Source organism: Streptomyces sp. NPDC037054, from assembly GCF_055606745.1.
This window is the reverse complement of sequence record NZ_JBVJSJ010000001.1, coordinates 564,849-621,107: the sequence shown is the minus strand read 5'-3', so window position 1 is coordinate 621,107 and position 56,259 is coordinate 564,849. Positions and strand designations below refer to the sequence as shown.

The window sequence follows — 56,259 nt, the reverse complement described above, 5'->3', positions numbered from 1 at the left end:
CCACACCGAGGCGGTGCCGCCGCGCACGGCCGCCCGCTCGCCCTCGGCGCCGTCGGCCTGGTTCGGCTCGGCCTCCAGCGGCTGCCAGCCGGACCACTTGCCCGACTCGATGTCACGGGTGCGCACCTGCGGCGTGCCCTTGACCTCGGCGTCCGGGTCGTTCCAGGTCACCAGGACCGCGCTGAAGCGGTCGGTCTCGCGCTTGTCGAGCCCCTTGCGTCCGGAGCCCTCGCTGCGGAGCTTGAGCGTCTGGACGGACGGCTTGCGGCCCTGTGACCTGTCGTCCGACGGCGCGGACGACGGGCCCGCGATCGCGTAGCCGGCGATGCCCGCCCCGCTCAGCACGACGGCACCGGCCGTCAGCCAGGCCCGTCTCTTGAGACTGAGCGGTTTGTACGCACGGGTCCTGCGAGGACTCAACTACCCCACCCCTAGAAGGAAAAGAACACGGTGATACGGCGCCGCCGTCCCGTGTGCGCGACTCTCACGCGCCGTCTCCAGTGGAGAACCGGGCGGTTATACCGCACCCGGAGTGGTCCACTCCACCGACGGGACAAACCGCACCACGGGCCCGTCGGCCGGGGTAAAGCGGACACCGCGAGCGGCGTTCCCGCCCTCCCAGACACGTGAGACGGCACATGGTTGTACGGGGAACGCGACGGTGTTGTGTGGTCATCGACACGTCCGTGACCCGTGATGCGCGCGGGTCGCGCCCCGCTGGACAACAGGGGGACGGCGGGTGTTTCCCACCGGAGCGAAGGGGTGGGGTCCCATGACGACAGCCGACCGAGGCACGCCGGACGCGGCCGGGATGCGGGCCTGCGCCAGAACCTTCGTCGCGCGCGTCACCGCCCAGGGCCGGCTCCCCCTCGACTGCTCCGAGGCCAGCCTGCGCGTCGTCGACTTCCTCATCGACGGCCTGCGCAAGGGCGGCGCCGACCACGAGCGCGCGCACGGCGCGCTGTTCGGCCTCGGCGCGTACGTCGGCGAGGTCCTCGTGCGCCGGGCGGGCGCCGAGTGGGTGGACTTCGACGCCGAGCAGCGCTCCTACTTCGGCCAGCCGGTCGGGGTGCGGATGCCGGACGGGCGGGTCTGGAACCCGCTCGGCAAGGTCCACAACCGCTTCCGGGCGGGTGCCCCGGAGGACTCCCTGCAGACCTTCTACCTGACACTGCACGGCAGGGCGCGCCGCGCCGGACGCGTCGCCGCCTGAGCCACCGGGGGCGCGTGTTGCTCCGGGTACGCGGGGTGACCTGTGACACTTCTGTGAGGTCCGACGCTGATGACCGTGGGGGCGTGGGCACGGCCGAACGTGCCGCACGACGCGGAACCGCCACTCACTCGGTACGGACGAGGACGATTCTTGGGCCACGGAGGGGAACCCCGCCGCGCACAGGCGTACGACGGGGAATTGGGCGCGGCCGTCGCGCGGGCCCAGGAAGGCGACGAGGCCGCTTTCGCGGTCGCCTACCGGCTCGTGCAGCCCGGACTGCTCGGTTATCTGCGCGGCCTCGTCGGGGACGAGGCCGAGGACGTGGCGTCCGACGCCTGGCTGGAGATCGCCCGGGACCTGGGGCGCTTCAAGGGTGACGGCGCCGGCTTCCGCGGCTGGACCGCCACGATCGCCCGGCACCGGGGGCTGGACCACCTGCGCCGCCGACGGGTGCGGCCCCAGGCGACGACGCTCGAACAGGACGTCCTGGAACTGCCCGGCCCGCACAGCACGCACGAGCAGGTGGTGGAGTCGTTGTCCACCGAGCGCGCGCTGAGCCTGGTCCGGGACCTGCCCCGCGACCAGGCCGAGGCCGTGCTGCTGCGGGTCGTCATCGGCCTGGACGGCCCGGCCGCCGCCCGCGTCCTGGGCAAGCGGCCCGGCGCCGTACGCACCGCCGCCTACCGGGGACTGAAACGGCTCGCCAAGCAGCTCGGCGTGGAGGGTGTGACGGATGAGGCTCCCCGGACGCTGGGGGAGTCGACATGAACTTCGCCGCGACCGGCGGCCCCGGCTCCGGGCCGGGCGGGCCGAAAAGGCCGAAAAGGCCGAACGGGCAGGGCGGGTCCACCCGTATCCATGGGCGGACGGGCATGCGTGCGACACGGACCGGTGACAAGCCCGGACGGAGACAGGCGACCAGCGGCAGCGCGGGCGGAACAGGCGAGGACGGACACGGACATGGGTGAACAGCACAGCGACGGCGGGCGTACCGGCCGTCGGCGCGCGCACCCCGGCGATCCCGCGCCCGACGCCGCCTTCGAGGCGCTCCTCACGGCCGCGCTGCGCGCCGGCCACGTCGTCGACGACGAGGCCGAACAGCGCGCCGTGCACGCGTTCCGCGCCGCCCGGGACGCCGGCGCGCACCGGGCCCGTACCCGCCGCAGGGACGACTGGCGGCCCCGCAGACGGTTCGCCGGCCGGTCGCTCAGGACGGCCCTGTCGGTGCTGCTCGCCGGCTGCACCCTCGGCGGCGTCGCGTTCGCGGCGATCGGCGGCACCGACTCCTCCTCGCGGGGCGCCGACGACGTACGGCGCCCGCCCGGCTCCTCGGCGGGTGCCCCCGGCCGGCAGGGTGCCGGCTCCGCCGCCCCGGCGTCGCCGTCCGCCTCCGCCTCGCACGACCACCCGGAGACCGCCCGCGACACCGAGGCCCGCTGCCGCGCATACGAGGAGGTCAAGGAGCGCGGCAAGAGCCTGGAGGCGACGGCCTGGCGGCGGCTCGTCGACGTGGCGGGCGGCGAGAAGAAGGTCGACGCGTTCTGCGCCCGCGAGCTGGCCGAGGCCGAGGACGAGAGCGGGCCCGGCGCGACACCGGGCGGCACGCCCGTCGGCTCCGCCGCCGCGACCGACCCGGACGTCCCGGCGCCGGCGACCCCGGACATCCCGGCGGCCCCCACGACGAACGCCCCCGTGAACCCCACCGGGCCGGCCCCCGCCACACCGACGGCCGCCGACCGCGGCGGCGTCACGGAGAACGCCGGGGAGGCGGGCGACAGCCGCCCGGAACCGGACAAGGACGCCGCCCGCAACGATTAGGGCGACGTCCGCGCGGGTGGTGTTGACGTAACCCGCTGGTGCCCGTGCTCACGGGACATGAGGCGCCCTTTGCTCCCCTGATAGACCCCCCGGGGGGCGGACGGGCCCGCATCGGCTTTCTGGTTTCCTACTTGTTTGACACAATGAGGTCATGTCCGAGACGACGTACAGCATCGGTGAGGGGCCGGCGACGCGGGTCAGCCTCTCCTTGCCCGAGGGGACCGCGGAGGCGATCCGGGCGCGGGTCGGTAAGCGGGAGTTCTCCGCGTTCATCGCCGCGGCCGTCGAGCGGGAGCTGCGGGGGCAGGTGCTCGACGAGTATCTGGCCGACTACGAGAGCCGCAACGGGCCGGTCTCCGAGCAGGCGCGACAGCAGGCGCGGCAGGTTTTCGACGAGGTGTTCGCCGAGGAAGACCAGTGGCCCGCCGCAAGCTGAGCCACGAGGGGACACTGGTCCTGGACAGCGAAGGGCTCTCCAAGCTGCTCGCCGATGACGAGACGGTGGTGGCGCTGGTCGCGGAGGCGCGCTCCCGCGGTATGGAGGCGGTGATCTGCTCGCTCACCATCATCGAAGCCGTCCACGCCCGTACGAACAAGGCCCGGCTGAGTTGGCTGCTGTCCGGCCTGCGGGTGATCCCGGTGGGCGATGAGGAGGCGAAGGCTGCCTCGGCGCTGTTGACGGGGGCAGGGCTGCACGGTCACAAGTACGCCATCGACGCAGCCGTGGCCGAGGCCGCTCTGCGGCAACAGCGGCCCGTGGTCATGCTGACGTCCGACATCGACGACATGGCCAAACTCTGTGGCGACCGGATTCGGCTCATCGCTGTGTGAGGCGCTCTCGGCCCCGAGGAGGAGTGCACATCGCCGCGGGTCAGCGCACTGAAGCCAAGGCAACGGCCGGGGCCGCCACCCCCCACAGGAGAGGCCCCGGCCGTCGCGCGGCACGGGCCGCGCGGCGGCCCGTACTCTCTACAGCGCCGCGGGTGCGTTTTCTGTCACACCCCCTGCGTCACGAGTTGGTTGCGTCTTGTACCAACATGGACGGGGAGCGGTGTCACGCCGTAACGTGCCGAGCGCGCCGGTGCGGACGCGGACCGACCACCGCGACCACCTGCGGACTTCAACCGCAAGCAGGGATCGAAGAACCACGACGGCGAGAATCCGGTCTGCGAGAGCGCCGGCTCAGGCGCAAGAGGGGCGCGGTGCTGGGGGACGACGCGGAGCTGACGGCCGCGGTGCACGCGGCACAGTCCGGGGACGAGACCGCGTTCCGGACTGTGTACCGCGCCGTGCACCCGCGTCTGCTCGGATACGTACGGACGCTCGTCGGCGACCCGGACGCCGAGGACGTCACCTCCGAGGCCTGGCTCCAGATCGCCCGCGACCTGGAGAGGTTCAGCGGCGACGTCGACCGGTTCCGCGGCTGGGCCGCCCGCATCGCCCGCAACCGCGCCCTGGACCACATACGGATGCGCGGCCGCCGCCCCGCCGTGGGCGGCGACGAGACGGAACTGGCCGGGTGGGCCGCCGAGTCCGACACCGCGGTCGAGGCCATGGAGGCGCTGGCCACCGACAGCGCGTTCTCCCTCATCTCCCAGCTGCCCCAGGACCAGGCCGAGGCGGTCGTGCTGCGGGTGGTCGTGGGCCTGGACGCCAAGTCCGCCGCCGAGACGCTCGGCAAGCGGCCCGGCGCCGTGCGCACCGCGGCGCACCGCGGTCTGAAGCGCCTCGCCGAGCTGCTCGGCGGCGATCCGGAATCGGCCGCTGGGCTCGACGCGCTGCCGCCCCAGAGACAACCGCGCGGCCGTCCCGTGACGTCCGCAGGTGTGACGGATACGGGCGCGCGGACGCAGAAGGACATGTGATGGCCGACGAGCAGTACAGGTGGCTGGACCGCGAAACGGCGGAGCGTTTGCTGAGCGGAGAGCCCCTCGATGCTGTCGACGCCGCCGCCCGCGAGCGGGTCGAGCAGCTTGCCGAAACCCTGGGCGCCCTGTCCGCGCCGCCCCCGCTGACCAGCGAGGAACTCCCCGGTGAGGCCGCCGCGTTGGCGGCCTTCCGCAAGGTGCACGCCGAGCGCGGCGCCGTGTCCGCGCCCGTGCCCGGGCACGGCGCGGGTGCCGCCGCACGGATCGGAGTGGTCCGCCTCGGCCGCCGCGGCGGACAGGAGCGCCGCCGCTGGGGCAGGCCCGCGCGCCTCGGACTGGCCGCCGCGCTGGCCGTCGGCACGGTCGGCGGCGTCGCTGTCGCGGCGGGCACCGGAGCGCTTCCCTCGCCGTTCCGCGTGGACGAACCGGAACCCGCGACCTCGGTGTCGGTCGCCGAGACCGAGCAGCCGCTGGTGTCCCCCTCGCCGGACGGCTCCGCGCACGGCGAGACCACCCCCGGCGCATCCCCGGACGACGCCGCGCCCGGCGCCACGGGCGGCGGCGGCCGGGACGAGGCGGGCGGCGGAGGTCAGGGCACCGGCCGCGACGCCACGCCCGGCGAGCAGGAGCGGGACACCGCCGCCGCTGCCGAGCAGGTCGAGCGCATCGCCTCCGCCTGCCGCGACATACGGGACGGCAAGGACATCGGCGTCGACCGCAAGCGCGTCCTGGAGGGCGCGGCGGGCAGCGCCACACGCGTGTGGAAGTACTGCGAGGGCGTCCTGGCCGAGGCGGGCGGCGGCGCCGGGGAGCGCGAGGACCGGGACACCGGCGACGGCGCCTCCGAGCCGGACGGCGGCAAGGGCCGCGACGAGCGGGGCGGATCCGGCGAGCAGGGCCGCAAGGGCGCCGTCGAGGACGGCCTCGGCACGACTCCCGGCGACGGCCGCCGCTCCGACGGCGCCGCCCTGCCGGCCACGTCCGACACGCCGACCGTCTCCAGCACGCCCACGACGGTGACCGCACCCGCCGAACCGGCGGACACCACCACGCTCGACACCGGCCTCTGACCGGCCGGGCTCCACCGCCTTCTCCCCGGCGCCCGTCGTACCCGTCGCACCCCGCGCCTCTTCCGCCTCCCTGGCGCCCCTATGACCTGCGATTTCGCGGGTCATAGATTTTTCTGCGCCAAGGGTGTGACACTTTCGGCCGCCCGCGCGCAGTACTGAGTGAGCCGACTGGTCATCGGCCGTCGCACAGAGCCGGGGTTCCCCCCGTACCCACGGCTCGTGCACCTTGCGCGGGCGGGACACGTTCCCCCGGTCCCGCCCGCGCCTCACTCTCACCGGTGCACGACACCCTCACCAGTGCACGACGACCTTGTCGCCGTTCCTCACCTGCGCGTACAGCGCCGCGATCGCCCGCTCGTCCCGCACGTTGACGCAGCCGTGCGAGGCACCCGCGTAGCCGCGCGCGGCGAAGTCGGCCGAGAAGTGCACGGCCTGACCCCCGCTGAAGAACATCGCGTACGGCATCGGCGAGTCGTAGAGCGTCGACCAGTGCTCGCGGGACTTCCAGTACACCCGGAACACCCCCTCGCGGGTCGGCGTGCCCCGCGACCCGAAGCGGACCTCCGTCGTGGACAGGGTCCGCCCGTCGACCATCCAGCGCAGCGTCCGGCTCGTCTTGCTGACGCACAGCACCCGGCCGGTCAGACAGCGCGGGTCCGGCGCGTCCGGCGGCTGCCCGCCCATCAGGTACAGCTCCCACTTCCCCGGCTCGTGCGTCATCCCGAGCAGCCGCTGCCAGGTGACCCGGTCCATCGCACCGGTGCGGGGCAGCCCGCGCTTGCCCTGGAAGCCCCTGACGGCCCGCTCGGTGAGGTCGTCGTACGTCCCCGTCGGCCCGTCGTGCAGCCACTCCACCTGGCGCAGCCGCGCCTGGAGTTCGCGGACGTCCGGGCCGCTGGCGCCGCGCGACCACAGCACCGGGGCCGCCGGCCGCCGCGCCGGTCTGCCGTCGTCCTGGTCGCCGTCCCGGTCGGCGCCGGAGGCGGAACCGCGCGCGGACGGGGTGCCGTCCGGCAGCTCGACGCGGATCGGGGCGCCCGGTTCGCCCTGCCCCTGGGCCGGCTCCACCTTGCAGCCGCTCAGCGCGCCCGCGCCGCCCACCGCGGCCAGCGCCACGAGCGTCACGACGCCCCTGCCCATGCCCCTGATCCGCACCTTGGCCCCCCACCTCTCCCCGGTGTGCCGGGCGTGACCCGGCGTCACTGAGTTGTTCCCCGGACGCGGCGGCCGCGAACAACGCGGGGCGGGCCGCGCGACATCGGTGTGACCGGTGCCGCAAGATGGCTGTGAGCAAGGTCCCAGCGGGTGCCCCTCCACGGGGTGCACGCCCGCCGCTACAGTCCGTCGAAGGGTCGCCGTACCGGCAAGTAACCGGCGGGTAACCCGAAACATCGCTCAGCGGGAGGCATCAACACCATGGCGCGCGAGTCGGAGTCCGGACTGCCCATCGAGCCGGTCTACGGACCGGAGTCCCTTGAGGGCTGGGACCCCGCGGAGAAGCTGGGCGAGCCCGGCCAGTACCCCTTCACGCGCGGTGTGTACCCGTCGATGTACACGGGCCGGCCCTGGACGATGCGCCAGTACGCCGGCTTCGGCACCGCTGCGGAGTCGAACGCCCGTTACAAGCAGCTCATCGCCAACGGCACGATGGGCCTGTCGGTGGCGTTCGACCTGCCGACGCAGATGGGCCACGACTCCGACGCGCCGATCGCCTCGGGCGAGGTCGGCAAGGTCGGTGTCGCGATCGACTCGATCGACGACATGCGGGTGCTGTTCGGCGGGATCCCGCTGGACAAGGTCTCCACGTCGATGACGATCAACGCCCCCGCCGCGGTACTGCTGCTGCTGTACCAACTCGTCGCCGAGGAGCAGGGCGTCAGCGCCGACAAGCTGACGGGGACCATCCAGAACGACGTGCTCAAGGAGTACATCGCCCGGGGCACGTACATCTTCCCGCCGAAACCCTCGCTGCGGCTGATCGCGGACATCTTCAAGTACTGCCGGGCCGAGATCCCGAAGTGGAACACCATCTCGATCTCCGGCTACCACATGGCCGAGGCGGGCGCGTCGCCCGCGCAGGAGATCGCGTTCACGCTGGCCGACGGCATCGAGTACGTCCGTACCGCCGTCGCGGCCGGCATGGACGTCGACGACTTCGCCCCGCGGCTGTCGTTCTTCTTCGTCGCGCGGACGACGATCCTGGAGGAGGTCGCCAAGTTCCGTGCCGCCCGCCGGATCTGGGCGCGGGTGATGCGCGAGGAGTTCGGCGCGAAGAACCCCAAGTCGCTGATGCTGCGCTTCCACACGCAGACGGCAGGGGTGGCACTGACGGCCCAGCAGCCGGAGGTGAACCTGGTGCGTGTGGCGGTGCAGGGCCTGGCCGCGGTGCTGGGCGGCACGCAGTCCCTGCACACCAACTCCTTCGACGAGGCCATCGCCCTGCCCACCGACAAGTCGGCCCGCCTCGCGCTGCGCACGCAGCAGGTGCTGGCCTACGAGACGGACGTGACGGCGACGGTGGACCCGTTCGCCGGCTCCTACGTCGTGGAGAAGATGACCGACGACGTCGAGGCGGCGGCGCTGGAGCTGATGGAGAAGGTCGAGGAGCTGGGCGGCGCGGTCAACGCGATCGAGCACGGCTTCCAGAAGGGCGAGATCGAGCGCAGCGCCTACCGGATCGCGCAGGAGACCGACGCGGGCGAGCGCGTGGTCGTCGGCGTCAACCGCTTCCAGCTCGACGAGGAGGAACCGTACGAGCCGCTCCGCGTCGACCCGGCCATCGAGGCGCAGCAGGCGGAGCGGCTGGCGAAGCTCCGCGCCGAACGCGACCAGCAGGCCGTCGATGCCGCCCTGGTCGCCCTGAAGAAGGCCGCCGAGGGCGAGGACAACGTCCTCTACCCCATGAAGGACGCCCTGCGCGCCCGCGCCACCGTCGGCGAAGTCTGCAACGCCCTGCGGGAGGTCTGGGGGACGTACGTGCCCTCCGACGCGTTCTGACCAGCGCTTTCGCGGAGTTGTCCACAGGCGGTCCGGAGTGTCGTACTCGCGTGCGACACTCCTGTCCATGTTCGGTGTCATCGATCTCCCCACCTACCTGGCAGGTCTGATCCTCATCGTCCTGCTGCCGGGTCCCAACTCGCTGTACGTGCTGTCCGTCGCCGCCCGGCGCGGGGTGCGTGCGGGCTACACCGCCGCGGCCGGCGTCTGGTGCGGCGACACGGTGCTGATGACGCTGTCGGCGGCCGGCGTCGCGTCCCTGCTCCAGGCCAACGCCCTGCTGTTCGGGATAGTGAAGTGGGCCGGCGCCGGATACCTCACCTGGCTCGCGATAGGCCTGCTGCGGGCCGCCGCGGACATGTGGCGGACGCGGCGGGAACCCTCCGGGGCCGACGGGGCCCGACCCGCCGCCCCCGACGAGCGGCCGTTCCGCCGCGCCCTGGTCATCAGCGTCTTCAACCCGAAGGCGATCCTGTTCTTCGTCGCCTTCTTCGTCCAGTTCGTCGACCCGGGCTACGCCTATCCCGCCCTGTCCTTCGTCGTCCTCGGCACCCTCGCCCAGCTCGCCAGCTTCCTCTACCTCACCGCGCTGATATTCGGCGGCACGAAGCTGGCCGCCGCCTTCCGCCGCCGCAGGCGCCTGACGGCCGCGGCGACGTCGGCGGCGGGAGCGCTGTTCCTCGGGTTCGCCGTGAAGCTGTCGCTGGCCAGCGCGTAGGGCTGTGGGGAAGAGGCCACGCGGCCGGCCGTGTCAGGCGCGGCGGGCGCGAGCCCGCCGCAGGGCGCGCACCAGCAGCGGGGGCAGCAGGTCCAACGCGAGCTTGCGGGCCCGCGAGCGCGGCCGGCGGGGTGCCGGGGCCGGGGCGCGCGAGGCGGAGGCCGCGGGGGCCGACGGGGTGACGGGCGTCGCCGGTTCGGGCGCCACATAGTGCTTCGAGCGCGGGAACGGCGGGGGCTGCACGCCCCGGGACCGCGCCCGCACCAGCCGGTGCCCCGCCGCGTGCTGGACGCTCAGGCCGCAGTCGTCCCGTCCGCGCAGCATCGCCAGCAACTCCTCCTGGACCGGTTCGGGGTCGCCCCAGGTGCCGTACAGCTTCTGGGTGCTCAGGCAGATGGGCTTCAGGCCCCGGTTGAGCACGGCCTCCCAGACGGCGACCGCGACGCCCGGCGTGTGCTCGGAGCGGAAGTCGTCGAGGACCACGATGCCGTCCGGCCGCAGGATGTCGCGGGCCGCGCCGATGTCGCCGTGGACGTGCTCGTACAGGTGCGAGGCGTCGATGTGGACGAAGCGGCAGGTGCCGGGCTCGACCTCGCCGGAGATCACGGAGCTGGGCGCCTGGAGCACCCTCGGCAGCTCGTCGTGGAAGGACAGGTAGTTCCGCTCGAAGGCCTGCCGGGTGAGGGAGGCGTACGACTTCGAGGTCTCCGCCTGGTTGGCCCCGTCCGGGGCGTCGCTCTCGAAGAGGTCGCAGACGGTGAACCGCTCGTCGGCGCGCCGGTGGGCGCCGAGCAGGATCGCGCTCTTGCCCATGTACGCGCCGAGCTCCAGCAGGTCACCGCGGACGCCGCCGGCCTCCTGGCGGTCGAGGAACCAGGTGAACAGCATCTGGTCGAGGGGAGGGAACCAGCCAGGTACGTCGTTCAGCTCGCCCGGCAGCGTCTGGGTTGCTTGTGCGTTGGCCATGGAGTGAGCCTGCTCACTGTGGCGCGCGCGAACTGACCCCGGGCTGAACGTCACGTGAACAGCTCAACGAGCCTTGGCCAAAGCCGTGCGCAGACGGGGCGTGAGCGGTTCCTCGACGAACCGGTTGAGCAGCCGGGCCAGCACCAGCATGACCACCACGGTCAGCACGAAGGTCACCGCTGACGGCAGCCCGAGACCGATGTGCAGGGCGTGGATCACCACCCAGCCGAGGTGCTCGTGGACCAGGTAGAACGGGTAGGTGAGCGCGCCCGCCACGGTCAGCCAGCGCCAGTTCGCCCAGGCCAGCCGGCCCAGCGCGATCGCCGCGACCGCCACGAAGCCGAACGTCACGACGGCGGCGATCCCGAGCGAGGAGCGGTAGGAGAACCCGCCGGCGTCCGGGGCGTGCCACAGGCTCTCGACCGCGTAGTGCTGCCCGATCAGCCAGCTCACGCCCACGATGCCCCAGGCGTAGGCGTCCCGCCGGTCGCGGTGCACGAGGTACAGGCCGATGCCGCCGATGAAGAACGGCGCGTACTCCGGCATCAACACCAGGTCGAGCAGCGGCTCGTTCGCGGCCTCCGCGATCACCGCCGCCAGGGTCCAGCCCGCGCAGAACATGATCACGCGCCGCCTGGTCGCGCCCGGCAGCACGACGCACAGCGCGAACAGCGCGTAGAACCGCACCTCCGCCCACAGCGTCCAGCACACCCCGAGCACCCGGTCCACGCCCAGCGGCTGCTGAAGCATCGTCAGGTTCACCAGCGCGTCGCTCGGCGACACCGCCTGGTAGGCGACGACCGGCAGCGCGAACACCGCCGTCACCAGGATCACCGCCACCCAGTAGGCGGGCAGCAGCCGGGACGCGCGGGAGGCGAAGAACGACTTCAGGGGCCGCCCCCAGCCGCTCATGCAGATCACGAAACCGCTGATCACGAAGAACACCTGCACGCCGAGACAGCCGTAGGCGAAGAACTCGTGCAGCGTCGGGAACTGCCGCGCGGGCGAGCTGCCCCAGGCCTCGGTGACCTCGCCGTCCCGGCCGCCGTAGTGGTACGCCGCCACCATCAGCGCGGCCAGGAGGCGCAGTCCGTCCAGGGCGCGCAGCCGGTCGTGGCGGGGCGGCCGGGTCCGCGCCGGCCCGACGGGGACTTCGACGGCGGGGCGGACGGCAGTGCTGGTCAAGGAAATTCCCTTCACGTGGGTGCGCCAGCACATTAGTCCGAATCGCGGAAACGAATTCGCCGGCGGACCGACGATTCGCCTTGTAGTACCGACGAGTTCACTTGGAGGTCGCTTTCGCTGCCCGGATGTTCCCGAAATCCCCCCGCAGTGCGGGAGGAAAGCGGGGGAAAAGGGGCCGGTTCCGAGGTGTTTCAGCGCCGCACGGCACGCTTCAGACTGCGCGCCTTGCGCACCGCCCGCCGCACGGCGGCGTTGCGCGGCAGGAACGCCAGCTGCTTCGGCACACCGCCCGGCAGCCCCAGCGAAGTGAGCCGCTTCTTCTTGAAGTACCGCCACAGGTGCGCGTTCAGGTTCCGCGCCAGATACGCCTCGGCCTCGGCGCGCAGCTCCGGCAGGATCTTCGGCTGCATCGCGAAGCCGACGGTCCGCACCAGCGCGGCCAGCGCCTCGGTGTCCATGTCGCCGCGCTGCTCCGTCACCGCGCTCCTGTCGGTCAGCTCCGGCAGGAGCGCGTCCACCACCGTGACCGGCACGCGGTTGCTGTTCTCGTACGGCGTCAGCCGCTCCAGCAGCGTCTCCGTGCCGACCCGGGCGACCGGCAGGCCGTACAGCGCGGACGCCGTGAGCAGGCCCGTGGAGAAGCAGCCGACGACCAGCGCCGGGCGCATCCGCTGGTACAGCACCTCGGCGAGCACCGGCGTGTCCAGCACCGTGAGGTCGGCGCCCAGCTTCCCGGCCTCCTCCTCCAGCCTGCGCGTGAAGCGGGCCGGGGCCGAGGGGTGCGGCTTGAACACCACGCGCGGGTGGCCCAGTTCGACGGCGCCCTTCAGCATCCGTACGTGCAGGCCCTCCTCCTCGTCGGCGGAGAGGATGTTCAGCGCGGACAGGTACTGCCCGAGCAGCAGCGCCGGCTCGTCGACGTCCGGCAGGCCGGCGCCGGTGTCCACCAGCTCGGTGAGCACCTTGGTGAACGCGGCCGTCGGCACGACCTCCGGCTCCACCTCGAACTCGGTGAGCAGCAGCGGCTTCAGGCCCGGCACCAGGTCGAGGTGCAGCAGCCGCTCCACGCGCGTGCCGACGAGCGGGTCCAGCTTGTTGCGGGTCGGGCCGTAGCTCATCAGGCCGTCGGCGTAGACCGTCAGCGGCGCGTCCGGGAACATCTGCGCCACCCCGAGCGCGGGCTGCACCTGGATCGACTCCACGGCCAGCGCCACGTCGTCGTCCCCGAGCCCCCACGCCAGCCGCAGGTAACGCTCCCAGACGGGCGCGTCCTCGACGCGCGGCGACCAGCCGCCCGGGTGGAACGGGAAGATCGCCTCGTTCCACGACACGACGTCGTCGAACCGCGTCCGCAGCTGCTCGAAGCCGGGCATCACGTCCACGGCGGGCGCGGTCTCCGGGTTCGCCGCGTTGTTGGAGACCAGCAGGATCCGCCGGTCGGCGGCGTCGAAGCAGCCGGCGTCCAGGGCGGCGGCCAGCGTGGCCGTGCCGTACAGCGTCGACGCCATGAAGATCTGCGTGGTCACGCCGCCACCTCCGCGGCCGGCATCGGACGGCGGCGCAGCCGGCGCAGCCGCGTGGCGCGCTCGGTGTCCATCGAGTCGAGCACCTCGTCGAGCGCGTCCTGCGGCATGCGGCGCAGCGCGGCGGTACTCATCGCCTTCAGTTTCCGGGCCACGGTCGGCTCGAACCTTTCGATGGATCCAAGATGGTGGGAAATGATGGCGCAATAGGTGCGTACGGCCTTCGGAAGCAGCTTGTCCGCCTCCGGGTCCTCGGCGGTCTCGGCGACCACCTGGTCGAACGCGCGGATGAAGTCGAGCTGCCGGGCGTCCCCGATCTGCGTCAGCGACGAGGCCACCCCGCGCCGGTAGAAGACGCCGAGCAGCCCGGTGACCGCGAAGGACTCCGCCTCCCGGTGCAACTTCCAGATCCACGGCCGGTCCTCGGCCGTGCGCAGCCCGTCGGTGAAGTGCAGCAGCCCGCGGTCGAGCAGCCGGCGGTGGTAGACGCCCGCCCACGCGTACGCGTAGTCGACGGACGTGGAGCGGTGGGCGGGCAGGATCGCGTCGCGCGGGTTCTGCACCACGCCCCGCCTGCCGTGCGGCACACGGTGCACGGAACGGGCCCGCGCGGTGCACTGCACGTGGTCGGTGCGCACGAAGTCGCAGCCCAGTTCCTCGATGACGTCGACGAGTCTGGCGAAGTAGCCCGGCGCCAGCCAGTCGTCGCCGTCCAGGAAGGTGACGTATTCGCCGCGCGCCCGGTCGATGCCGGTGTTGCGGGCGGTCGCCAGACCACCGTTCTGCTCGTGTCCGACCAGCACCGCGCCCGGCAGCTCACGCTCCGCGCGCGCGAGAATGTCGGGGGTCCCGTCGGTCGAGCAGTCGTCGACGAGGATGAATTCGAAGTCGTCACGCGCGTTCGCGCGCAGGCTTCTCAGGGTGTCGGGGGCGTATTGCTGCACGTTGTAGAACGGCACGATGACGGAGAGCTTGAGCACGCGATCGACGTTAGGCGGCGGCCCGTCATTCGTCTTTACCCGCACCTTGATTCGCGGTGAACGACGCGTGGCGAAGCAGTGAAGCGGACGCATTTCCGGGCCGCCTGCGAGCGGATTCGCCATTCGGCGATGTGCTGTTAACCGTTTGTTGTATTCCGGTTGGGCGGTTCCTCGGAATGGCTTCCTAGCGTCTGCGACGTGCCAGCAAGTACAACGAAGGCCTCGAAGGCCCCGAGGGTCGCCGTCCTCGCCGATTCCGACACCCGGTGGAAATGGGGTGCGCTCACCGCGCACCGTATCGCTCCGGGACGGGACGGCGGTGAGGACGCCGTGCTCGACGGGTACCTGCTGCGCGGACGCGCCACCCCGACACCCCGTCAGCTCCAGGAGGTCGGCGTCCGCGCCGACTCCCTGCGCGAGGTGACCGCCGTCGAGTTCCTGCGCACCATGGCCGACGAGTCCTACGACGTCCTCGTCCTCGCCCTCGTCGGCGGCGGCGTGCAGGCCATGCTGCACGGCCTCAAGCGCGTCTGGGAGGACCGCACCGCACGTCCCGCCGTCGTCACCGGCTACGTCGGCGTCGTCTACGAGAAGCTCGCCGACGGCCTGCTGCTGCGGCACGGCGCGGACCTCGTCCTCGCCAACTCCCGCCAGGACGCGGAGCGTTTCCGCGCCGTGTACGAGGGAGTCGGCGCCGACGCCTCCGGCGTGACCGAGGTCGCCCTGCCGTTCCTCGGCGGCGCTCCCTACGAGGGCGAGCACGACCCCTTCACGGTCGTCTTCGCCGCGCAGCCCTCCGTCCCGGAGAGCCGCAAGGACCGCACCTACCTGCTGGAGCGCCTCGTCGCCCACGCCCGCCGGCACCCCGAGCGCGAGGTGCTGCTCAAGCTCCGCTCCCGGCCCGGCGAACACACCACGCACATCGAGGAACTGCCCTACCAGAAGCTGGCGCAGAAGCTGGACCTGCCGGACAACTTCCGCCTGGTGTACGGGCACATGGGCGAGGTGCTCGACCGGACCGACCTGCTGGTCACCGTCAGCTCCACGGCCGCCCTCGAATCCCTGCACCGCCGCATCCCGACCGTCGTCCTCACCGACCTCGGCATCCGCGAGAGCCTCGGCAACCACCACTTCGTCGGCTCCGGCTGCCTCGCCTCCTGGGACCAGCTCGACGAGGGCCACCGCCCCGCGCCCGACGAGGAGTGGGTGGCCCGGCAGGGCGTGGCCGCCGACGGCTCGTACGCGAACGCCTTCGACGCCGCCCGCGAGCGCATCGCCAAGCTGCTCGACCGGCCCGGCGGACTGCCCCCGCTGACCCCGTACTACACGCCCGGCACCGCGCCCGGCTATCTGCCCGGCATCCTCGCCCGCCACCACCTCGGCCCCGACGGCACCCCGCTGCCGGGCGCGCCCGCCGCCGACAAGGAGCCGGGCCCGGTCCGGCAGATCGTGCGCCGCGCCGCCCGCGGGGCCTACCGGCACGGGGTGCAGCGCGTCGCTCCCGTGATCCGGCGGATGGGGGAGCTGTGAGCCGCCCCGACCCCCGCCCCCGCGAAGCCTCCCCAGGAGCCCAAGGAGTACAGCCCATGTCCAACCCGGAAGCGGGACACGGCGCTTCGGTGCGCCGCGTGCTCGCGGTGATCCCCGCGCGCGGCGGCTCCAAGGGCGTGCCCGCGAAGAACCTCGCCCCCGTCGGCGGCGTGCCCCTGGTGTCCCGCGCCGTGCGCGAGTGCCTGGCCTCCCGGCTCGTCACGGACGTCGTGGTCTCCACCGACGACCAGGCCATCGCCGCCGCCGCCCGGGAGGCCGGCGCCGAGGTGGTGCTGCGGCCCGCCGCCATCGCCGGGGACACCGCCACCTCCGAGGCAGCCGTCCTGCACGCCATGGACGCCCACGAGGCGCTGCACGGCTCCGCCGTCGACGCGGTCCTCCTCGTGCAGTGCACCAGCCCGTTCATCGTCCGCGAGGACGTGGACGGCGTCGCCGCGGCCGTCGTCGAGAACGGCGCGGACACGGCGGTGACCGTGGCGCCCTTCCACGGCTTCATCTGGCGCGACACCGACGACGCCGCCGTCACCGCGGGCAGCGTCGCCGAGGCCGACGCCGAGACCGGCGGCGGCTACGGCGTCAACCACGACAAGGCGTACCGGCCGCGCCGCCAGGACCGCCCCCAGGACCTGCTGGAGACCGGCGCCGCCTACGCCATGGACGCGGCCGGCTTCCGCAAGCACCAGCACCGCTTCTTCGGCCGCACCGAACTGGTGCGCACCGACCCGGCGCGGGTCCTGGAGATCGACGACCCGCACGACCTCGCCCGGGCCCGCGCGCTGGCGCCGCTCTTCGACGCCACGCGGCCCGGCGCCCTCCCGACCGCCGACGACATCGACGCGGTCGTACTGGACTTCGACGGCACCCAGACGGACGACCGGGTGCTGATCGACGCCGATGGACGGGAGTTCGTCTCCGTGCACCGCGGAGACGGACTCGGCATCGCCGCCCTGCGCAAGAGCGGGCTGAAGATGCTCATCCTCTCCACGGAGCAGAACCCGGTCGTCGCCGCCCGGGCCCGGAAGCTGCAGATCCCGGTCCTGCACGGCATCGACCGCAAGGACCTCGCACTGAAGCAGTGGTGCGAGGAGCAGGGCATCGCGCCGGAGCGCGTGCTCTACGTCGGCAACGACGTCAACGACCTCCCGTGCTTCGCCCTCGTCGGCTGGCCCGTGGCGGTCGGAAGTGCCCACGACGTCGTGCGCGGCGCCGCACGCGCGGTCACCACCGTCCCCGGTGGCGACGGCGCGATCCGAGAGATCGCCGGCTGGATTCTCGGACCCTCGCTCGACTCTCTCGATTCCCTCACCAAGTAAGGAACTCCCTGACATGAGCACCAACTCCCGTCTGCGCACCTTCGGTTCGCGTGAGGTCGGCCCCGGCCGCCCCGTCTACATCTGCGGCGAGATCGGCATCAACCACAACGGCGACCTCGAGAACGCCTTCAAGCTGATCGACGCGGCCGCCGAGGCCGGCTGCGACGCGGTCAAGTTCCAGAAGCGCACCCCGGAGATCTGCACCCCGCGCGACCAGTGGGACATCGAGCGCGACACCCCCTGGGGCCGGATGACCTACATCGACTACCGCCACCGCGTGGAGTTCGGCGAGGACGAGTACCGCCAGATCGACGAGTACTGCAAGTCCAAGAACATCGACTGGTTCGCCTCCCCGTGGGACACCGAGGCCGTCGCCTTCCTGGAGAAGTTCGACCTCCCGGCCCACAAGGTCGCCTCCGCCTCGCTCACCGACGACGAGCTGCTGCGCGCCCTGCGCGCCACCGGCCGCACGGTCATCCTCTCCACCGGCATGTCGACGCCGAAGCAGATCCGCCACGCCGTCGAGGTCCTGGGCTCGGAGAACATCCTCATGTGCCACGCCACCTCGACCTACCCGTCGGTGGCCGAGGAGCTGAACCTCCGCGTGATCAACACGCTGGAGAAGGAGTACCCGAACGTCCCGATCGGCTACTCCGGCCACGAGACCGGCCTGCAGACCACGCTCGCCGCCGTCGCCCTCGGCGCCGTCTTCGTCGAGCGCCACATCACCCTGGACCGCGCCATGTGGGGCTCCGACCAGGCCGCCTCCGTCGAGCCGCAGGGCCTGCAGCGCCTGGTGCGCGACATCCGCACCATCGAGGCCTCCCTCGGCGACGGCGTCAAGAAGGTCTACGAGTCCGAGCTCGGCCCGATGAAGAAGCTGCGCCGCGTCGCCGGTGTCGTCGCCGAGGCGGAGATCGCCGACGCCGCGGGCGAGCCGGTCGGCGTCTGAGCCCCGCCGCGACCCCGCACCACCACAACCCCCACGCCCTGACGCCCCAGACGGGACGGTCGTAACGCCGATGAGCCCCCGCGCCGGGAATGCCGGCCCCCACACTCTCGCCTTCGTCGAGAGCCCGGTACAGCTGCTGAACGTGCTGGAGTGGGCGCACGCGCACGCCCCGGACGCGGGGGACGGCGGGGGCGGGAGCGCGGCGGCGCGCGCGGGGGTCACCCTCGTGGTGCTGTCGCCGAACGACCCGATGACCCGGGGCCAGCTGCGGCGCATGTCCGAGCTGGCCCGCCAGGAGGGCTACGAGGTCCGCTGGGAGGAGGCGCGCGGCGGTGCGGCGGCACCGCTGCGCACGATCGGCGGCCTGGCGGGGATGCTCCGCCGGGCCGGCCGCGTCGTGCTGGGCGACCCCTTCTCGCGGTACGTGCAGCTCCTGCTGACCATCACCCGGGCGACCGAACTGGTCGTCGTCGACGACGGCACCGCGACCATGGAGTTCGTCGGCCAGCTCGCCCGCGGTGAGCGCCTCGTGCGCTGGCACCGCAAGGGCGGCCGGCCGGGACCGCGCGACCTGGTGTTCGCGCCGGTGTCGTCCGCGGCCCGGCGGCGCCTGACCCCCGGCGAGGGGCGCGCGGTGCGGGTCTTCTCCTCGATGCCGATCGAGGAGACCCCGCGCGGTGTCACCGTCACCGCGAACGACTTCGGCTGGACCCGCGCCCGGTTCGGCCCGCCCCGCATCACCAAGGGCGCCGACATGGTGGGCACGTCCCTGGTGGAGACCGGGGTCGTGGACGGCGAGCGGTACCTGGACGCCGTACGGGCGCTCGCCAAGGCGCACGGCGCCACGCGCTACTTCGCCCACCGCAGGGAGAGCGCCGAGAAACTGCACCGGCTGGCCGTGGACACGGGCCTGGAGGTCGTCCGGCCGGACCTGCCGCTGGAGCTCATCGCCCGCCGCGGCCCGATCGGCCGCACCATCCTCAGCTTCCCCTCGACCGTGGTCCACACCCTGCCGCTGGCCCTCGTCGGCACCGAGGTGCGCGTCGCCGTGTGCGACATCGACCCCGCGTGGCTGACCCGGGGGGCGTCGCCCCGGGCCCGCGGCTTCCTGTCCGGCGTCACGGGCACCGCCCGGGGAGTGGACCGGCTGGCGGCGGTCAGCGCGGGCTGACGCCGGGCGCGGGCCGGCCCCGGGCGCGGCCGGATCCGCGCGACGCGCCGCGCGTGGTCACCGCGATGTCCAATGGGTGAACATCGCCGGGATGGGGCGCGCGGGCCGTGGTACCTGTGAGGGGAGAGGGTGGGTCACTCTCCGTCGCGGGCATGATCCAAGCCGTGAGAAAGTCGGGCAGTTTACCCACCCCGCTCGACAGCTATGCGTCGGCCGGTCGTTTTTTCTTCCCGAACGGGTTGAAGTTTTGTTGATCGCGACCCGGTCGACGGCTCCGGCGTCCTACCCTTCAGAGGGTGAAGCAACTGATGTCTCCAGAGTCCGAGGCCGACCTCCCCGCGGGAGCCCTGCTTCCCGGCACGCTCCCCGCGGAGCTGCGCGCCGAGCTTGTGGTGTTTCGGCGTGACTTGCACATGCACCCGGAGCTCGGCAACCAGGAGTTCCGCACCACCGCCGCGATCAAGGCCCGGCTCGAGCAGGCCGGCCTCAGGCCGCGCGTCCTGGCCGGCGGCACCGGACTCGTGTGCGACATCGGCGAGGGGCTCGACCCCGGCCCCGGCATGCTCGCGCTGCGGGCCGACATCGACGGCCTGCCCATCCCGGACACGAAGAGTGAGTGCCCGTACCGCTCGACGGTGCCGGACCGGGCGCACGCCTGCGGTCACGACGTGCACACCACCGTCGTGCTGGGCACCGGGCTCGTGCTGGCCGGCCTGCACCGGGCGGGCCTGCTGCCGCGTCCGGTGCGGCTGATCTTCCAGCCCGCCGAGGAGGTGCTGCCGGGCGGCGCCGCCGACGCCGTCGAGTGCGGCGTCCTCGACGGCGTGGCCCGGATCGTCGCCGTGCACTGCGACCCCCGCGTGGACGCCGGGAAGATCGGCCTGCGGCACGGCGCGATCACCTCGGCCTGCGACCGCCTCGAAGTCGCCCTGGACGGCCCCGGCGGCCACACCGCCCGGCCGCACCTGACGACCGACCTGGTCACGGCCGCCGCCCGGGTCGCCGTCGACGTGCCCGCCCTGATCGCGCGGCGCGTCGACAGCCGCAGCGGCGTCGCCGTCACCTGGGGCCGCATCGAGTCGGGGCACGCCCCGAACGTCATCCCGCAGCACGCCGAACTGTCCGGAACCGTGCGCTGCCTGGACATCGAGGCCTGGCGGCAGGCCCCGGACCTGCTGGTAGCCGCGATCGACGAGGTCGCCAACCTGCACGGCGCCAAGCCGCAGATCGACTACATCCGCGGCGTGCCGCCCGTGGTCAACGACCCCGACGTCGCCGACCTGCTGCGGGACGCCATGATCGCCCGGCGCGGCGTGCACTCCGTCGAGGGGACCGAGCAGAGCCTGGGCGGCGAGGACTTCTCCTGGTACCTGGAGCACGTGCCGGGCGCCATGGCGCGGCTCGGCGTGCGGACCCCGGGGGAGCGCCTCGTGCGCGACCTCCACCAGGGCGACTTCGACGCCGACGAGTCCGCGATCGACGTGGGCGTGGAACTGTTCACGGCCGCCGCGCTGCTCGACGCGGCCCAGTAGGGGCCCAGTAGGGGCCCAGGAGCAGGGGGCCGCGGGGCTGCCCCGGCCGTCACCGGATGCGCGCACTCCGGTTGCGGCCGGCACCGGGGCGAGAGAGCCTGACGCCGTGCGGGGTCGAGCAGGCGCACCCTCGTCCCGGGCGTCCATCCATTCCGGTGGTTCACAAGGCCGTAACCGGCCATCGGCACGAATGGATAACAGCCCGGCGGAACCCCGTTCCCAGAAGTGTCTACGCGCGTTAATGTGCGCCGAACTCAGCACCCACGGCGGGGCTCGGAGAATGGGGAACTTCACAATGCGTCGGACAACCAAACTGACTCGCGTCGCGGTGGGGGTCGCGTCGCTCGCGCTGGCCGCCACGGCCTGCGGCGGAACCAGCAGTGACAGCGGCGGCGAAGGCGACGGCACCAAGGGCGCCAAGGGCCTCGCCATCGCGTACGACATCGGCGGCAGGGGCGACCAGTCCTTCAACGACGCCGCGTACGCCGGGCTGCAGAAGGCCGAGAAGGAGTTCGGCTACAAGACCGCCGACATCGAGCCCACCGAGGGTGAGACCGACGCCGACAAGGAGCAGCGCCTCGCGTCGCTCGCCAAGCAGGGCTACAACCCGGTCATCGGCGTGGGCTTCGCCTACGGCCCCGCCATGGAGGCCGTGGCCAAGAAGTACCCGAAGACCACCTTCGGCATCGTGGACTCCGTCGTCGAGGGCGAGAACGTCTCGTCCCTCGTCTTCGCCGAGGAGCAGGCCTCGTACCTCGCCGGTGTCGCGGCGGCCAAGGCCACCAAGACCAACACCGTCGGCTTCGTGGGCGGCGTGGACATCCCGCTGATCCACAAGTTCGAGGCGGGCTACAAGCAGGGCGTCCAGGACACCAGCGGCGGCAAGGTCAAGGTCGTCTCGCAGTACCTGACCCAGACGGCCGAGGAGGGTGGCTTCTCCAGCCCCGACAAGGGCAAGGCCGCCGCCGAGGGCCAGATCGAGAAGAAGGCCGACGTCGTCTACCAGGCGGCCGGCCTGTCCGGCCAGGGCGTCATCGAGGCCGCGGCCAAGGCGAAGGTCTGGGCGATCGGTGTCGACTCCGACCAGTACCAGCAGGCGGCGCTGTCGGCGTACAAGGGCAGCATCCTGACCTCCGCCCTCAAGGACGTCGGCGGCGCGGTGTACGCCCTCGCCAAGTCCGTCGAGGACGGCAAGCCGCTGACCGGCACGCAGACCTTCGACCTGAAGGTGAACGGCGTCGGCCTGTCCGAGAGCAACCCCGAGTTCGCCAAGATCGCGGGTCTCAAGGACGCGGTCGCCAAGGCCAAGGAAGGCATCATCGCCGGCGACATCAAGGTGAAGACCGAGTAGTACGGCCGGGTCACGAGGATCCACGAAGCGGGCGAGCGACCCCTGGGCGCTCGCCCGCTTCGCGCGTCCCGGACCCTCCCTCACGTCACCGAGCGCCACCCCGCGTTTGCGGTCGGCAAGGTCGTGATCGGCCTCCCGGCGCGCTAGGCCACGGGCGCATAACAAGGTGGACAGAAGGGGTTTTCAGGCAGGTCTACGCGCGTTAATCTGCGGCGAAGCCAGCGCCGTAGCTGTGAAGCTGAACCGTCCGGCGCTTGTACGACAGGAGCACCACACCATGCGCCGGATTTCCCGGATCACGGTCGCAGGCGCAGCGACCGCCTCCCTGGCCCTCGCGCTGTCCGCCTGCGGCGGCACCTCGACCTCCGCCGGATCGTCGGAGTCGAAGGGCGACAAGGGCCTCGCCATCGCGTACGACGTCGGCGGCAAGGGCGACCAGTCCTTCAACGACGCCGCGTACGCGGGCCTGGAGCGGGCGGCGAAGGAGTTCGGTTACGACACGGCCGACGTCGAGCCCACCGAGGGCGAGACCGACGCCGACAAGCAGCAGCGCCTGGAGTCGCTGGCCAAGCAGGGCCACAACCCGGTGATCGGCGTGGGCTACGCGTACGCCGCCGCCATCAAGGGCGCCGCGGAGAAGTTCCCCGACACCACCTTCGGCATCGTGGACGACTCCACCGTCGAGGCGAAGAACGTCGCCGACCTCGTCTTCTCCGAGGAAGAGGCCTCCTACCTCGCCGGCGTCGCGGCCGCCAAGTCCACCAAGACCAATGTGGTGGGCTTCGTCGGCGGTGTGGACATCCCGCTGATCCACAAGTTCCAGGCGGGCTTCGCGCAGGGCGTGAAGGACACCAACCCCAAGGCCAAGGTGCTCTCGCAGTACCTCACCCAGACGGCCGAGGAGGGCGGATTCTCCAGCCCCGACAAGGGCAGGGCGGCCGCCGAGGGCCAGATCGAGAAGAAGGCCGACGTCGTGTACGCGGCGGCCGGTCTGTCCGGCCAGGGCGTGATCGAGGCCGCGGCCGCCAACAAGGTGTGGGCGATCGGCGTCGACTCCGACCAGTACAAGCAGGAAGCCCTCGCCAAGTTCAAGGACTCGATCCTCACCTCGGCGATGAAGGACGTCGCCAAGGCGGTCTACAACCTGGCGAAGTCGGTCGAGGACGGCAAGCCTCAGACCGGTATCGTCAGGGGCGATCTGAAGACCGGCGAGGTCGGCCTCTCCGACTCCAACCCGGAGTTCAAGGGGAACGCCGAGCTCCAGAAGGCGGTCGCAGACGCCAAGAAGAAGATCATCAGCGGCGAGGTCAAGGTCAAGAGCAGCTGACAGCACGACTTCGAGCAGCGTGTAACCCCGGGGTTACGTCCGCTCAACGGGGTACGGGGAGGCTCGCCTCCCTGTGCCCCGTTGTCTCGGTCGTCACCCCATTCGATGCCGTAGGGGCGCTACGCGCGTAGACGACCCCCGTCCCCAGGAGAGTGCGCCATCAACGCGTCCAGCAGCCCTCCGGCCGGAGCGGCGGCGGCAGCCGGTACGACCGCCGTCGAGCTCGCCGGGATCACCAAGCGATTCCCGGGCGTCGTGGCCAACCACGACATCCACCTCACCGTCCGCAAGGGCACCGTCCACGCCCTGGTCGGCGAGAACGGCGCCGGCAAGTCGACCCTGATGAAGATCCTCTACGGCATGCAGAAGCCGGACGAGGGCACCATCAGCGTCGACGGCGAGCAGGTCACCTTCTCGTCGCCGGCCGACGCCATCTCCCGCGGCATCGGCATGGTGCACCAGCACTTCATGCTCGCCGACAACCTCACCGTGCTCGAGAACGTCGTGCTCGGCAGCGAGAAGCTGCACGGCATCGGCGCGAAGGCCCGCCGCCGCATCAAGGAGATCTCCGAGCGCTACGGCCTCGGCGTGGAGCCCGACCGCCTGGTCGAGGAACTCGGCGTCGCCGCCCGCCAGCGCGTCGAGATCCTCAAGGTCCTCTACCGCGGCGCCACCACCCTCATCCTCGACGAGCCGACCGCCGTGCTCGTCCCGCAGGAGGTGGAGGCACTCTTCGTCAACCTGCGCGAACTGCGCTCCGAGGGCCTGTCCGTCATCTTCATCTCGCACAAGCTCGGCGAAGTCCTGTCCGTCGCCGACGAGATCACCGTCATCCGGCGCGGCACGACCGTCGGCACGGCCGTCCCCGCCGAGACGACGCCCCGTCAGCTCGCCGAGATGATGGTCGGCAGCGAGCTCCCGACGCCCGAGACGGCCGAGTCCACGGTCACCGACCGGCCCGTCATCACCGTCGACAAGCTGCGCCTCGTCGCGCCGGGCGGCAAGGCCCTGCTCGACGACATCACCTTCACCATCCACGCCGGCGAGGTCCTGGGCATCGCCGGCGTCGAGGGCAACGGCCAGACCGAGCTCGTCGACGCGCTCATCGGCCTCAGGTCCGCCGACTCCGGCACCATCCGGCTGGCCGAGGACGAGATCACGTCCTGGCCCACCCGCCGCCGCCGCGAGGAGGGCATCGGCTACATCCCCGAGGACCGCCACCGCCACGGCCTGCTGCTGGAGGCGCCCCTCTGGGAGAACCGCATCCTCGGCCACGTCACCGAGAAGCCCAACGCCAAGGGCATCTGGATCGACCCGAAGGCCGCCCAGGAGGACACCCGCCGGATCGTCACCACGTACGACGTCCGCACCCCCGGCATCGACGTCACCGCCGCCTCCCTGTCCGGCGGCAACCAGCAGAAGCTGATCGTCGGCCGCGAGATGAGCCACGAGCCGCGCTTCCTCATCGCCGCGCACCCCACGCGCGGTGTGGACGTCGGCGCGCAGGCCGCGATCTGGGACCACATCCGCGAGGCGCGCCGCGAGGGCCTGGCCGTGCTGCTGATCTCCGCCGACCTCGACGAGCTGATCGGCCTGTCCGACACCCTCCGCGTGATCTACAACGGCAAGCTGGTCGCCGACGCCGACCCCGCCACCATCACCCCGGAGGAACTCGGCTCGGCCATGACCGGTGCCGCGTCCGGTCACCTGGAACACGACGAGACACCCGAGACCCCTGAGACCCCCGAGACGCCCGGCACCTCCCAGGTCCGCAAGGCTCCCGAGTCTCCGGAAGACGAGGCCCGCTGATGAAGAAGTTCGACAAGGAGCGCGTGCTCCTCGCGCTGGCCGGCCCGGTCATCGCGCTCGCCGTGGCCTTCGTGCTGAGCGCGATCGTGCTGGTCGCGTCCGGCAAGAACCCGATCGAACCGTTCTCGATCATGTTCGAGCAGGCCACGTTCTCCGACATCCAGGTTCTGATCATCAACCAGGCCTCGATGTACTACATCGCGGCGCTCGCGGTGGCCATCGGCTTCCGGATGAACCTGTTCAACATCGGCGTCGACGGCCAGTATCAGCTCGGCGCCATGATCGCCGCGATCGTCGGCGCCCACATGGACCTGCCGTCGTTCGTCCAGATCCCGCTGCTGCTCCTCGCCGCCGCACTCACCGGCTCGCTGTGGGCCGGCATCGCGGGTGTCCTCAAGGTCACCCGCGGAGTCAGCGAGGTCGTCGCGACGATCATGCTGAACGCGGTCGCCGTCTCCCTCATCTCCTACATGTGGCTGCCCAACGTCTTCGGCGAGAAGGTCGGCAACAACAGCACCACCGGCGCGATGTCCGAGTCCGGCTGGGTCCCCGGCATCGACATGGGCGAGGCCGGCGAGATCTACGGCCTGGTCGTCCTCGCCGCCCTCCTCGGCCTCGGCTACTGGGTCGTCCTCAACCGCACCCGCTTCGGCTTCGACCTGCGCGCCTCCGGCGCCTCCCAGACCGCCGCCGCGGCCAGCGGCGTCGACCCCAAGCGCATGGTGCTCACCGCCCTGCTGATCTCCGGCGCCGTCGCCGGTCTCGCGGGCCTGCCGATCCTGATGGGCGACACCCACACCTTCAGCCGCAGCTTCCCCACCGGCATCGGCTTCCTCGGTATCGGCATCGCCCTGCTCGGCCGCAACAGCGCGGTCGGCATCGCCTTCGCCGCCCTGCTGTGGGCCTGGCTCGACAAGGCGTCGCCCGAGCTGGACTTCCACGGCTACGACAAGGAGATCGCCGTCATCATGCAGGGCGTGATCGTCCTCGCGGTCGTCGTCTCCTACGAAGCCGTACGCGAATGGGGCCTGCGCCGCCAGCAGCGTCAGGTCGGCGCCGAACTGGCCGCCGGTCACGTCCTCGGCGCCACCGACAACACCCAGAAGGAGGTGGCTGGCCGATGACCACGTCCTCGACCTCGGCGATCGACGTCAACCAGCCCTCGCTGCAGCCCGCGGCGCCGACCGGCCGCCGCCTGTCGCTGCCCGTCGTGCTGCTGATCATCGCCGGCGCCCTGGCGCTGACCTCGATCGTCCGCATCATCACCGGCGCGGACGGCATCACGAACGTCAGCCAGATGTCCACCGCCCTCCAGCTCGCCGTGCCCATCGGCCTCGCCGGTCTCGGCGGCCTGTGGGCCGAGCGCGCGGGCGTCGTCAACATCGGCCTCGAGGGCATGATGATCCTCGGCACCTGGTTCGGTGCCTGGGCCGGCTTCCAGTGGGGCCCGTGGACCGGCGTCCTCGTCGGCATCGCCGGCGGCGCGCTCGGCGGCCTGCTGCACGCCCTCGTCACCGTCACCTTCAACGTCAACCACATCGTCTCCGGTGTGGCCATCAACATCCTCGCCCTCGGCGCCACCCGCTACCTCGCGCCCCTCGCCTTCGAGGGCCACCAGGGCGGCTCCGCCAAGCAGTCCCCGGCGGTGGAGTCCCTCGGCCACTTCACCGTGCCCGGACTCTCCGACGCGCTGCGCGACCTCAACGCCAAGGGCTGGTTCTTCGTCTCGGACATCGCCGGCCTGCTCGGCGGCCTGGTCACCAACGTGTCCTGGCTGACCCTGGTCGCCGTCGCGCTGATCCCCGGCACCTGGTGGGTGCTGTGGCGCACGCCGTTCGGCCTGCGGCTGCGCTCCTGCGGCGAGAACCCGGTCGCCGCCGAGTCCCTCGGCGTCAACGTCTACAAGTACAAGTACCTGGCCGTGATCATCTCCGGCGGGCTGGCCGGCCTCGGCGGCGTCTTCCTCGCCATCGTCGCCAACCCCTTCTACCTGGAGGGCCAGGTCAGCGGCCGCGGCTACATCGGCCTCGCCGCGATGATCTTCGGCAACTGGATGCCGGGCGGCCTCGCCATCGGCGCCGGCCTGTTCGGCTACACCGACAGCCTCAACCTGCGCGGCGGCTCCGCCAACGTGCACGCGCTGCTGCTGCTCGGCGCGATCCTGCTGCTCATCGGCGCGATCTGGCTGGTGATCCGCAAGAAGTACGTCCAGGCCGCGATCACCGTGGTCGTCGGCGCCCTCGTGTTCGCCTGGTACGCCGGCACCAACGAGGTCCCCAACCAGGTCGTCTCCGCCACGCCGTACGTCATCACGCTGGTCGTGCTCGCGCTGTCCGCGCAGCGGCTGCGGATGCCGCGGGCGAACGGCATGCCGTACCGGAAGGGACAGGGCAAGTGACCGACGTCGACTGGGGGAGCCTGCGGGACGCGGCCCGGGAGGCCATGTCCCGCGCGTACGCGCCGTACTCGGGCTTCCCGGTCGGCGTCGCCGCCCGGGTCGACGACGGACGCACGGTGACCGGCTGCAACGTCGAGAACGCCTCCTACGGCATCGGGCTGTGCGCCGAGTGCGGACTGGTCTCGGAGCTGGTCCGCACCGGCGGCGGCCGGCTGACGCACTTCACCTGCGTCGACGGCCGCGGCGAGGTCCTCGTGCCGTGCGGCCGCTGCCGTCAGCTGCTGTACGAGTTCGGCGGCCCCGAGCTGCTGCTGGAGACCCCGGAGGGCATCCTGCCGCTGTCCCGCATGCTGCCGCAGGCCTTCGGACCCGAATACCTCGGCAAGTAACCCCACGGCGGCCCCTCCGAGCTGGTCAGGTGCTCGGAGGGGCCGCGCCCTTTTCGCACACTCGGTTGTGCGTTTCGCACCCCGGAAGGAAGTCATGGCCATGGACGCCATCTCCGTCATCCGCGCCAAGCGGGACCGCGGCGAGCTCAGTGACGAGCAGATCGACTGGGTCATCGACGCCTACACCCGCGGGGAGGTCGCCGACGAGCAGATGTCGGCCCTCGCCATGGCCGTCCTGCTCAACGGCATGAACCGCCGTGAGATCGCCCGCTGGACGGCGGCGATGATCGCCTCCGGCGAGCGCATGGACTTCTCGTCGCTGTCCCGGCCGACCGCCGACAAGCACTCCACCGGCGGCGTCGGCGACAAGATCACCCTGCCGCTCGCCCCGCTCGTCGCGGCCTGCGGCGCCGCCGTCCCGCAACTGTCCGGCCGCGGCCTCGGCCACACCGGCGGCACCCTCGACAAGCTGGAGTCGATCCCGGGCTGGCGCGCGCTGCTGTCCAACGAGGAGATGCTGAGCGTCCTCGACGGCGTGGGCGCGGTGATCTGCGCGGCGGGCGACGGCCTCGCCCCGGCGGACAAGAAGCTCTACGCCCTGCGGGACGTCACCGGCACGGTCGAGGCGATCCCGCTGATCGCCTCCTCGATCATGTCCAAGAAGATCGCGGAGGGCACCGGTTCCCTCGTCCTCGACGTGAAGGTCGGCACCGGCGCCTTCATGAAGACCCTGGACGACGCCCGCGAGCTGGCCTCCACGATGGTCGGCCTCGGCACGGACCACGGCGTGAACACGGTCGCGCTCCTCACGGACATGTCGACCCCGCTCGGCCGCACGGCCGGCAACGCCCTGGAGGTCCGCGAGTCGGTGGAGGTCCTGGCCGGCGGCGGCCCCGCGGACGTGGTCGAGCTGACCCTCGCCCTGGCCCGCGAGATGCTGGACGCGGCGGGCATCAAGGACGCCGACCCGGCGAAGGCCCTGGCCGACGGCTCGGCGATGGACGTGTGGCGCCGCATGATCGCGGCCCAGGGCGGTGACCCGGACGCGCCGCTGCCGACGTCGAAGGAACAGCACGTGGTGAAGGCGTCCGCCTCCGGCGTCCTGACCCGCCTCGACGCCTACGACATCGGCGTCGCCGCCTGGCGCCTCGGCGCGGGCCGCGCCCGCAAGGAGGACCCGGTGCAGGCGGGCGCCGGCGTCGAACTCCACGCCAAGCCGGGCGACACGGTCCGCGAGGGCCAGCCCCTCCTCACCCTCCACACGGACACCCCGGAACGCTTCGACTACGCCCTGGAGGCGGTCACGGGCTCGTACGACATCGCGGGCCCGGACACGGAGTTCACATCGCGCCCAGTAGTGCTGGAACGTATCGCCTGACCTGGACTTTCCTCGTTCGGGTGAACGGGACCGGTGGACCATCATCGGTCCCGTTCGGCATGCTGGACTCGGTGACGCACCGATAGGAGAACCGCCATGAGCGCACTCACCGTGAGCCAGGACCCCGAGCAGAGCTGGGACAGCCTCGTCCGGTTCTGGGAGGAGATGGAATGGCCCGAGGGCAGCAAGGTGGAGATCATCGAGGGGATCATCACCGTGTCACCGTCTCCCGCTTACCGCCACAATGTGATCACGGATCGCATCCAGCGTCGCCTCTACTCCGTGATCCCCGAGGACTGGGGGATCTTCCAGACACTGTCCATCGCCGTTCCCTCGCGTCTGGGAATGCTCATCCCGGACCTCGTAGTGGCTCCGGTGCGGGAGCACATGGAGTCGGACAGCCATATTCCTGCGGCGTTGGCCGAACTCGTCGTCGAGGTCACCTCCAGGTCCAACGCGCGCCACGACCGCATCAGCAAGCCCGCGGCCTACGCCGCGGCCGGCATTCCGTTCTACCTGCTCGTGGACCGCTGGGCTCCCGAGGGCCCGTCCGCCACGCTGTACGGAGAGCCGAGGGGCGATGTCTACCGCCCGCTGGGCACGGCCAAGTTCGGCGAGCCCTTGAAGATCCCCGCCCCCTTCGACGTGGTCGTCGACACCGGCGAGTTCCCCCTCGACTGACGCGGGTTCACCCCAGCACCGTCGCCACGACCACCAGGACCGGGACCGAGGCCGCCGTCGACAGCAGGATCGCCTCCCTGGCCAGGACCTCGCCCACGCGGTAGCTGCTCGCGTAGGTGAAGAGGTTCTGCGCGGCCGGGAGTGCCGAGGTGACGACCACGTCGAGGAGCTGGTCGCCGCGCAGGCCGAAGACGCCGGCCGCCAGCGCCCAGGCGGCCAGCGGCTGGCCCACCGACTTGAGGGCAACCGCGAGGAGCACCGCGCCCCGCTCCGAGCCCCGCAGCGGAAGCGTGCTGCCGCGCAGGGAGATGCCGAAGGCGAGCAGGACCGCCGGGACCGCCATGTTGCCGATCAGGGACACCGGGTCCATGACCGGCCCGGGTATCGCGAGGCCCGTCGCGGACGCCGTCACCCCGGCCAGCGACCCCACCGCGACCGGGTTCCGCAGGGGCGTCAGCAGCCGCCGCCACAGCGGGCCCCGCTCGCCCGCCGTGGACAGGTCGAGGACCGTCAGCGCCACCGGCGTCACCAGGACCAGCTGGAACAGCAGCACCGGCGCCACCAGCGACGCGTCGCCCAGCACGTACACCGCGATGGGGATGCCGAGGTTGCCGGAGTTGACGTAGCCGGCGCACAGCGCGCCGATCGTCGTGCGGCCCACGCCCCAGCCGCGTACGGCGCCGACCGCGATGAACACGCCCCCCGCCGCAGCCGTGCTCAGCGCCGTCACCAGCAGCCGGGAGGAGAAGACCACCGACAGGTCCGCCTCCGCGAGCATCGTGAACAGCAGCGCCGGGGACGCCACATGGAACGCGAGCTTCGTCAGCACCTCGCTGCCGTGAACCCCGAGATGCCCCCGCCGCCCGATCACGTACCCCACGCCGATCACCAGCGCGATGACCGCGAACCCGCTCAACACGCCCTGCACGACGCCCCCTCGGCGGGACGGAGGGCAGGACCGGACGCGGGCGGGCGTGATCTGTGGGGCATACACCCAACCCTCCGGGGAAGGCCGGGCGCGGGTCAATGTGATCCTTCACGGCGCGACCGCGCCCCGGCCGGCCGCGATGAGTTGCGGGCGCGGCGCCGGTCTACCGTACGTGGACGCCATGACACCCGCCGTACTCGTGCTGCCCGGCCCCGTCTCCCGGACGGAGCTGCCCCGGCTGTGCGCCGAGATACGGGCGCGGCTGGAGGAGACCGGGGCCGGTGTGGTGGTCTGCGACGTCGGCGCGCTGGGCCCCCCGGGGCTCGCCCACGTCGACCTGCTGGCCCGGCTCCAGCTCGCCGCCAAGCGGTCCGGCGGCCGGATCAGGCTGCGCGCGCCCGACCCGGCCCTGCCCGCGCTACTCGGCCTGGTCGGCCTCCGCTTCGAGGTGGAGGGGCAGCCCGAACAGCGGGAACCACCGCTGGGTGTCGAGGAAGCAGTGGAGCCCGGAGATCCGCCCGTCTGAGATCTCCAGCACCTGGACCGCCCACGGCGTGAACCCGCCCTGCTCCGGGTCCGGCTTGTAGTGTGCGAAGCCCGGCAGGCCGTTGACCTCCACCGGCCGCAGCCGCGACCCGGCACAGGACGCGCCCAGCGTCGTCATGAAGCCCGTCATGTCCGTCGGCCCCAGCAGCCACAGGTCGAACGGCGGCATCGTCATGATCGCGTCCTCGTGCAGCAGCGCCGTCAGCGCCGTCATGTCGTAGCCCTCGAAGGCCGCGACGTAGCGCTCCAGGAGCTTGCGCTGCTCCTCGTCCAGCGGGTCGGACACGGCCGCGTCGGCGCCCTTGTCGCCCTCCCGCTCGGCGAGCGTGGCACGGGCCCGCTGGAGGGCGCTGTTGACCGATGCGACCGACGTGTCGAGCAGCTCGGCGACCTCGCTCGCCCGCCAGGCCAGCACCTCGCGCAGGATCAGCACCGCCCGCTGCTTCGGCGGCAGTTGCTGCAGCGCGGCCATGAACGCGAGCCGGACGGACTCCTTGGCGACCGCGGCCTCCGCCGGGTCCTCGACCGTCGGCAGCACGCGCGCGTCGGGCATGGGCTCCAGCCAGGTGTGGTCGGGGCGGGGCGTGAGGGCCGCCCGGGCGAGCGGCGTGGCCTCCGTCAGATCGATGGGCCGCGCGCGTTTGTTGCCCGCGTTCAGCATGTCCAGGCACACGTTCGTCGCGATGCGGTAGAGCCAGGAGCGCAGGCTGGAGCGGCCCTCGAACTTGTCGTAGCTGCGCCAGGCGCGCACCAGGGTGTCCTGCACCGCGTCCTCCGCCTCGAAGGACGAGCCGAGCATGCGGTAGCAGTACCCGGTCAGCTCGGTCCGGTGCTTCTCCAGCGCTACGTCCAGCTCCGGTGTCGCCGTGCTGTTCGTCATGGTCCACCCACCCCTGAGGCTTCCGTCGCGTCTTTGCGCCCAGCACTTCGGAAGCTACCGCAGCCCACTGACAACGGCCTGCTGTCTGGCGAAAACGGCTGGTCAGACGGGGGGCGGCTGATACGGTACGCGCGCCCCGGCGGCCGGCTCCGGGGCGGACGCCGAGGCAGGTTCAGAGGGCCGCCGACGGCGTGCTCAGGCGGCCGTCGCGAGCCGGCGCTGCGACCGCGCCGCCCGCGTGCCGAGCACCGTGATCGTCACGACGCCGAGCACCGCCAGCAGTCCGACGCCGACCGTGCCCGCCCAGCCGCCGCCGTGGAAGGCGACGGCGCCGACCGTGCTGCCCGCGCTGGAGCCGATGTAGTACGCCGACTGGTACAGGGCGGACGCCTGCGCGCGGCCGTGCGTGGCCGTCTTGCTGACCGCCGACGAAGCCACCGCGTGCCCCGCGAAGAAGCCCGCCGTGATCAGCACCAGGCCCGCGAGGACCAGCGCCAGCGAGTCCGCCAGGGACAGCAGCAGGCCCGCCGCCGTCGTACCGCCCGCCGCGTACAGCGCGCCCCGCCGGCCCAGCCGGCCCACCAGACGCCCCGCCGTTGACGCCGACACCGTGCCGACCAGGTACACCAGGAAGATCGAACCGACGATGCCCTGCCCCAGCCCGAACGGGCCCTGCGTCAGCCGGTAGCCGATCACCGTGTAGACCCCGCCGAACACCGTCATGAACAGCGCGCCGATCGCGTACAGCCGCCGCAGCAGCGGGTTCGACAGATGGCCCCGGACCGTGCGGGCCAGCACCCGCGGGCGCAGCGAGCCGGGCCGGAAGTGCCGCGGGGCGGGCAGCAGCACCCGGAAGGCCACCGCGCACGCCACCGCGAGCGCGCCGATCACACCGACGGCGACCCGCCAGCCCCACTCCTGCGCCACCCAGCCGGTGATGACCCGGCCGCTCATCCCGCCGACGCTGTTGCCCGCGACGAACAGACCGATCGCCGTGATCAGGGCCTTCGGCGTGACCTCCTCCGCCAGGTACGCCGTCGCCGACGCCGGCAGCCCCGCCAGCGCCGCGCCCTGCACCGCCCGCAGCGCCACCAGCGCCGTCAGCGAGGGCGCGAACGGCACCAGCAGCCCGACGGTCACCGCGACCGCGAGGGACGCCGTCATGACCGTACGCCGCCCGTACCGCTCGGACAGGGCGCTCATCGGCAGGACGAACACCGCCAGGCCGCCCGTCGCCGCCGCCACCGTCCAGCTCGCGTCGCTCGCGCTCACGCCGAACTCGCCGGAGATCAGCGGCAGCAGGGCCTGGGTGGAGTACAGCAGGGCGAAGGTCGCCACGCCCGCCAGGAACAGGGCGAGGCTCATCCGGCGGTGGCCCGGCCCGCCGGGACTCACCCGGGAGTCGGACGAAGGAGCGGAAGGAATCGAGGCAGAGGCGGGGGAGACGGAAGGAGCGGCGCCCACGGTCGTGGACGCCCCGGTACTGGCGGGAGTCATACCCAGAACGTACGAAGCCCTTTACTGATCCGTCCAATGCATGGAATCGTCATAATCGTTCCCATGGCGCATCAGCAGAGGTCACGGTCCCGCCTGTCACAGTCCAGTGACACAGAAGACATGACGGACACGGCAGGCGCGGCCGGTACGGCGGACACGGCCGCCATGGCGAGGCTGCTGGCGCCGCGGCTCGCCTACTTCGCCGGCGTGGCCCGCACCGAGCACGTCACGCGCGCCGCGCAGGAGATGCAGGTCCCGCAGTCCACGCTGTCGCGCGCCGTGGTCCGCCTCGAACAGGACCTCGGCGTCGACCTGTTCGCCCGCCGCGGCCGCACCGTCTCCCTGACGCCCGCCGGCCGCACCTTCCTCGCCTCCGTCGAGCGGGCCCTCGCCGAGGTCGAACGCGCCGCCGAGGAGGTCCGCGCCGACGCCGACCCCGCCACCGGCAAGGTCGCCTTCGGCTTCCTGCACACCATGGGCGCCGAAACCGTCCCCGGCCTCATCCACGCCTTCCGCGCCGACCACCCGCGTGTCCGCTTCAGCCTCGTCCAGAACTACGGCGAGGCCATGCTCGAACGCCTCCGCGCGGGCGAACTCGACCTGTGCCTGACCTCCCCGGTCCCGGACGCCCCCGACCTCGTCGCCCGCCGCCTGGACGAGCAGAAGCTGCGCCTGGTCGTCCCCGCCGACCACCGCCTGGCCGGACGCAAGCGCGTCCGCCTCGCCGAGGCCGCCGAGGAGGCCTTCGTGACCCTGGAGCCCGGCTACGGCCTGCGCCGCATCACCGACGACCTCTGCAAGGAGGCGGGCTTCACACCCCGGGTCGCCTTCGAGGGCGAGGAGGCGGAGACCCTGCGCGGTCTGGTCGCGGCGGGCCTCGGCGTCGCCCTCCTGCCCCCACCGGCCTTTCCCCGCCCGGGAGTCGCGGAACTGACGGTCACGGCCCCGAGAGCCGCGCGCGAGATCGGCGTGGCCTGGCTCGACGGACGCCCGGACACCCCGCCGGTCGCGGCCTTCAAAAAGTTCCTGCTGTCCAGGAGGGGCAACCTCCTGCACACCTAGGGCCGTTCGGGAGGGCCGTTCGGGCGAGTCCCCGACCGGTCCGCGTCCTACCGCCGCCAGGTCGACCCGAACCCGGCGGCCAGCGGCATCCGCAGCCCCAGGGGCGGCGGGGCGGCGAACGCGTCCTCCACCGGCCGCGAGAACGGCCTGCCGAACAGCGCGCCCATCACGAAGTCCTCGGCCAGCGCGAGCACTTCGTCCCGGTACTGGTGCAGCCCGTGCCGGTCCGAGTGCACCTCGAACCGGCACACGTCCCGGTTCGCCTTCTTCGCCCGCGCCGCCAGCCGGAACGACAACTCCGGGTCGATGCGCTCGTCGTTCGTGCCGTGCACGATCAACAGCCGCCGCCCCACGAGCTGTTTCACCGGCTCCGGGGGCGCCGCCACGTCGTCCTCCGGCAGCCACGGCGCCACCGCCAGCACCGACGTGACCGCCTCGTGCCCGGCCGCGCGCATCGCGGCCCGCCCGCCCATGTCGACGCCGGCCAGGCACACGGGGACGTCCCCGTAACGCCGTACGGCCTCGTCGGCGGCCCACTCGGCGTCGCTCGCGAGATGCGCCGAACTGCCGTTCCAGCCGCGGTAGCGGTAGTGCACCACGTGTGCCGCGAGGCCCTCGTCCCGGCCCGCGCGGGCCAGACGGCGCCCCAGCGCGCGCACGGAGGCGGTGGCGAGGAGCGGAGACGGCCTGCGGCTGGAGACCTCGTCACCGGCCGGGAGCAGCAGCACCACCCCACCCACCGCCGTCGGCTCCGGGCCAAGTGCCCTCCCCAGCCGGGCCCTGCGAACCGGCGTCGCTTGCTGTGCCATGACAGAACAGTGTCAGAAGACCGCGTGTCCGCCACCGGTCCTCCCGGTCACTGTTACGTATCGACGGATTCGTACACTGCCGCCGACAGGTGATCTACGCGCGTAGGAGGTAGAGTGCGCCAATGACGAGCCAGACCACCGCGAAGACCCCGACGCCGGACCAGATCCGCCGGGCGCCCAAGGTTCTGCTGCACGACCACCTCGACGGCGGGCTGCGCCCCGGCACGATCGTCGAACTCGCCCAGGCGTCCGGCTACTCCCAGCTCCCCGAGGCCGATCCGGAGAAGCTCGGCCTCTGGTTCCGCGAGGCCGCCGACTCCGGTTCCCTCGAACGGTACTTGGAGACCTTCTCGCACACCGTCGGCGTCATGCAGACCCGTGACGCCCTCGTCCGCGTCGCCGCCGAGTGCGCCGAGGACCTCGCCGAGGACGGCGTCGTCTACGCCGAGGTGCGCTACGCCCCCGAGCAGCACCTCGAAGGCGGGCTCGGCCTCGAAGAGGTCGTCGAGGCCGTCAACGAGGGCTTCCGGGAAGGCGAGCGGCGCGCCCGGGAGAACGGCCACCGCATCCGCGTCGGCGCCCTGCTCACCGCCATGCGGCACGCCGCCCGCGCCCTGGAGATCGCCGAACTCGCCAACCGCTACCGGGACATGGGCGTCGTCGGCTTCGACATCGCGGGCGCCGAGGCCGGTTACCCGCCCACCCGGCACCTCGACGCGTTCGAGTACCTCAAGCGCGAGAACAACCACTTCACCATCCACGCCGGCGAGGCCTTCGGGCTGCCGTCGATCTGGCAGGCCCTCCAGTGGTGCGGCGCCGACCGGCTCGGGCACGGCGTGCGCATCATCGACGACATCGAGGTGGGGGCCGACGGCACGGTGAAGCTCGGCCGGCTCGCGTCCTACGTCCGCGACAAGCGGATCCCGCTGGAGCTGTGCCCCAGCTCCAACCTCCAGACCGGCGCCGCCGCCTCGTACGCCGAGCACCCGATCGGGCTGCTGCGGCGGCTGCACTTCCGGGCCACGGTCAACACGGACAACCGCCTGATGTCCCACACCAGCATGTCCCGGGAATTCGAGCACCTTGTCGAAGCGTTCGGTTACACGCTCGACGACATGCAGTGGTTCTCCGTCAATGCGATGAAATCAGCGTTCATTCCTTTCGATGAACGACTCGCCATGATCAATGACGTGATCAAGCCCGGATATGCCGAACTGAAATCCGAATGGCTGTTCCAGCAGGCCGCGTCCACCAGCGGTTCTTCGGGATCCGACGGCTGAGCCGCGTCCTTTCCGGGATCGAAAACGCGGACGGCTTTCACAAGCCGTCCGCATTTCGATGTTTGCGGCGGGCGGCATTCCCTGTTTACGGTCATGGACTACCGCTCAGTTCCCCGCAACCCCATTTCGAGGACGCATTTTCATGAAGCAGTCTGCTGCCAAGACCCTCGGTGTCGCCGCCCTCGGCGCCGCCTTCGCCGCCGCCGGCGCGGGTGCGGCCAACGCCGCTCCGGCCGTCCCGGACGCGGGCCAGGCGCTGGGCACCGTCACCCAGACGCTGCCGGCGCAGAACGTCTCCCAGGTCCTGCCGGGCGCGACGGAAGCGCTGGCGCAGGGGCAGAGCGCGGTCGGTGCCGGCCTCGCCGCCGCCCAGCCCGCCGCCGAGCAGCTCCTCAGCGGCGGCCCGACCGCCCCGGTCAAGAACCTCATCGGCGGCCTCCCTGTCGGTCAGGCGCTGCCCGGCCAGGGCCTCGGCCTCAACGGCCTGCCGCTGAGCTGACGCGACGACCGTCACGCGCCGATGGGCGCACCCCGCATCCGGGGGTGCGCCCATCGGCGTACGTGCGCGGGGGCGGTCACCAGGCCGTGCGGGCCTTCGCCTCCGACGGCAGCAGGATCCACAGCGCGAGGTACAGCAGGAACTGCGGGCCGGGCAGCAGGCAGGACACCAGGAAGATCACGCGCACGGTCGTCGCGGAGGTGCCGAAGCGGCGGGCCAGCGCGGCGCAGACTCCGGCGATCACGCGGCCTTCGGTCGGGCGGGCGGGGCGGTTCATCGCGGCTCCTTCGTGGTCGCGCACCGGTGGTGCGTCTCGCCCGGAGGCTCCTGAACGGCTGCCTCGTGGCTTCGTACGGCTTCTTGTGCCTTCCACGGTACGGAGACGAAAGGGGCGAAGCGTCGCTCTACGGGGCGACTCCGACCCTGGGAATCGTCGGGGTCCGACCCTGAGGTGCCTCGTCCTGGCGGACCGCCGCACCGCCGTACCGCTCCACCCTGCGGCGGAGCCAGGACCGGCCCGCGGGCACGACCGCGAGATGCGTCAGGGCCACGCCCGTCGCGTTCAGCAGCAGTGAGTCGACGTCCACGACCTGCCCCGGCACCCCGGTCTGCAGCAGTTCGATGCCGAGTGACAGCAGGGCGCCCGCGGCGACCGTACGCGCCAGGGAGGCCAGCGGCGACACGGCGAGCCTGCCGTTCGCCATCGGCAGCAGGACACCCAGCGGGGCCAGCAGGGCCAGCCCCGCACCGATCCGGCGGGCCGCCTCCGGCCAGCCCAGCGCCAGATCGGCCCGGATCCCGTCGAACGGACGCAGATTGGCGGGCATCACCCACGGCACGTCCAGGGGCCGCAGCGCGAACCAGGCGACGAACGCGAGGTGGGCGACGAGGAGGACGCCTCCCGTCACACGGATGCGGAACTCGGCGCTGCCGCCGACGAAGCCTTGACGCTGCACGCCCCCTCAGACGCGGCGCGCGGCCGAATCGGTTCCGGCCCGTGGCCCGCTACGGCCATGAGGCCCGCACCACACCCCGCACCACCCGGCCCCGACCCCGGCGACCTCGGCACCGTCAGCCCACCTGACCTCGCCGGCGTCAGCCTGGCCGCCCTTCGAAGCCGGTCCCGGGCCGTCGGCGTCAGCCCGGGCGGCCCGTCGACGCCGGTCCAGGGCCGTCTCGTCGGTGTCGGCCCCGCGTGGCCCTTCGGCGCCGCTCCGGCCTGTCTCGTCGGCCTCGGCCCCGCGCGACCCTCCGGCGTCAGCCTCGGGCCACCTCGGTAGACGGCGGTTCCGCGCTGCCCGGGCGGACCCGTACCTCGTCGGTGCACTCGTAGCGGCGCGGGCGGTCGGCGCCCGGCCCGCCCAGGATCACCGAACCGTCGCCCTCGGCCGCCGCCGAGTCGGAGAACGTGCAGACGATCTGGGCGAGGGCGTACGACGTGAGGTCGCCCGGCGCGACGCCGAGCCGCAGCGCGTCCTCCGGGTCACCCGGCCGCGGCCCGGCCACCTCCACACCGTCCCGCACGTCCGTGGTGTACCCGGCCTCCTTCTCGGCAGGCGACGGCGTCGCCGCGAGTTGGTCGAGCAGCCCCTGCGCCACCAGCACCCGCCGCTCGGAGTCCCGCGCGCCGTCCCGCACCCGCACCGACCGGTCCACGGTCACCAGCGACGAACCGCACAGCAGGAAGACCTGAACCGCCATGCCGTGCGAGGTCTGCGTCGTGACGTCCGGCTCGGCCAGGGAACAGCGCGCCCGCGACGGCGCCGGACCGAAGTCCGTCGGCACCTCCGTGGCCCGGATGCCGCACCCGGCGAGCACCCCGGCGAGCAGGGGCAGCGCGAGCAGCCGGCGTACGTTCATCAGGCGTTCCCCTCCGAGCCCTCGCCCTTGCTCCCGTCGGTCCCGGCGGACTTCCGCGCCCCGCCGTTCTCCTCGCCGCCGGCCGGGTCCGCCGTGTCCCGGGGCAGCAGCAGCGTGAACACCGCGCCGCCCTCCGGGGAGTTCTCGGCCGTGATCTCACCGCCGTGGATGTGCGCGTTCTCCCGGGCGATGGACAGGCCGAGGCCGCTGCCCTCGGAGCGCGGCCGGGACGCGCTCGCCTTGTAGAACCGGTCGAAGACGTGCGGCAGGACGTCCTCCGGGATGCCGGGCCCGTGGTCGCGCACGGCGATGACCACCGCGTCGTCCGCCTCCCGCACCGAGACCCGCACCGGGGAACCGCCGTGCTTGAGGGCGTTGCCGATCAGGTTGGCCAGGATCACGTCCAGCCGGCGCGGGTCCAGCCGGGCCACGATGCCCCGCTCGGCGTCCAGTTCCACCGCGTCCAGCCACGCGCGCGCGTCGATGCACGCCGTGATCTGGTCGGCCACGTCCACGTCGTCCAGCACCAGCCGGGCCGTCCCCGCGTCGAAGCGGGTGACCTCCATCAGGTTCTCCACGAGGTCGTTCAGCCGCCGCGTCTCGCTGACCACCAGCCGCACCGCCGGCTCGATCATCGGGTCCACGCTGCCGCTCTCGGAGTCCAGCTCCTCCTCCAGCACCTCGGTCACCGCGGTGATCGCGGTCAGCGGGGTGCGCAGCTCGTGCGACATGTCCGCCACGAACCGCCGGGACGCCGACTCCCGCGCCGCCATGTCCTCGACCCGCTTCTCCAGGGCCTCCGCGGCGGCGTTGAACGTCCGTGACAGATCGGCCAGTTCATCGGTGCCGGACACCCTGAGCCGGGTGTCCAGCTTGCCCTCGCCGAGCCGCCGCGCGGCCACCCCGAGCCGGTGCACCGGCTTCAGCACCGTCGTCGCGAGCGCCTGCGCCAGCAGGGCCGAACCGATCAGCGCCAGCGCCGTGGCGATCCCCAGTGACCAGGCCAGCGAGTTCAGGTCCTTCGCCTCCGGTTCGAGCGACTTCAGCATGTATCCGGTCGCGTCCCCGCCGATCACCTTCGTCCCGGCGACCAGGTACGGGGTGTCGTCCTCCACGACCCGCTGCCAGAACAGGTGGTAGCCGTACTGGTTGGCGGGCGTGACCTGCTGCCTCTTGTTCACCGCCGTGCGCAGCGACTTCGGCACGTCGTTCAGCGAGAAACCGCTGAGCCCGCCCGAACTGCCGTACACCGTACGGCCGTCGGCGTCCCGCGCCACGAGCAGCACACTGAACCGCTCGCTGCTGTTCGCCATCTGCCCCGCGGTGTGCTGGAGTTCGTCCTGCGTCGGACGCTCGGGCAGCGCCCCCGCCCGGTTCTGCATCTCCTGCTGGAAGTCGCGCAGCACCGCGTCCTGGGTGCGGGTGAGCACCGCCTCACGGTTCAGCCAGTACGCGATCGCCGACGCCGACACCGCCGCCGTCAGCGCCACCAGGGCGAACACGACCACCAGACGCAGCCGCAGGCTGGTGAAGCGCAGCCGCGACCAGACTCCCTTCCGCGCCGCGGACCAGCCGCGGGACCCCCCTTGCCGCTTCGTCACTGAGGCGGATCCAGGCGGTAGCCGACACCCCGCACGGTACGGATCAGCGTCGGGGACGACGGCACGTCCTCGACCTTGGCGCGCAGCCGCTGGACACAGGCGTCCACCAGCCGCGAGTCACCGAGGTAGTCGTGCTCCCACACCAGGCGCAGCAACTGCTGCCGCGACAGCGCCTGACCGGGCCGCCGGCTCAGCTCCAGCAGCAGCCGCAGTTCGGTCGGCGTCAGCTGGAGGTCCTCGCCGTTCTTCGTCACGGTCATCGCCGAGCGGTCGATGACCAGGCTGCCGAACGTCGCCGAGTCGCTCGACTCCCGCTCGCCGCGCCGCAGCACGGCCCGGATCCGCGCGTCCAGCACCCGGCCCTGCACCGGCTTGACGACGTAGTCGTCCGCACCGGACTCCAGACCGACGACCACGTCGATGTCGTCGCTGCGCGCGGTCAGCAGGATGATCGGCAGCTGGTCGGTGCGCCGGATGCGGCGGCACACCTCGAACCCGTCGATGCCTGGCAGCATCACGTCCAGCACGATCAGGTCCGGCCGCTGCTCGCGCAGCAGCTTCAGACCGTCCTCACCGCTCGCAGCGGTCGCCACCCGGTGTCCCTGGCGCGTCAGAGAGAGCTCCAGGGCCGTACGGATGGCGTCGTCGTCCTCGATCAGCAACAGGGAAGGCACGGGCCTCATTCTGGCCCATGGCGGGGCGGGGTTTCGACTCCTGGAGCGCTCCCGCACATTTACCGCAACCGATCAACGCCCGTCGTACGTCTGCGTAGCCGGGGTACGCCCCTGCGTGATCGGATCCGCCTCCCGCGCCCGGCCCGGCCCGTCCCTCCTCGGGGGGCCACCCCCTGTGACACGTCTGTGACAGTCGGCGGACACCGCCATGAAGTCGCGGCGGCAAGCTTCTCGGCACAGGCAACACAGCAAGCCGAAGACCGGAAGTCCACGACGGGGGGCGCGAGATGAACACGCTGCACGGCACCAGCTCCAGCGCAGTGATCACGCGTCTGCACGACGTGCACCGGGCAGGCGAGAAGTCCGGTGCCGTGAGCGGGCGGGGGTGCGCTCGCGGCGCCGGGCGTCAGCACGCCGCGATCATGACGGTGGTTGACGCGAACACGGGGGAGACGCACGGGGGCGTCTCGTACGGGGAGGGTCCGGGGGAGCGCCGCTCGCTGTCGGAGGCGGAGTTCACCGCCTACGTCCAGGAGCGCCGCGCTTCCCTGTACGCCACCGCGTACCACCTGACCGGGGACCGCTTCGAGGCCGAGGACCTGCTGCAGAGCGCGCTGTTCTCGACGTACCGGGCCTGGGACCGGATCAGTGACAAGGCCGCGGTCGGCGGTTACCTCCGCCGGACCATGACCAACCTGCACATCAGCGCCTGGCGGCGCCGCAAGCTCAACGAGTACCCGACCGAGGAACTGCCGGAGACCGTCGGCGACACGGACGCGATGCGCGGCACCGAACTGCGCGCGGTCCTGTGGCAGGCGCTGGCCCGGCTGCCCGAGCTCCAGCGCACCATGCTGGTCCTGCGCTACTACGAGGGCCGCACGGACCCGGAGATCGCGGACATCCTCGGCATCAGTGTCGGCACGGTGAAGTCCAGCATCTGGCGGTCGCTCCGCCGGCTGCGCGAGGACGAGGTCCTCAGCTTCGGCCGTGACGAGGAGGACGCCTTCGGCGAGTTGGTCGCCTGAGGGCAGGGGGCCCGGGGCGGGAACGGGGGACGTTCCGGAACCCGGGTGTATCAAAGGGGGACTTCGGGGCTCTGACTTACAGAGCCCCGGGGGGAACCGAGGGGGATCACGGGGGAAAACGGGATCCCGAGGGGACACGGGGATCACGGGGGAACGGGGGGAACGGGGAAAACGGGGGAGGAACCCGGAGCCCATGGGGGTGGGCGACGGGGGTGCACCACAAGGGGAAGCACCAAGGGGAGCGGGACTGGAGGGCCGGGGGGTCCGTCCAGTCCCGCTTCTTCGTGCGCCTCGGGCTCGGGCCCTTCCGTCAGGCCGCGGTGCGGGTGTTCGCGCAGCGTCCCGCCGCCGCGGCCGCCAGCCGGCCCATGGCCTCGTCGCGGTCGCAGGCGTGCGCGCCGAGGGCCGTCTGGCGGGCGACGATCGAGCGCTCCAGGCGCATCAGACGCCAGCCCCGGCGCAGCAGGAACGGCACCGACTTGCGGCCCTCCCGCAGATCCCGCAGGAACCGGCGCCGGAACGTCTTCACCGGCCCCCGGCTCAGGCACAGCGCGTCCGCCAGCAGGCCGAGTTCACGGCAGCGCGTCACGATCTCCGCCGCGAAGACGCCTTCCGCGATGAACAGCGGCGTGCGGCCGATGTCGACGGTCTCCTCGCCGGTGCGCGCGCTCAGCGAGATGTCGTACGCCGGGACGCTCGTCCGCCCCGTGCGGCACAGTTCCTCGATGGCGGTGACGGCCGTGTCCGCGTCCCACGAGTCCGGGTGGTCCCAGTCGATGTCGGAACTCCCGGCCACCAGCGGCAGCGTCGGGTCGTCGCCCTCCTTGTAGAAGTCGTCGAGCCGCAGCACCGGAAGGCCGGAGCGGGCGGCGAGCAGGGACTTGCCGGAGCCGGAAGGGCCGCAGAGCAGCACGACTCGCGCGGATACGGGCGGATGGGAGCTCACGGGACACCAGTGTGAGGCATCGCTGTGCACTCCAACGACCCTGCGGGTCGGCTTTGAAGCGCGCGTCACACCTCAATTACCCTTCGTGTCTGACTCCTTACCCGGAGCAGTCGAGAACGCAAGCAGAGGTGGCAGCAGAGATGGCCCGACACGCGTCCCCACGGAACACCACAGCACAGCGCGCCCTGGTCGCCCTCGCGACGGCGGGCGTCGCCCTGGGCGCAGGCGCCGCGTCGGCCTCGGCGGCGGACGCCGAGCCCGCCCTCGACGTGATGCGCACCCGGCCGACCTCGCTCGGCGACGTCGACCCGGCGGCCGGCCTCGCGGCGGTCACCGGCACCCTCGGGTACGTCACGGGGCCGGTCGCCGGGCTGAAGCCCAACCCGCTCGCCGGGACCGGGGTCGACCCGCTCGACAACGGCGTCGGCACCCAGCTCGCCGACTTCCAGCCGCTGACCTCGAAGGCCCTGACCGGGCCCGTCGCGCAGGCGCAGTCCATCGGCAGCATCCCGGTGGTCGGTCAGGTCACGGGCCTGCTCGGCGGCTGAGCCGCGCGCACGCGAAGGGCCGCGCCCTCCCCGGACGGAGGGAGGACGCGGCCCTTCAGCCTGCGGGGCGCGTACGCCGTGAGGCGGCGCGGATGCCGTGAGGCGCGTACGCCGTGAAGGTGCCGTCAGTACGCCGAGCCGGAGGCGCCCAGGGAACCGGTCGGGTGCCAGACCGTCTTGGTCTCCAGGAACGCCGTCATGCGCTCGACGCCCGGCGCGGCTCGCCAGTTGTCCACAGGCTGTGGACGCAGGACGCGCTTGAGGTTGTCCGCCGCCGCGATCTCGAGCTCCTTCGCCAGGGCCTCGTCGGCGCCCGCGAGGTCGATCGCGTTGACGTCCTGGTGCGCGGCGAGCGGCGCCGCGATCTCCGCCGTACGGCCGGACAGGACGTTGACCACGCCGCCCGGGACGTCCGAGGTGGCCAGCACCTCGGCCAGGGACAGGGCGGGCAGCGGGGACCTCTCGCTCGCCACCACGACCGCCGTGTTGCCGGTCGCGATCACCGGGGCGAGAACCGAGACGAGGCCCAGAAACGATGACTCCTGTGGGGCCACCACGGCCACCACACCAGTCGGCTCGGGGGAGGACAGGTTGAAGAACGGTCCCGCGACGGGGTTCCCGCCGCCCACCACCTGCGCGATCTTGTCGGTCCAGCCCGCGTACCAGACCCACCGGTCGATCGTCGCGTCCACCTGCGCGGCGGCCTTCGCCTTCGACAGACCCTCGGCCTCGGCGACCTCGCGGACGAACTGCTCCCGGCGGCCCTCCAGCATCTCCGCGACGCGGTACAGGACCTGCCCGCGGTTGTACGCGGTCGCGCCGGACCAGGCGCCGAACGCCTTGCGGGCGGCGACCACCGCGTCACGGGCGTCCTTGCGGGAGGACAGCGGGGCGTTCGCCAGCCAGTTGTTCTTCGGGTCCGTCACCTCGTACACCCGGCCGCTCTCGGAACGCGGGAACTTCCCGCCGATGTACAGCTTGTATGTCTTGAAGACCGACAGGCGGTCCAAGCGATCCGTCTTTTCCGTCTTCTCAGACATCGAGGTACGCCTCCAGGCCGTGGCGACCGCCCTCGCGGCCGAAGCCCGACTCCTTGTACCCGCCGAACGGCGAGGTGGGGTCGAACTTGTTGAACGTGTTGGACCAGACGACGCCCGCACGGAGCTTGTTCGCCACGGCCAGGATCCGGGAGCCCTTCTCCGTCCAGATGCCGGCGGACAGGCCGTACGGGGTGTTGTTGGCCTTGGCGACGGCCTCGTCCGGGGTGCGGAACGTGAGGACCGACAGGACCGGGCCGAAGATCTCGTCGCGGGCGATGGTGTGCGCCTGCGTGACGTTGGTGAACAGCGTCGGGGCGAACCAGTAGCCGGACGACGGCAGCTCGCAGGCCGGCGACCAGCGCTCGGCGCCCTCCGACTCGCCCTGCTCCGCGAGGGAGGTGATCCGGGCCAGCTGCTCGGCGGAGTTGATCGCGCCGATGTCCGTGTTCTTGTCGAGCGGGTCGCCGAGGCGGAGCGTCGACAGGCGGCGCTTGAGCGCGTCCAGCAGCTCGTCGTGGATCGACTCCTGGACCAGCAGGCGCGAGCCCGCGCAGCAGACCTGGCCCTGGTTGAAGAAGATCCCGCCCACGATGCCCTCGACGGCCTGGTCGATCGGGGCGTCGTCGAAGACGATGTTGGCGCCCTTGCCGCCCAGTTCGAGCGTGAGCTTCTTGCCCGTGCCCGCGACGGTGCGCGCGATCTCCTTGCCGACGGCCGTCGAACCGGTGAACGCCACCTTGTTCACGTCGGGGTGCGCGACCAGCGCGGCGCCCGCGTCGCCGTAGCCGGGAAGGATGTTGACGACACCCTTCGGCAGGCCCGCCTGGCGGCAGATGTCGGCGAAGAACAGCGCGGACAGCGGCGTGGTCTCGGCCGGCTTCAGGACGACCGTGTTGCCCGTCGCGAGCGCCGGGGCGATCTTCCACGCCAGCATCAGCAGCGGGAAGTTCCACGGGATGACCTGACCTGCCACGCCCAGCGGCCGCGGGCTCGCACCGAAGCCGGCGTGCTCCAGCTTGTCGGCCCAGCCCGCGTAGTAGAAGAAGTGCGCCGCGACCAGGGGCAGGTCGGCGTCCCTCGTCTCCTTGATCGGCTTGCCGTTGTCCAGCGTCTCCAAAACAGCCAGCTCGCGGCTGCGCTCCTGGATGATGCGGGCGATGCGGAAGAGATACTTCGCGCGCTCCGAGCCGGGCAGGGCGGACCACGTGGCGAAGGCCTTGCGGGCGGCCTTCACCGCGCGCTCGACGTCGGCCTCACCGGCCTGCGCCACCTCGGAGAGCACCTCCTCGGTGGACGGCGAGACCGTCTTGAAGACCTTGCCGTCGGCCGCCTCGGTGAACTCGCCGTCGATGAACAGGCCGTAGGAGGGCGCGATCTCGACGACGGAGCGCGACTCCGGCGCCGGGGCGTACGCGAAGGGAGACGCGGACGCGGGTACGGGTGCGGATGCCATGGTGATCAGTCCACCGTCACGTAGTCGGGGCCGGAGTAGCGGCCGGTGGCCAGCTTCTGACGCTGCATCAGCAGGTCGTTCAGCAGCGAGGAGGCGCCGAAGCGGAACCAGTGGTTGTCCAGCCAGTCCGGCCCGGCCGTCTCGTTCACCAGGACCAGGAACTTGATCGCGTCCTTGCTGGTGCGGATGCCGCCGGCCGGCTTCACGCCGACCTGGACACCGGTCTGCGCGCGGAAGTCGCGGACGGCCTCCAGCATGAGCAGGGTGTTCGCGGGGGTCGCGTTGACGGCGACCTTCCCGGTCGAGGTCTTGATGAAGTCCGCGCCCGCCAGCATGCCGAGCCAGCTCGCACGGCGGATGTTGTCGTACGTCGACAGCTCGCCCGTCTCGAAGATGACCTTCAGGCGCGCGCTCGCGCCGCAGGTCTCCTTCACGGCGGCGATCTCGTCGTACACCTTCATGTACTGCCCCGCGAGGAACGCCCCGCGGTCGATGACCATGTCGATCTCGTCGGCGCCCGCGGCGACCGCCTCCCGCACGTCCGCCAGCTTCACGGCGAGCGGTGCGCGGCCCGCCGGGAAGGCGGTGGCGACCGAGGCGACCTTCACGGAGGAACCGGCGACGGCCTCCTTGGCGGTGGCCACCATGTCGGGGTAGACGCAGACCGCGGCCGTGGCGGGCGTCGTGCGGTCGGTCGGGTCGGGGTGGACCGCCTTCGCGCCGAGCGCCCGGACCTTGCCCGGGGTGTCCGCGCCTTCCAGCGTCGTCAGGTCGACCATCGAGATGGCGAGGTCGATGGCGTACGCCTTGGCGGTCGTCTTGATGGAACGGGTGCCGAGCGAGGCGGCACGTGCCTCCAGGCCGACCGCGTCGACGCCGGGCAGCCCGTGGAGGAAGCGGCGCAGCGTGCTGTCGGACGCGGTGACGTCCGGGAGGGCACGTGCGGCGGTGGGTGCATTGGTGGGCATGGTCACCAGACGAGCATATCTACGCGCGTAGCGGCTGTACAGGGCCTGACGGGAATCCCGGTGCGGATCCCGGCCGGCGGCGTCGTGCAGAATCGGGGGCATGACGACCCCGGAGCCATCAGCGCCTCAGCCCTCGGACCCCTCGGGCCCCTCCGGGCCCGAGTATCAGGACCGGGTCCACCGGTCGACCCCGGCCATCGTGGGTGGTGGCCTGCTGCTGTTCGTCGCCGGATGGCTCGGCATCGACGCCGTCGTCGCGGGCGAGGGCCGCACGCCCTGGCTGGCCCTGGCCGCGCTGCTGTTCCTCGTGCCGCTGGTCGTCGCCTTCACCCTGCGTCCCGCCGTCTACGCGAACGGCGACCGGCTGCGCGTGCGCAATCCCTTCCGCGTCGTCGTCCTGCCCTGGGGCCAGGTCGGATCGCTGCGGTCCGGATACTCCAACGAGGTCGTCGACCGTGCCGGCGGCAAGTACCAGCTGTGGGCCGTCCCGGTCTCGCTGCGGGCCCGGAAGCAGGCGGCGCGGCGCGAGATGCGGGCCGCGGCGGAGGCCGCCCGGGGAGAGGGCGGCGCGTCGGGAAAGGGCGGCGCGTCGCGGGCGCCCGTGCGCGCCGCGACCGACCGGATCATGGACGAGCTGCGCGAACTCCACGAGGCCCGCGCGGACGCGGCGAGCGCGCAGGGCGAGGTCACGGTGCGGTGGGCGTACGAGGTGCTGGCGCCGGCGGCCGCGGGGGCCGTGCTGTTGGCGGTTCTGATCGGGCTCGGCTGAGACCGCCGACGGGGCGGCCCACCCGGGTGGGCCGCCCCGTCGGCGTTGGGGCAGCCCCTAGATGCCTGCCGCCGAGGCGAGGTCGCGCTTGAGGGACGTCAGCAGGTCGGTCGCCCGCGTGCGGGCCTCCGGCAGCGCCGCGTGGGACGGCACCGGGACCACCACCTCCAGGTAGCACTTGAGCTTCGGCTCGGTGCCGCTCGGGCGGACGACGACGCGGGCGCCGTCGAGCGTGTAGCGCAGGCCGTCCGTGGGCGGGAGCCGGTCCGTGCCCCGCGTGAGGTCCTCGGAGCGCGTGATGGGCAGGCCCGCCAGCTCGGCCGGCGGGTGTTCGCGCAGGCGGCGCATCGCGGCGGCGATCACCGAGAGGTCCTCGACGCGTACCGACAACTGGTCGGTGGCGTGCAGGCCGTGCTCCACGGCGAGGTCGTCGAGCAGATCGAGCAGCGTGCGGTCGCGCGACTTCAGCTCCGAGGCCAGCTCCGTGATCAGGAGCGCCGCCGTGATGCCGTCCTTGTCGCGTACGCCGTCCGGGTCCACGCAGTAGCCGAGGGCCTCCTCGTAGCCGTAGCGCAGGCCGTCGACGCGGGCGATCCACTTGAAGCCGGTGAGGGTCTCCTCGTGGGGGACGCCGGCCTTCTCGGCGATGCGGCCGAGGAGGGACGAGGAGACGATCGACTCCGCGAAGGTGCCGCGCGCGCCGCGGGAGACCAGGTGGGCGGCGAGCAGGGCGCCGACCTCGTCGCCCCGGAGCATGCGCCAGGCGTCGCCGGTCCGCTCCTTGACCGCCACCGCGAGACGGTCCGCGTCCGGGTCGTTGGCGATGATCAGGTCCGGCTCCGTCTCGCGGGCCTTGGCGAGGGCGAGGTCCATCGCGCCGGGCTCTTCCGGGTTCGGGAAGGCGACGGTCGGGAAGTCCGGGTCCGGGTCGGCCTGCTCGGCGACGAGGACCGGTTCCGGGAAGCCGGCGCGGGCGAAGGCGGCGAGGAGGACGTCCTTGCCGACGCCGTGCATCGCCGTGTAGACGGTGCGGGCGGTGCGGGGGGAGTCCTTGGCGAGGACGGCGTCGGTGCGGGCCAGGTAGGCGTCCAGGACGGAGTCGTCCAGGGTCTCCCAGCCGGAGTCCGGACGGGGGACGTCGTCGAGGGAGCGGACGGCGTCGATCTCGGCGGCGATGTCCGTGTCCGCGGGCGGCACGATCTGGGAGCCGTCGCCGAGGTAGACCTTGTAGCCGTTGTCGCGGGGCGGGTTGTGGCTGGCGGTGACCTCCACGCCGGCGACCGCGCCGAGATGCCGTATGGCGTAGGCGAGGACGGGGGTGGGCAGGGGGCGCGGGAGGACGGCGGCGCGGAGGCCGGCGCCGGTCATGACGGCGGCGGTGTCGCGGGCGAAGTCGGCCGACTTGTGGCGGGCGTCGTAGCCGATGACGACGAGTCCGTCGGTCCGGCCGTTCTTCCTGAGGTACGCGGCGAGGCCGGCCGCGGCGCGGATGACGACGGCGCGGTTCATGCGCAGGGGGCCGGCGCCGAGCTCGCCGCGGAGGCCGGCGGTACCGAACTGGAGCGTGCCGCTGAAGCGGGCGGCGAGTTCGGTGACGTCCCCGGCGTCGATGAGGCGGGCGAGTTCCGCGCGGGTGTCCGCGTCGGGGTCCTCGGCCAGCCATGCCCGGGCCCGTGCGAGGAGGTCGTCTTGCACGATGGGTCGCCTCTCGTGTGGTGCGTCGGCCTCCGGCGGCTCGGCGGGGTGCCTGCGGCGGCCTGTGCGGGGTGGGTGGGGGTGCGGGGTGCCTGCGGCGCTTGGGCGGGGTGTGGGGTGCGGGTGCCTGCGGCGCTTGGGCGGGGTGCGGGGGTGTGTGGTGCCTGCGGTGCCTGCGGTGCTTGGGCGGGGTGTGGGTGCCTGCGGCGGCCTGTGCGGGTTCGGTGGGGGTGCGGGTCGCGCGTGCCGTTCGGTGGTGGGTCGGGGCCGCGCCGGGGGGTGTCCGTCCTCGGAACGGCGCGGGCGAGGTGTCTTGAGAAGCTCGCGGCGTTGACGCGCCGTCCGCTGCGGGCGGACACCCCCCGCCACGTCCCCTTCCCGCCGTACGCGTCCGCGGCCCGGTGGTCCGTCCCGTCCCGCAGGCCGCCGTACCGCGGGAGCGGGGTGCCGACCGGCGGTCACCCTCGACCCGCCAGCGGACCGCAGGCGCACGACGTGACGGTTACAGGCGGCCCAGGACCTGGGCCAGCAGGCTGCCCATGCGGGTCGCGCTGTCGCGGCCGGCCTGGAGGACCTCCTCGTGGTTGAGGGGCTCGCCGGTCATGCCCGCCGCGAGGTTGGTCACCAGGGAGATGCCCAGGATCTCGGCGCCCGCCTCGCGTGCGGCGATGGCCTCCAGGACCGTCGACATGCCCACGAGGTCCGCGCCGATCGTGCGGGCCATGCGGATCTCGGCCGGCGTCTCGTAGTGCGGCCCGGGGAACTGGGCGTAGACGCCCTCCTCCAGGGTGGGGTCGACCTCCTTGCACAGCGCGCGCAGGCGCGGCGAGTAGAGGTCCGTGAGGTCGACGAAGTTGGCGCCGACGATGGGGGAGGTGGCCGTGAGGTTGATGTGGTCGCTGATCAGCACCGGCTGGCCGGGACGCATGCCCTCGCGCAGGCCGCCGCAGCCGTTGGTGAGGACGACCGTCTTGGCGCCGGCCGCCACGGCGGTGCGGACGCCGTGGGCCACGGCCGCCACTCCGCGTCCCTCGTAGTAGTGCGTGCGGCCGAGGAAGACCAGCGCGCGCTTGGCGCCGATCCGGTAGGAGCGGATCTTGCCTCCGTGGCCCGCGACGACCGGCGGCGGGAAGCCGGGCAGCTCGGTGACCGGGAACTCGGCGTCGGGAGCGCCGAGGGCGTCGACGGCCGGAGCCCAGCCGGAGCCCATCACGAGGGCGACGTCGTGGGTCTCGGCGCCGGTGAGTTCGCGCAGGCGCGCGGCGGCGGCGTCGGCGGCGGCGTAGGGGTCGCCCTGGATGTCGTCCGGAAGAAGAGATGCGTTCACGCGGACGAGAGTAGCCGGTTTGGGCCTACGCGCGTAGATGACGGAGCTCACGGGATGGCGATCGTTGTCTTGTCGTTTCCGACGAGAGTGCGGTCAGCAGGGGCGCTTGCGGAGTTCCATCACGTAGTCGTGCGGCGCCCCGGCGGACTCGGCGGCGTCGGCCACCTCGCCGAGGTAGCGGGCGGAGGGGAGTCCGCCCTCGTAGGCGTTGAGGACGTACGACCAGGCCTGTTCCTCGCCGTCCAGGGTGTGCACGCGGACGCGGGTCCGGCGGTAGATGTCCAGCCCGACGCCCTCCCAGCGGTCCAGGGACTCCTCGTCCATGGGGGCCACGTCGTAGAGCGCGACGAAGACCTGCGACATGGGGTCCTCGACCAGCGTCGCGAGCGCGCCCTCCCAGCCCAGGTGCTCGCCGCCGAACGTCAGCCGCCACCCGTTCATCCAGCCGGTGGCGCGCAGCGGCGAGTGCGGGGCGCGGCGGGACATCAGCCGCGCGTCGAGGTTGCCGGCGTACGCGGCGTAGAGCGACATGGTTCAGAGCGTACGGCAGCCGCCCGCGGCGTCACTCCGGTAACGGAGGTACGTCGGTCGGGGCCCCGGGGCGGTGAAGTGTTGAAGCGTGCGGGACAATGGAGTACGTGACTCGGATCGTGATCATCGGTGGCGGACCCGGCGGATACGAAGCGGCGCTGGTGGGCGCCCAACTCGGCGCGGAGGTGACCGTCGTCGACTGCGACGGCCTGGGCGGGGCGTCGGTGCTGACCGACTGCGTCCCGTCCAAGACCCTCATCGCGACGGCCGAGGTGATGACGACCTTCGACTCGTCGTACGAAGAACTCGGCATCATCGTCGCCGACGACACCCCGCACATCGACACGCCCGCCCGGGTCGTCGGTGTGGACCTGGGCAAGGTCAACCGGCGTGTGAAGCGGCTCGCGCTGGCGCAGTCGCACGACATCACCGCCTCCGTGACGCGCGCCGGCGCGCGGGTCATGCGCGGGCGCGGGCGGCTGGAGGGCATGCAGGCCCTCGACGGCTCCCGCAAGGTCGTCGTGACGGCCGCCGACGGCAGTGAGGAGACGCTCGTCGCGGACGCCGTGCTGATCGCGACCGGCGGCCACCCGCGCGAGCTGCCCGACGCCAAGCCGGACGGCGAGCGCATCCTGAACTGGACGCAGGTCTACGACCTGAACGAGCTTCCCGAGGAGCTCATCGTCGTGGGTTCCGGTGTCACCGGCGCCGAGTTCGCCGGTGCCTACCAGGCACTCGGCTCGAAGGTCACGCTCGTCTCGTCGCGCGACCGCGTGCTGCCCGGCGAGGACCCGGACGCCGCCGCCGTGCTGGAGGACGTCTTCCGGCGGCGCGGCATGAACGTCATGGCGCGGTCGCGGGCGCAGTCCGCCAAGCGGGTCGGCGACCGGGTGGAGGTGACCCTCGCGGACGGGCGGGTCATCAGCGGCAGCCACTGCCTGATGGCCGTCGGCGCCATTCCCAACAGCGCGGGCATGGGCCTGGAGGAGGCCGGGGTCCGGCTGCGCGACTCCGGGCACATCTGGACCGACAAGGTCTCCCGGACGACGGCTCCCGGTGTGTACGCCGCGGGTGACGTGACCGGTGTCTTCGCGCTCGCCTCGGTGGCCGCGATGCAGGGCCGTATCGCGATGTACCACTTCCTGGGCGACGCCGTCGCCCCGCTGAACCTGAAGACCGTCTCCTCGAACGTCTTCACCGACCCCGAGATCGCCACCGTCGGCTACACGCAGGCGGACGTCGACGGCGGCAAGATCGACGCCCGGGTGGTGAAGCTGCCGCTGCTGCGCAACCCGCGCGCGAAGATGCAGGGCATCCGGGACGGCTTCGTCAAGATCTTCTGCCGTCCGGGCACGGGCATCGTGGTCGGCGGCTGTGTCGTCGCGCCGCGCGCCTCCGAGCTGATCCACCCCATCTCGCTCGCCGTCGACAACAACCTGACGGTCGAGCAGATCGCCAACGCGTTCACGGTCTACCCGTCGCTGTCGGGCTCGATCGCCGAGGTGGCGCGCCAGCTGCACACCCGGAAGATGAACGGCGAGGGCTGACGGCGGGCACCTTCCCGGCACCTCCCGGGGTGCCGGCTCGCCCTCGCCGCCGCCCCGATTCCGCGTCAACTCCCCGTCCCGTGACGGGGAGTCACGGCTCATGCGGGTGGCATAGTCGGATTGGATAGGCCTTATACCACTTCCGGTGTCCTGTTGCGAACAACTTCTGTTATTCGGCGCAAACTGCTGAAAGCAGACGGTCGTTGGGGTTACTGTCAGTTTCGTGTTCGCTGCAGAACGTCGCCAATTGATCCTCGAAATGGTGCGAGCGAACGGGGCCGTGTCGCTCCGTGAACTCGCCCGCGTCGTCCAGACCTCCGAAGTGACCGTACGGCGGGACGTGCGCGCACTGGAGGCAGAAGGACTCCTCGACCGCCGGCACGGCGGTGCGGTACTGCCGGGCGGGTTCACGCGGGAGTCCGGCTTTCCGCAGAAGTCACATCTCGCGACCGCCGAGAAGACGGCCATCGCCGACCTCGCCGCGGGCATGGTCGAAGAGGGCGAGGCCATCGTCGTGGGGGCGGGCACCACCACTCAGGAGCTGGCGCGCCGGCTGGCCCGGGTGCCCGGGCTGACCGTCGTCACCAACTCCCTTCTGGTCGCCCAGGCCCTCGCCCACGCCAACCGGGTCGAGGTGGTGATGACCGGCGGGACGCTCCGCGGGTCGAACTACGCCCTCGTCGGATCGGGCGCCGAGCAGTCCCTCCAGGGGCTGCGGGTCTCGCGGGCCTTCCTGTCGGGCAGCGGGCTCACCGCCGAGCGAGGGCTGTCCACGTCCAACATGCTGTCGGCGTCCGTCGACCGGGCGCTGGTGCAGGCCGCCGCCGAGGTCGTGGTCCTCGCGGACCACACCAAGCTCGGCACGGACACGATGTTCCAGACCGTGCCGACCGACCTCATCACCCGGCTCGTCACCGACGAACCGCCGGCCCACGACGACCGCGCGGCCACCGAACTCCAGGCGCTCGCCGACCAGGGCGTGCAGATCGCCGTGGCCGGCGCCTCGGGCTCCGGTTCGGGCCCGGGCGGTTCGGCGGGCGCCGGGAACGCGGGGAGTGATGCGAACCCGGGGGGCCGGCAGCGCCGGGACGTGGCGGTCCCCGGACCGCGCCGCCAGGTGCCGGGCGCGGGACTGCGGAGCGCGGCCACCGTCCTCGGTGAGCAGCCCGCCGCACAGGACCGCGCGAGGGTCGCCGACCTGCGGCGGCGGTGACCCGGGTGAGGCGTACGGCTGCCTGAGCGGCGGTCCGGTGTCCGGCATGCGACAGCGCCCGGCGAGCTGAGTGTTCAGCCCGCCGGGCGCTGTCGTACCGCCGGTCCCGGTTGCCACCGGTCGTGGTGAGGACCGGTGTCAGTCCTTGATCTCGCAGATCGCGGCGCCGGAGGTGAGGGACGCGCCGACCTCGGCGGACAGGCCCTTGATGGTGCCGGACTTGTGTGCGTTGAGGGGCTGTTCCATCTTCATGGCCTCCAGGACGACGATCAGGTCGCCCTCCTTGACCTCCTGGCCCTCCTCGACGGCCACCTTGACGATGGTGCCCTGCATCGGGGAGGCGAGGGTGTCGCCGGAGGCGGCGGGGCCGGACTTCTTCGCGGCGCGGCGCTTGGGCTTGGCCCCGGCGGCCAGGCCGGTGCGGGCCAGGCTCATGCCGAGCGAGGCCGGGAGGGAGACCTCCAGGCGCTTGCCGCCCACCTCGACGACGACGGTCTCGCGGCCGGCCTCGTCCTCCGCCTCGGTGTCGGCCGGGGCGGCGAAGGGCTTGATGTCGTTGACGAACTCGGTCTCGATCCAGCGGGTGTGGACCGTGAACGGGTCGGTGGAGCCGGTGAGTTCGGGGGCGAACGCCGGGTCCTTGACGACCGCGCGGTGGAACGGGATCGCGGTGGCCATGCCCTCGACCTGGAACTCCTCCAGGGCGCGCGCGGCACGCTGGAGGGCCTCGGCGCGGGTGCGGCCGGTGACGATCAGCTTGGCCAGCAGGGAGTCCCAGGCCGGGCCGATCACGCTGCCGGACTCCACGCCCGCGTCCAGGCGGACGCCGGGGCCGGAGGGCGGGTCGAACTTGGTGACGGTGCCGGGGGCGGGCAGGAAGTTGCGGCCCGGGTCCTCGCCGTTGATGCGGAACTCGAAGGAGTGGCCGCGCAGCGGCGGGTCGTCGTAGCCGAGTTCCTCGCCGTCGGCGATGCGGAACATCTCGCGGACGAGGTCGATGCCGGCGACTTCCTCGGTGACCGGGTGCTCCACCTGGAGGCGGGTGTTGACCTCCAGGAAGGAGATCGTGCCGTCGACGCCGACGAGGAACTCGACGGTGCCGGCGCCGACGTAGCCCGCCTCCTTGAGGATGGCCTTCGAGGCGGAGTACAGCTCGGCGACCTGCGCGTCGGACAGGAACGGCGCGGGGGCCTCCTCCACCAGCTTCTGGTGGCGGCGCTGCAGGGAGCAGTCACGGGTGGAGACCACGACCACGTTGCCGTGCTGGTCGGCCAGGCACTGGGTCTCGACGTGGCGGGGCTTGTCGAGGTAGCGCTCGACGAAGCACTCGCCCCGGCCGAACGCGGCGACGGCCTCGCGGACGGCGGAGTC

Annotated in this window: 54 protein-coding genes (2 of these 54 running past the window's edge); 31 read left to right on the top strand and 23 right to left on the bottom strand. The window is 72.2% G+C overall.

From position 1 onward, the window contains the following. Positions 1–345, bottom strand: the 5' portion of a protein-coding gene (locus ACZ7D7_RS02780; protein WP_470821786.1) for an FG-GAP-like repeat-containing protein. It extends 2,271 nt beyond the left edge of the window; 345 of the gene's 2,616 nt are visible here — the first part of the coding sequence; it begins with the start codon at positions 343–345; its stop codon lies beyond the left edge, outside the window. Positions 346–772: 427 nt separating this feature from the next. Between ACZ7D7_RS02780 and ACZ7D7_RS02775 the strand changes: the two genes are divergently transcribed. From ACZ7D7_RS02775 to ACZ7D7_RS02745, 7 genes are all read left to right on the top strand, one after another. After that, on the top strand, positions 773–1,213 hold the full coding sequence (locus ACZ7D7_RS02775) for a hypothetical protein (protein ID WP_470821785.1): 441 nt from the start codon (positions 773–775) through the stop codon (positions 1,211–1,213). A gap of 150 nt (positions 1,214–1,363) precedes the next feature. Next, on the top strand, positions 1,364–1,981 hold the full coding sequence (locus ACZ7D7_RS02770; protein ID WP_470821783.1) for an RNA polymerase sigma factor: 618 nt from the start codon (positions 1,364–1,366) through the stop codon (positions 1,979–1,981). A 192-nt stretch (positions 1,982–2,173) separates the two neighbouring features. Beyond that, a complete protein-coding gene (locus ACZ7D7_RS02765) occupies positions 2,174–3,031 on the top strand; it encodes a hypothetical protein (protein WP_470821782.1) in 858 nt (285 codons plus the stop codon). A 151-nt stretch (positions 3,032–3,182) separates the two neighbouring features. Next, on the top strand, positions 3,183–3,467 hold the full coding sequence (locus ACZ7D7_RS02760; protein WP_362159489.1) for a hypothetical protein: 285 nt from the start codon (positions 3,183–3,185) through the stop codon (positions 3,465–3,467). Further along, the gene (locus ACZ7D7_RS02755; protein WP_470821780.1) at positions 3,449–3,862 is read left to right on the top strand and encodes a DNA-binding protein; all 414 of its coding nucleotides are present in this window, start codon (positions 3,449–3,451) and stop codon (positions 3,860–3,862) included. The genes ACZ7D7_RS02760 and ACZ7D7_RS02755 overlap by 19 nt, the downstream gene beginning before the upstream one ends. A 371-nt stretch (positions 3,863–4,233) precedes the next feature. Beyond that, positions 4,234–4,896, top strand: a complete 663-nt coding sequence (locus tag ACZ7D7_RS02750) for an RNA polymerase sigma factor (RefSeq protein ID WP_470821779.1) — start codon at positions 4,234–4,236, stop codon at positions 4,894–4,896. Further along, complete coding sequence (locus ACZ7D7_RS02745; protein ID WP_470821777.1) at positions 4,896–5,969, top strand: extensin; 1,074 nt, start codon at positions 4,896–4,898, stop codon at positions 5,967–5,969. Before ACZ7D7_RS02750 ends, ACZ7D7_RS02745 begins: the two co-directional genes overlap by 1 nt. A 291-nt stretch (positions 5,970–6,260) precedes the next feature. Here ACZ7D7_RS02745 and ACZ7D7_RS02740 read toward each other — a convergent pair whose 3' ends face one another. Further along, complete coding sequence (locus tag ACZ7D7_RS02740; RefSeq protein WP_470821776.1) at positions 6,261–7,109, bottom strand: L,D-transpeptidase family protein; 849 nt, start codon at positions 7,107–7,109, stop codon at positions 6,261–6,263. Between the two features lie 276 nt (positions 7,110–7,385). Here ACZ7D7_RS02740 and ACZ7D7_RS02735 point away from each other — a divergent pair, with 276 nt between their 5' ends. Then, positions 7,386–8,966 (top strand): acyl-CoA mutase large subunit family protein, encoded by a 1,581-nt coding sequence (locus ACZ7D7_RS02735; protein WP_470821774.1) that lies wholly within the window; start codon positions 7,386–7,388, stop codon positions 8,964–8,966. A gap of 67 nt (positions 8,967–9,033) precedes the next feature. Next, a complete protein-coding gene (gene leuE, locus ACZ7D7_RS02730) occupies positions 9,034–9,684 on the top strand; it encodes a leucine efflux protein LeuE (RefSeq protein ID WP_470821773.1) in 651 nt (216 codons plus the stop codon). 33 nt (positions 9,685–9,717) lie between these two features. Here the strand turns inward: leuE and ACZ7D7_RS02725 are convergent, their stop codons facing one another. The 4 genes from ACZ7D7_RS02725 to ACZ7D7_RS02710 form a co-directional block, all read right to left on the bottom strand. After that, a complete protein-coding gene (locus ACZ7D7_RS02725; protein WP_470821771.1) occupies positions 9,718–10,650 on the bottom strand; it encodes a class I SAM-dependent methyltransferase in 933 nt (310 codons plus the stop codon). A 63-nt stretch (positions 10,651–10,713) separates the two neighbouring features. Continuing rightward, on the bottom strand, positions 10,714–11,835 hold the full coding sequence (locus ACZ7D7_RS02720) for an acyltransferase family protein (RefSeq protein WP_470821770.1): 1,122 nt from the start codon (positions 11,833–11,835) through the stop codon (positions 10,714–10,716). A gap of 191 nt (positions 11,836–12,026) precedes the next feature. Continuing rightward, positions 12,027–13,361 (bottom strand): polysialyltransferase family glycosyltransferase, encoded by a 1,335-nt coding sequence (locus ACZ7D7_RS02715; protein WP_470821768.1) that lies wholly within the window; start codon positions 13,359–13,361, stop codon positions 12,027–12,029. Further along, on the bottom strand, positions 13,358–14,338 hold the full coding sequence (locus ACZ7D7_RS02710) for a glycosyltransferase family 2 protein (protein ID WP_470821766.1): 981 nt from the start codon (positions 14,336–14,338) through the stop codon (positions 13,358–13,360). Before ACZ7D7_RS02710 ends, ACZ7D7_RS02715 begins: the two co-directional genes overlap by 4 nt. A 198-nt stretch (positions 14,339–14,536) precedes the next feature. On the opposite strand from ACZ7D7_RS02710, the gene ACZ7D7_RS02705 reads away from it, so the two are divergent. The 13 genes from ACZ7D7_RS02705 to ACZ7D7_RS02645 all read left to right on the top strand — a co-directional run bounded on the left by ACZ7D7_RS02705 (position 14,537) and on the right by ACZ7D7_RS02645 (position 30,190). Next, positions 14,537–15,868, top strand: coding sequence for a DUF6716 putative glycosyltransferase (locus tag ACZ7D7_RS02705; RefSeq protein ID WP_470821764.1), 1,332 nt, complete (start codon positions 14,537–14,539; stop codon positions 15,866–15,868). 56 nt (positions 15,869–15,924) lie between these two features. After that, on the top strand, positions 15,925–17,202 hold the full coding sequence (locus tag ACZ7D7_RS02700) for a cytidylyltransferase domain-containing protein (protein ID WP_470821762.1): 1,278 nt from the start codon (positions 15,925–15,927) through the stop codon (positions 17,200–17,202). A 13-nt stretch (positions 17,203–17,215) separates the two neighbouring features. Beyond that, positions 17,216–18,154 (top strand): N-acetylneuraminate synthase family protein, encoded by a 939-nt coding sequence (locus ACZ7D7_RS02695; RefSeq protein ID WP_470821760.1) that lies wholly within the window; start codon positions 17,216–17,218, stop codon positions 18,152–18,154. 70 nt (positions 18,155–18,224) lie between these two features. After that, positions 18,225–19,325: a hypothetical protein gene (locus ACZ7D7_RS02690; RefSeq protein ID WP_470821758.1), complete on the top strand. Its 1,101-nt coding sequence runs from the start codon at positions 18,225–18,227 to the stop codon at positions 19,323–19,325. Between the two features lie 308 nt (positions 19,326–19,633). Then, positions 19,634–20,857: an amidohydrolase gene (locus ACZ7D7_RS02685; protein ID WP_470822436.1), complete on the top strand. Its 1,224-nt coding sequence runs from the start codon at positions 19,634–19,636 to the stop codon at positions 20,855–20,857. A 295-nt stretch (positions 20,858–21,152) separates the two neighbouring features. Beyond that, complete coding sequence (locus tag ACZ7D7_RS02680; RefSeq protein ID WP_470821756.1) at positions 21,153–22,208, top strand: BMP family lipoprotein; 1,056 nt, start codon at positions 21,153–21,155, stop codon at positions 22,206–22,208. Between the two features lie 277 nt (positions 22,209–22,485). Continuing rightward, the gene (locus ACZ7D7_RS02675) at positions 22,486–23,535 is read left to right on the top strand and encodes a BMP family lipoprotein (protein ID WP_470821754.1); all 1,050 of its coding nucleotides are present in this window, start codon (positions 22,486–22,488) and stop codon (positions 23,533–23,535) included. A 159-nt stretch (positions 23,536–23,694) separates the two neighbouring features. Continuing rightward, positions 23,695–25,344: an ABC transporter ATP-binding protein gene (locus ACZ7D7_RS02670; protein WP_470822434.1), complete on the top strand. Its 1,650-nt coding sequence runs from the start codon at positions 23,695–23,697 to the stop codon at positions 25,342–25,344. After that, entirely contained in the window at positions 25,344–26,468 is a 1,125-nt protein-coding gene (locus ACZ7D7_RS02665) for an ABC transporter permease (RefSeq protein WP_470821753.1), read from the top strand. The genes ACZ7D7_RS02670 and ACZ7D7_RS02665 overlap by 1 nt, the downstream gene beginning before the upstream one ends. Further along, on the top strand, positions 26,465–27,742 hold the full coding sequence (locus ACZ7D7_RS02660) for an ABC transporter permease (protein ID WP_470821751.1): 1,278 nt from the start codon (positions 26,465–26,467) through the stop codon (positions 27,740–27,742). Before ACZ7D7_RS02665 ends, ACZ7D7_RS02660 begins: the two co-directional genes overlap by 4 nt. Beyond that, on the top strand, positions 27,739–28,131 hold the full coding sequence (locus ACZ7D7_RS02655) for a cytidine deaminase (protein ID WP_470821749.1): 393 nt from the start codon (positions 27,739–27,741) through the stop codon (positions 28,129–28,131). The genes ACZ7D7_RS02660 and ACZ7D7_RS02655 overlap by 4 nt, the downstream gene beginning before the upstream one ends. A 94-nt stretch (positions 28,132–28,225) precedes the next feature. Beyond that, complete coding sequence (locus tag ACZ7D7_RS02650; RefSeq protein WP_470821747.1) at positions 28,226–29,509, top strand: thymidine phosphorylase; 1,284 nt, start codon at positions 28,226–28,228, stop codon at positions 29,507–29,509. Positions 29,510–29,605: 96 nt separating this feature from the next. Then, positions 29,606–30,190: a Uma2 family endonuclease gene (locus tag ACZ7D7_RS02645; protein WP_470821745.1), complete on the top strand. Its 585-nt coding sequence runs from the start codon at positions 29,606–29,608 to the stop codon at positions 30,188–30,190. A gap of 7 nt (positions 30,191–30,197) precedes the next feature. On the opposite strand, the gene ACZ7D7_RS02640 is transcribed toward ACZ7D7_RS02645, so the two are convergent. After that, complete coding sequence (locus ACZ7D7_RS02640) at positions 30,198–31,118, bottom strand: AEC family transporter (RefSeq protein WP_470821743.1); 921 nt, start codon at positions 31,116–31,118, stop codon at positions 30,198–30,200. A gap of 181 nt (positions 31,119–31,299) precedes the next feature. Here ACZ7D7_RS02640 and ACZ7D7_RS02635 point away from each other — a divergent pair, with 181 nt between their 5' ends. Continuing rightward, a complete protein-coding gene (locus ACZ7D7_RS02635) occupies positions 31,300–31,644 on the top strand; it encodes an STAS domain-containing protein (RefSeq protein WP_470821742.1) in 345 nt (114 codons plus the stop codon). On the opposite strand, the gene ACZ7D7_RS02630 is transcribed toward ACZ7D7_RS02635, so the two are convergent. Both ACZ7D7_RS02630 and ACZ7D7_RS02625 read right to left on the bottom strand, forming a co-directional pair. Beyond that, complete coding sequence (locus ACZ7D7_RS02630; protein ID WP_470821740.1) at positions 31,537–32,544, bottom strand: sigma-70 family RNA polymerase sigma factor; 1,008 nt, start codon at positions 32,542–32,544, stop codon at positions 31,537–31,539. The genes ACZ7D7_RS02635 and ACZ7D7_RS02630 overlap by 108 nt on opposite strands. A 195-nt stretch (positions 32,545–32,739) precedes the next feature. Beyond that, positions 32,740–34,041, bottom strand: a complete 1,302-nt coding sequence (locus ACZ7D7_RS02625; protein WP_470821738.1) for an MFS transporter — start codon at positions 34,039–34,041, stop codon at positions 32,740–32,742. A 63-nt stretch (positions 34,042–34,104) separates the two neighbouring features. Between ACZ7D7_RS02625 and ACZ7D7_RS02620 the strand changes: the two genes are divergently transcribed. Next, on the top strand, positions 34,105–35,103 hold the full coding sequence (locus ACZ7D7_RS02620; protein WP_470821736.1) for a LysR family transcriptional regulator: 999 nt from the start codon (positions 34,105–34,107) through the stop codon (positions 35,101–35,103). Between the two features lie 47 nt (positions 35,104–35,150). Here the strand turns inward: ACZ7D7_RS02620 and ACZ7D7_RS02615 are convergent, their stop codons facing one another. After that, positions 35,151–35,912, bottom strand: coding sequence for an alpha/beta hydrolase (locus ACZ7D7_RS02615; protein ID WP_470821734.1), 762 nt, complete (start codon positions 35,910–35,912; stop codon positions 35,151–35,153). Positions 35,913–36,034: 122 nt separating this feature from the next. Between ACZ7D7_RS02615 and ACZ7D7_RS02610 the strand changes: the two genes are divergently transcribed. Next, positions 36,035–37,192 (top strand): adenosine deaminase, encoded by a 1,158-nt coding sequence (locus ACZ7D7_RS02610; protein WP_470821732.1) that lies wholly within the window; start codon positions 36,035–36,037, stop codon positions 37,190–37,192. A 142-nt stretch (positions 37,193–37,334) separates the two neighbouring features. After that, a complete protein-coding gene (locus tag ACZ7D7_RS02605) occupies positions 37,335–37,691 on the top strand; it encodes an ATP-binding protein (RefSeq protein WP_470821730.1) in 357 nt (118 codons plus the stop codon). Between the two features lie 76 nt (positions 37,692–37,767). Here ACZ7D7_RS02605 and ACZ7D7_RS02600 read toward each other — a convergent pair whose 3' ends face one another. From ACZ7D7_RS02600 to afsQ1, 5 genes are all read right to left on the bottom strand, one after another. Beyond that, entirely contained in the window at positions 37,768–37,968 is a 201-nt protein-coding gene (locus tag ACZ7D7_RS02600; RefSeq protein WP_470821728.1) for a PspC domain-containing protein, read from the bottom strand. A gap of 127 nt (positions 37,969–38,095) precedes the next feature. Further along, complete coding sequence (locus tag ACZ7D7_RS02595; RefSeq protein WP_470821727.1) at positions 38,096–38,647, bottom strand: VanZ family protein; 552 nt, start codon at positions 38,645–38,647, stop codon at positions 38,096–38,098. A 301-nt stretch (positions 38,648–38,948) separates the two neighbouring features. Beyond that, positions 38,949–39,551: a hypothetical protein gene (locus ACZ7D7_RS02590; protein WP_470821726.1), complete on the bottom strand. Its 603-nt coding sequence runs from the start codon at positions 39,549–39,551 to the stop codon at positions 38,949–38,951. After that, entirely contained in the window at positions 39,551–41,152 is a 1,602-nt protein-coding gene (locus ACZ7D7_RS02585; RefSeq protein WP_470821724.1) for an ATP-binding protein, read from the bottom strand. The genes ACZ7D7_RS02590 and ACZ7D7_RS02585 overlap by 1 nt, the downstream gene beginning before the upstream one ends. Next, positions 41,149–41,826, bottom strand: a complete 678-nt coding sequence (afsQ1, locus tag ACZ7D7_RS02580) for a two-component system response regulator AfsQ1 (RefSeq protein ID WP_033272295.1) — start codon at positions 41,824–41,826, stop codon at positions 41,149–41,151. The genes ACZ7D7_RS02585 and afsQ1 overlap by 4 nt, the downstream gene beginning before the upstream one ends. A 287-nt stretch (positions 41,827–42,113) precedes the next feature. Between afsQ1 and ACZ7D7_RS02575 the strand changes: the two genes are divergently transcribed. Continuing rightward, positions 42,114–42,851, top strand: a complete 738-nt coding sequence (locus ACZ7D7_RS02575) for a SigE family RNA polymerase sigma factor (protein WP_470821722.1) — start codon at positions 42,114–42,116, stop codon at positions 42,849–42,851. 310 nt (positions 42,852–43,161) lie between these two features. Here the strand turns inward: ACZ7D7_RS02575 and ACZ7D7_RS02570 are convergent, their stop codons facing one another. After that, positions 43,162–43,866, bottom strand: a complete 705-nt coding sequence (locus ACZ7D7_RS02570; RefSeq protein WP_470821720.1) for a uridine kinase family protein — start codon at positions 43,864–43,866, stop codon at positions 43,162–43,164. 71 nt (positions 43,867–43,937) lie between these two features. Here ACZ7D7_RS02570 and ACZ7D7_RS02565 point away from each other — a divergent pair, with 71 nt between their 5' ends. Then, complete coding sequence (locus tag ACZ7D7_RS02565; protein WP_470821719.1) at positions 43,938–44,345, top strand: hypothetical protein; 408 nt, start codon at positions 43,938–43,940, stop codon at positions 44,343–44,345. 125 nt (positions 44,346–44,470) lie between these two features. On the opposite strand, the gene ACZ7D7_RS02560 is transcribed toward ACZ7D7_RS02565, so the two are convergent. From ACZ7D7_RS02560 to deoC, 3 genes are read right to left on the bottom strand one after another with little or no spacing between them, the layout of a single operon-like run. Next, entirely contained in the window at positions 44,471–45,385 is a 915-nt protein-coding gene (locus tag ACZ7D7_RS02560) for an aldehyde dehydrogenase family protein (RefSeq protein WP_470821717.1), read from the bottom strand. Next, positions 45,378–46,838, bottom strand: coding sequence for an aldehyde dehydrogenase family protein (locus tag ACZ7D7_RS02555; RefSeq protein WP_470821715.1), 1,461 nt, complete (start codon positions 46,836–46,838; stop codon positions 45,378–45,380). Before ACZ7D7_RS02555 ends, ACZ7D7_RS02560 begins: the two co-directional genes overlap by 8 nt. Before the next feature lie 5 nt (positions 46,839–46,843). Beyond that, positions 46,844–47,806, bottom strand: a complete 963-nt coding sequence (gene deoC, locus ACZ7D7_RS02550; protein ID WP_470822432.1) for a deoxyribose-phosphate aldolase — start codon at positions 47,804–47,806, stop codon at positions 46,844–46,846. Between the two features lie 100 nt (positions 47,807–47,906). Here deoC and ACZ7D7_RS02545 point away from each other — a divergent pair, with 100 nt between their 5' ends. Continuing rightward, positions 47,907–48,575 (top strand): PH domain-containing protein, encoded by a 669-nt coding sequence (locus ACZ7D7_RS02545; RefSeq protein ID WP_470821714.1) that lies wholly within the window; start codon positions 47,907–47,909, stop codon positions 48,573–48,575. 57 nt (positions 48,576–48,632) lie between these two features. Here the strand turns inward: ACZ7D7_RS02545 and ACZ7D7_RS02540 are convergent, their stop codons facing one another. From ACZ7D7_RS02540 to ACZ7D7_RS02530, 3 genes are all read right to left on the bottom strand, one after another. Further along, a complete protein-coding gene (locus ACZ7D7_RS02540; RefSeq protein WP_470821713.1) occupies positions 48,633–50,270 on the bottom strand; it encodes a phospho-sugar mutase in 1,638 nt (545 codons plus the stop codon). A 502-nt stretch (positions 50,271–50,772) separates the two neighbouring features. Next, positions 50,773–51,597 carry a purine-nucleoside phosphorylase gene (locus ACZ7D7_RS02535; protein ID WP_470821712.1) on the bottom strand — a complete coding sequence of 275 codons (825 nt, stop codon included), beginning with the start codon at positions 51,595–51,597 and terminating at the stop codon, positions 50,773–50,775. A gap of 93 nt (positions 51,598–51,690) precedes the next feature. Then, a complete protein-coding gene (locus ACZ7D7_RS02530; protein WP_470821710.1) occupies positions 51,691–52,128 on the bottom strand; it encodes a gamma-glutamylcyclotransferase family protein in 438 nt (145 codons plus the stop codon). A gap of 98 nt (positions 52,129–52,226) precedes the next feature. On the opposite strand from ACZ7D7_RS02530, the gene ACZ7D7_RS02525 reads away from it, so the two are divergent. Continuing rightward, positions 52,227–53,675, top strand: a complete 1,449-nt coding sequence (locus ACZ7D7_RS02525; protein WP_470821708.1) for an NAD(P)H-quinone dehydrogenase — start codon at positions 52,227–52,229, stop codon at positions 53,673–53,675. 223 nt (positions 53,676–53,898) lie between these two features. Further along, the gene (locus tag ACZ7D7_RS02520; RefSeq protein ID WP_470821706.1) at positions 53,899–54,888 is read left to right on the top strand and encodes a DeoR/GlpR family DNA-binding transcription regulator; all 990 of its coding nucleotides are present in this window, start codon (positions 53,899–53,901) and stop codon (positions 54,886–54,888) included. Positions 54,889–55,026: 138 nt separating this feature from the next. Here the strand turns inward: ACZ7D7_RS02520 and ACZ7D7_RS02515 are convergent, their stop codons facing one another. Further along, positions 55,027–56,259: the 3' portion of an acetyl/propionyl/methylcrotonyl-CoA carboxylase subunit alpha gene (locus ACZ7D7_RS02515; RefSeq protein WP_470821704.1), read on the bottom strand. 540 nt of this gene lie beyond the right edge of the window; only the last 1,233 of its 1,773 coding nucleotides appear in the window; its start codon lies beyond the right edge, outside the window — the gene reads right to left on this strand; it ends in the stop codon at positions 55,027–55,029.

Coding starts and splice junctions, on each gene's coding strand:
- ACZ7D7_RS02775 (WP_470821785.1), top strand. CDS start 773: ATGACGACAGCCGACCGAGGCACGCCGGACGCGGCCGGGATGCGGGCC.
- ACZ7D7_RS02765 (WP_470821782.1), top strand. CDS start 2,174: ATGGGTGAACAGCACAGCGACGGCGGGCGTACCGGCCGTCGGCGCGCG.
- ACZ7D7_RS02760 (WP_362159489.1), top strand. CDS start 3,183: ATGTCCGAGACGACGTACAGCATCGGTGAGGGGCCGGCGACGCGGGTC.
- ACZ7D7_RS02745 (WP_470821777.1), top strand. CDS start 4,896: ATGGCCGACGAGCAGTACAGGTGGCTGGACCGCGAAACGGCGGAGCGT.
- ACZ7D7_RS02740 (WP_470821776.1), bottom strand. CDS start 7,109: ATGGGCAGGGGCGTCGTGACGCTCGTGGCGCTGGCCGCGGTGGGCGGC.
- ACZ7D7_RS02735 (WP_470821774.1), top strand. CDS start 7,386: ATGGCGCGCGAGTCGGAGTCCGGACTGCCCATCGAGCCGGTCTACGGA.
- leuE (WP_470821773.1), top strand. CDS start 9,034: ATGTTCGGTGTCATCGATCTCCCCACCTACCTGGCAGGTCTGATCCTC.
- ACZ7D7_RS02725 (WP_470821771.1), bottom strand. CDS start 10,650: ATGGCCAACGCACAAGCAACCCAGACGCTGCCGGGCGAGCTGAACGAC.
- ACZ7D7_RS02700 (WP_470821762.1), top strand. CDS start 15,925: ATGTCCAACCCGGAAGCGGGACACGGCGCTTCGGTGCGCCGCGTGCTC.
- ACZ7D7_RS02695 (WP_470821760.1), top strand. CDS start 17,216: ATGAGCACCAACTCCCGTCTGCGCACCTTCGGTTCGCGTGAGGTCGGC.
- ACZ7D7_RS02690 (WP_470821758.1), top strand. CDS start 18,225: ATGAGCCCCCGCGCCGGGAATGCCGGCCCCCACACTCTCGCCTTCGTC.
- ACZ7D7_RS02685 (WP_470822436.1), top strand. CDS start 19,634: ATGTCTCCAGAGTCCGAGGCCGACCTCCCCGCGGGAGCCCTGCTTCCC.
- ACZ7D7_RS02680 (WP_470821756.1), top strand. CDS start 21,153: ATGCGTCGGACAACCAAACTGACTCGCGTCGCGGTGGGGGTCGCGTCG.
- ACZ7D7_RS02675 (WP_470821754.1), top strand. CDS start 22,486: ATGCGCCGGATTTCCCGGATCACGGTCGCAGGCGCAGCGACCGCCTCC.
- ACZ7D7_RS02665 (WP_470821753.1), top strand. CDS start 25,344: ATGAAGAAGTTCGACAAGGAGCGCGTGCTCCTCGCGCTGGCCGGCCCG.
- ACZ7D7_RS02660 (WP_470821751.1), top strand. CDS start 26,465: ATGACCACGTCCTCGACCTCGGCGATCGACGTCAACCAGCCCTCGCTG.
- ACZ7D7_RS02650 (WP_470821747.1), top strand. CDS start 28,226: ATGGCCATGGACGCCATCTCCGTCATCCGCGCCAAGCGGGACCGCGGC.
- ACZ7D7_RS02645 (WP_470821745.1), top strand. CDS start 29,606: ATGAGCGCACTCACCGTGAGCCAGGACCCCGAGCAGAGCTGGGACAGC.
- ACZ7D7_RS02635 (WP_470821742.1), top strand. CDS start 31,300: ATGACACCCGCCGTACTCGTGCTGCCCGGCCCCGTCTCCCGGACGGAG.
- ACZ7D7_RS02630 (WP_470821740.1), bottom strand. CDS start 32,544: ATGACGAACAGCACGGCGACACCGGAGCTGGACGTAGCGCTGGAGAAG.
- ACZ7D7_RS02625 (WP_470821738.1), bottom strand. CDS start 34,041: ATGACTCCCGCCAGTACCGGGGCGTCCACGACCGTGGGCGCCGCTCCT.
- ACZ7D7_RS02620 (WP_470821736.1), top strand. CDS start 34,105: ATGGCGCATCAGCAGAGGTCACGGTCCCGCCTGTCACAGTCCAGTGAC.
- ACZ7D7_RS02615 (WP_470821734.1), bottom strand. CDS start 35,912: ATGGCACAGCAAGCGACGCCGGTTCGCAGGGCCCGGCTGGGGAGGGCA.
- ACZ7D7_RS02610 (WP_470821732.1), top strand. CDS start 36,035: ATGACGAGCCAGACCACCGCGAAGACCCCGACGCCGGACCAGATCCGC.
- ACZ7D7_RS02605 (WP_470821730.1), top strand. CDS start 37,335: ATGAAGCAGTCTGCTGCCAAGACCCTCGGTGTCGCCGCCCTCGGCGCC.
- ACZ7D7_RS02600 (WP_470821728.1), bottom strand. CDS start 37,968: ATGAACCGCCCCGCCCGCCCGACCGAAGGCCGCGTGATCGCCGGAGTC.
- ACZ7D7_RS02590 (WP_470821726.1), bottom strand. CDS start 39,551: ATGAACGTACGCCGGCTGCTCGCGCTGCCCCTGCTCGCCGGGGTGCTC.
- ACZ7D7_RS02575 (WP_470821722.1), top strand. CDS start 42,114: ATGAACACGCTGCACGGCACCAGCTCCAGCGCAGTGATCACGCGTCTG.
- ACZ7D7_RS02565 (WP_470821719.1), top strand. CDS start 43,938: ATGGCCCGACACGCGTCCCCACGGAACACCACAGCACAGCGCGCCCTG.
- ACZ7D7_RS02560 (WP_470821717.1), bottom strand. CDS start 45,385: ATGTCTGAGAAGACGGAAAAGACGGATCGCTTGGACCGCCTGTCGGTC.
- ACZ7D7_RS02555 (WP_470821715.1), bottom strand. CDS start 46,838: ATGGCATCCGCACCCGTACCCGCGTCCGCGTCTCCCTTCGCGTACGCC.
- deoC (WP_470822432.1), bottom strand. CDS start 47,806: ATGCCCACCAATGCACCCACCGCCGCACGTGCCCTCCCGGACGTCACC.
- ACZ7D7_RS02545 (WP_470821714.1), top strand. CDS start 47,907: ATGACGACCCCGGAGCCATCAGCGCCTCAGCCCTCGGACCCCTCGGGC.
- ACZ7D7_RS02530 (WP_470821710.1), bottom strand. CDS start 52,128: ATGTCGCTCTACGCCGCGTACGCCGGCAACCTCGACGCGCGGCTGATG.
- ACZ7D7_RS02525 (WP_470821708.1), top strand. CDS start 52,227: ATGGAGTACGTGACTCGGATCGTGATCATCGGTGGCGGACCCGGCGGA.